42 protein-coding genes and 1 pseudogene (1 of these 43 cut by a window edge) are annotated in these 49774 nt (G+C 63.2%); 25 read left to right on the top strand and 18 right to left on the bottom strand.

Annotated features, from left to right (window positions below; translation table 11 throughout):
* The 5 genes and pseudogenes from T5B8_RS14595 to zwf form a co-directional block, all read right to left on the bottom strand.
* Positions 1–200, bottom strand: a pseudogene (locus tag T5B8_RS14595) (IS110 family transposase); the annotation flags it as partial.
* 414 nt (positions 201–614) lie between these two features.
* Positions 615–1250, bottom strand: a complete 636-nt coding sequence (locus tag T5B8_RS14590; protein WP_353179911.1) for a bifunctional 4-hydroxy-2-oxoglutarate aldolase/2-dehydro-3-deoxy-phosphogluconate aldolase — start codon at positions 1248–1250, stop codon at positions 615–617.
* The gene (edd, locus tag T5B8_RS14585) at positions 1247–3124 is read right to left on the bottom strand and encodes a phosphogluconate dehydratase (RefSeq protein ID WP_353179909.1); all 1878 of its coding nucleotides are present in this window, start codon (positions 3122–3124) and stop codon (positions 1247–1249) included. Before edd ends, T5B8_RS14590 begins: the two co-directional genes overlap by 4 nt.
* 33 nt (positions 3125–3157) lie before the next feature.
* The gene (pgl, locus tag T5B8_RS14580; RefSeq protein WP_353179907.1) at positions 3158–3844 is read right to left on the bottom strand and encodes a 6-phosphogluconolactonase; all 687 of its coding nucleotides are present in this window, start codon (positions 3842–3844) and stop codon (positions 3158–3160) included.
* Between the two features lie 2 nt (positions 3845–3846).
* Positions 3847–5328: a glucose-6-phosphate dehydrogenase gene (zwf, locus tag T5B8_RS14575; RefSeq protein ID WP_353179905.1), complete on the bottom strand. Its 1482-nt coding sequence runs from the start codon at positions 5326–5328 to the stop codon at positions 3847–3849.
* 187 nt (positions 5329–5515) lie between these two features.
* Between zwf and T5B8_RS14570 the strand changes: the two genes are divergently transcribed.
* Genes T5B8_RS14570 through T5B8_RS14560 form a run of 3 tightly spaced genes read left to right on the top strand, consistent with a single transcriptional unit; the run spans position 5516 to position 8284 of the window.
* Entirely contained in the window at positions 5516–6898 is a 1383-nt protein-coding gene (locus T5B8_RS14570; RefSeq protein ID WP_353179903.1) for a GntP family permease, read from the top strand.
* Positions 6899–6948: 50 nt separating this feature from the next.
* Positions 6949–7719 carry an SDR family oxidoreductase gene (locus T5B8_RS14565; protein ID WP_353179902.1) on the top strand — a complete coding sequence of 257 codons (771 nt, stop codon included), beginning with the start codon at positions 6949–6951 and terminating at the stop codon, positions 7717–7719.
* Positions 7720–7729: 10 nt separating this feature from the next.
* Positions 7730–8284 (top strand): gluconokinase, encoded by a 555-nt coding sequence (locus tag T5B8_RS14560; protein ID WP_353179901.1) that lies wholly within the window; start codon positions 7730–7732, stop codon positions 8282–8284.
* 28 nt (positions 8285–8312) lie between these two features.
* Here T5B8_RS14560 and T5B8_RS14555 read toward each other — a convergent pair whose 3' ends face one another.
* On the bottom strand, positions 8313–9314 hold the full coding sequence (locus T5B8_RS14555; RefSeq protein ID WP_353179899.1) for an NAD(P)H-quinone oxidoreductase: 1002 nt from the start codon (positions 9312–9314) through the stop codon (positions 8313–8315).
* 165 nt (positions 9315–9479) lie between these two features.
* Between T5B8_RS14555 and T5B8_RS14550 the strand changes: the two genes are divergently transcribed.
* The 6 genes from T5B8_RS14550 (at position 9480) to T5B8_RS14525 (ending at position 14929) form a co-directional block, all read left to right on the top strand.
* A complete protein-coding gene (locus T5B8_RS14550; protein ID WP_353179898.1) occupies positions 9480–9935 on the top strand; it encodes an RT0821/Lpp0805 family surface protein in 456 nt (151 codons plus the stop codon).
* Between the two features lie 80 nt (positions 9936–10015).
* Positions 10016–10468, top strand: a complete 453-nt coding sequence (locus T5B8_RS14545; RefSeq protein ID WP_353179897.1) for an acyl-CoA thioesterase — start codon at positions 10016–10018, stop codon at positions 10466–10468.
* Between the two features lie 6 nt (positions 10469–10474).
* On the top strand, positions 10475–12205 hold the full coding sequence (locus T5B8_RS14540) for a CocE/NonD family hydrolase (RefSeq protein WP_353179895.1): 1731 nt from the start codon (positions 10475–10477) through the stop codon (positions 12203–12205).
* A gap of 63 nt (positions 12206–12268) precedes the next feature.
* Positions 12269–13048 (top strand): DUF1295 domain-containing protein, encoded by a 780-nt coding sequence (locus T5B8_RS14535; RefSeq protein WP_353179894.1) that lies wholly within the window; start codon positions 12269–12271, stop codon positions 13046–13048.
* A 24-nt stretch (positions 13049–13072) separates the two neighbouring features.
* Positions 13073–14125, top strand: coding sequence for an SAM-dependent methyltransferase (locus tag T5B8_RS14530; RefSeq protein WP_353179892.1), 1053 nt, complete (start codon positions 13073–13075; stop codon positions 14123–14125).
* A gap of 12 nt (positions 14126–14137) precedes the next feature.
* Positions 14138–14929 carry a hypothetical protein gene (locus tag T5B8_RS14525; protein WP_353179890.1) on the top strand — a complete coding sequence of 264 codons (792 nt, stop codon included), beginning with the start codon at positions 14138–14140 and terminating at the stop codon, positions 14927–14929.
* 66 nt (positions 14930–14995) lie between these two features.
* On the opposite strand, the gene T5B8_RS14520 is transcribed toward T5B8_RS14525, so the two are convergent.
* Entirely contained in the window at positions 14996–16240 is a 1245-nt protein-coding gene (locus T5B8_RS14520) for a pyridoxal phosphate-dependent aminotransferase (protein ID WP_353179888.1), read from the bottom strand.
* Between the two features lie 195 nt (positions 16241–16435).
* Between T5B8_RS14520 and T5B8_RS14515 the strand changes: the two genes are divergently transcribed.
* The 4 genes from T5B8_RS14515 to galE all read left to right on the top strand — a co-directional run bounded on the left by T5B8_RS14515 (position 16436) and on the right by galE (position 21395).
* Complete coding sequence (locus T5B8_RS14515) at positions 16436–17464, top strand: D-2-hydroxyacid dehydrogenase (RefSeq protein WP_353179886.1); 1029 nt, start codon at positions 16436–16438, stop codon at positions 17462–17464.
* Between the two features lie 145 nt (positions 17465–17609).
* Positions 17610–19058: an NAD-dependent succinate-semialdehyde dehydrogenase gene (locus T5B8_RS14510; RefSeq protein ID WP_353179884.1), complete on the top strand. Its 1449-nt coding sequence runs from the start codon at positions 17610–17612 to the stop codon at positions 19056–19058.
* A 180-nt stretch (positions 19059–19238) separates the two neighbouring features.
* Complete coding sequence (locus T5B8_RS14505; protein ID WP_353179882.1) at positions 19239–20258, top strand: histone deacetylase family protein; 1020 nt, start codon at positions 19239–19241, stop codon at positions 20256–20258.
* Positions 20259–20369: 111 nt separating this feature from the next.
* Positions 20370–21395 (top strand): UDP-glucose 4-epimerase GalE, encoded by a 1026-nt coding sequence (galE, locus tag T5B8_RS14500; protein WP_353179881.1) that lies wholly within the window; start codon positions 20370–20372, stop codon positions 21393–21395.
* 101 nt (positions 21396–21496) lie between these two features.
* On the opposite strand, the gene T5B8_RS14495 is transcribed toward galE, so the two are convergent.
* Positions 21497–22921, bottom strand: a complete 1425-nt coding sequence (locus T5B8_RS14495) for a sigma-54-dependent transcriptional regulator (RefSeq protein WP_353179879.1) — start codon at positions 22919–22921, stop codon at positions 21497–21499.
* On the bottom strand, positions 22918–23466 hold the full coding sequence (locus T5B8_RS14490; RefSeq protein ID WP_353179877.1) for a heme NO-binding domain-containing protein: 549 nt from the start codon (positions 23464–23466) through the stop codon (positions 22918–22920). Before T5B8_RS14490 ends, T5B8_RS14495 begins: the two co-directional genes overlap by 4 nt.
* 249 nt (positions 23467–23715) lie before the next feature.
* Here T5B8_RS14490 and T5B8_RS14485 point away from each other — a divergent pair, with 249 nt between their 5' ends.
* Genes T5B8_RS14485 through T5B8_RS14475 form a run of 3 tightly spaced genes read left to right on the top strand, consistent with a single transcriptional unit; the run spans position 23716 to position 27727 of the window.
* Positions 23716–24918: a polysaccharide biosynthesis/export family protein gene (locus T5B8_RS14485; protein ID WP_353179875.1), complete on the top strand. Its 1203-nt coding sequence runs from the start codon at positions 23716–23718 to the stop codon at positions 24916–24918.
* Positions 24915–26378: a GumC family protein gene (locus tag T5B8_RS14480; protein ID WP_353179873.1), complete on the top strand. Its 1464-nt coding sequence runs from the start codon at positions 24915–24917 to the stop codon at positions 26376–26378. Before T5B8_RS14485 ends, T5B8_RS14480 begins: the two co-directional genes overlap by 4 nt.
* Positions 26333–27727: an O-antigen ligase family protein gene (locus tag T5B8_RS14475; RefSeq protein ID WP_353179871.1), complete on the top strand. Its 1395-nt coding sequence runs from the start codon at positions 26333–26335 to the stop codon at positions 27725–27727. The genes T5B8_RS14480 and T5B8_RS14475 overlap by 46 nt, the downstream gene beginning before the upstream one ends.
* Before the next feature lie 81 nt (positions 27728–27808).
* Here the strand turns inward: T5B8_RS14475 and T5B8_RS14470 are convergent, their stop codons facing one another.
* The 4 genes from T5B8_RS14470 to T5B8_RS14455 all read right to left on the bottom strand — a co-directional run bounded on the left by T5B8_RS14470 (position 27809) and on the right by T5B8_RS14455 (position 32241).
* Positions 27809–28816 carry a glycosyltransferase family 4 protein gene (locus T5B8_RS14470; protein WP_353179869.1) on the bottom strand — a complete coding sequence of 336 codons (1008 nt, stop codon included), beginning with the start codon at positions 28814–28816 and terminating at the stop codon, positions 27809–27811.
* Positions 28813–29805, bottom strand: coding sequence for a glycosyltransferase (locus T5B8_RS14465; RefSeq protein WP_353179868.1), 993 nt, complete (start codon positions 29803–29805; stop codon positions 28813–28815). Before T5B8_RS14465 ends, T5B8_RS14470 begins: the two co-directional genes overlap by 4 nt.
* 223 nt (positions 29806–30028) lie before the next feature.
* Positions 30029–30958, bottom strand: a complete 930-nt coding sequence (locus T5B8_RS14460; RefSeq protein ID WP_353179866.1) for a glycosyltransferase family 2 protein — start codon at positions 30956–30958, stop codon at positions 30029–30031.
* Entirely contained in the window at positions 30955–32241 is a 1287-nt protein-coding gene (locus T5B8_RS14455) for an oligosaccharide flippase family protein (protein WP_353179864.1), read from the bottom strand. The genes T5B8_RS14460 and T5B8_RS14455 overlap by 4 nt, the downstream gene beginning before the upstream one ends.
* Before the next feature lie 289 nt (positions 32242–32530).
* Between T5B8_RS14455 and T5B8_RS14450 the strand changes: the two genes are divergently transcribed.
* On the top strand, positions 32531–33427 hold the full coding sequence (locus T5B8_RS14450; RefSeq protein ID WP_353179862.1) for a WecB/TagA/CpsF family glycosyltransferase: 897 nt from the start codon (positions 32531–32533) through the stop codon (positions 33425–33427).
* Here the strand turns inward: T5B8_RS14450 and T5B8_RS14445 are convergent.
* Positions 33367–34869: a PAS domain-containing sensor histidine kinase gene (locus tag T5B8_RS14445; RefSeq protein ID WP_353179860.1), complete on the bottom strand. Its 1503-nt coding sequence runs from the start codon at positions 34867–34869 to the stop codon at positions 33367–33369. The genes T5B8_RS14450 and T5B8_RS14445 overlap by 61 nt on opposite strands.
* 314 nt (positions 34870–35183) lie before the next feature.
* Here T5B8_RS14445 and T5B8_RS14440 point away from each other — a divergent pair, with 314 nt between their 5' ends.
* Positions 35184–37517, top strand: a complete 2334-nt coding sequence (locus tag T5B8_RS14440) for an acyl-CoA dehydrogenase family protein (protein ID WP_353179858.1) — start codon at positions 35184–35186, stop codon at positions 37515–37517.
* A gap of 27 nt (positions 37518–37544) precedes the next feature.
* On the opposite strand, the gene purU is transcribed toward T5B8_RS14440, so the two are convergent.
* Positions 37545–38402: a formyltetrahydrofolate deformylase gene (gene purU / locus T5B8_RS14435; protein ID WP_353179856.1), complete on the bottom strand. Its 858-nt coding sequence runs from the start codon at positions 38400–38402 to the stop codon at positions 37545–37547.
* Positions 38403–38518: 116 nt separating this feature from the next.
* On the opposite strand from purU, the gene dinB reads away from it, so the two are divergent.
* The 3 genes from dinB (at position 38519) to tmpT (ending at position 42052) form a co-directional block, all read left to right on the top strand.
* Positions 38519–39592, top strand: coding sequence for a DNA polymerase IV (dinB, locus tag T5B8_RS14430; protein ID WP_353179854.1), 1074 nt, complete (start codon positions 38519–38521; stop codon positions 39590–39592).
* Positions 39593–40614: 1022 nt separating this feature from the next.
* Positions 40615–41340, top strand: a complete 726-nt coding sequence (locus T5B8_RS14425; protein WP_353179852.1) for a glutathione S-transferase — start codon at positions 40615–40617, stop codon at positions 41338–41340.
* 25 nt (positions 41341–41365) lie between these two features.
* Entirely contained in the window at positions 41366–42052 is a 687-nt protein-coding gene (gene tmpT / locus T5B8_RS14420; RefSeq protein ID WP_353179850.1) for a thiopurine S-methyltransferase, read from the top strand.
* Positions 42053–42054: 2 nt separating this feature from the next.
* Here tmpT and T5B8_RS14415 read toward each other — a convergent pair whose 3' ends face one another.
* Entirely contained in the window at positions 42055–42384 is a 330-nt protein-coding gene (locus T5B8_RS14415) for a hypothetical protein (protein ID WP_353179849.1), read from the bottom strand.
* A gap of 45 nt (positions 42385–42429) precedes the next feature.
* Between T5B8_RS14415 and T5B8_RS14410 the strand changes: the two genes are divergently transcribed.
* Together T5B8_RS14410 and T5B8_RS14405 are read left to right on the top strand one after the other, a co-directional pair.
* Positions 42430–42570: a hypothetical protein gene (locus T5B8_RS14410; protein WP_353179847.1), complete on the top strand. Its 141-nt coding sequence runs from the start codon at positions 42430–42432 to the stop codon at positions 42568–42570.
* Positions 42571–42905: 335 nt separating this feature from the next.
* Positions 42906–43901, top strand: a complete 996-nt coding sequence (locus T5B8_RS14405; protein ID WP_353179846.1) for a DnaJ C-terminal domain-containing protein — start codon at positions 42906–42908, stop codon at positions 43899–43901.
* A gap of 75 nt (positions 43902–43976) precedes the next feature.
* Here the strand turns inward: T5B8_RS14405 and T5B8_RS14400 are convergent, their stop codons facing one another.
* Together T5B8_RS14400 and T5B8_RS14395 are read right to left on the bottom strand one after the other, a co-directional pair.
* The gene (locus T5B8_RS14400) at positions 43977–45656 is read right to left on the bottom strand and encodes an AMP-binding protein (RefSeq protein WP_353179844.1); all 1680 of its coding nucleotides are present in this window, start codon (positions 45654–45656) and stop codon (positions 43977–43979) included.
* Positions 45657–45882: 226 nt separating this feature from the next.
* Positions 45883–47577: an NAD-dependent malic enzyme gene (locus T5B8_RS14395; RefSeq protein WP_353179842.1), complete on the bottom strand. Its 1695-nt coding sequence runs from the start codon at positions 47575–47577 to the stop codon at positions 45883–45885.
* A gap of 262 nt (positions 47578–47839) precedes the next feature.
* Between T5B8_RS14395 and T5B8_RS14390 the strand changes: the two genes are divergently transcribed.
* Together T5B8_RS14390 and T5B8_RS14385 are read left to right on the top strand one after the other, a co-directional pair.
* Positions 47840–48229, top strand: coding sequence for a rhodanese-like domain-containing protein (locus T5B8_RS14390; RefSeq protein WP_353179840.1), 390 nt, complete (start codon positions 47840–47842; stop codon positions 48227–48229).
* 104 nt (positions 48230–48333) lie between these two features.
* Positions 48334–49774, top strand: the 5' portion of a protein-coding gene (locus T5B8_RS14385; RefSeq protein ID WP_353179838.1) for an SLC13 family permease. It continues 335 nt past the right edge of the window; only the first 1441 of its 1776 coding nucleotides appear in the window; it begins with the start codon at positions 48334–48336; its stop codon lies off the right edge, out of view.

Here is a 49774-nt window from a genome sequence, read left to right as displayed (position 1 = left end):
CGCTGCAGCTGGCGCGCCCAGTGGTGGCTGCTGCCACAGGCTTCGATATAGATGCGCCTGGCGTCGAGATTAAGCACCGTGGCCAGAAACTGACGGCGGCGCACCCGTTTGCGGTAGACGACCTCATGGGCGGCGTTGAGACCGCACAGCTCGAAGACGTTCTTTGCGATGTCGATACCCAGTTCCGTAATCTGTTGCATGGATCCGCTCCTTTTCGACTGTTGTCCGAATCATCAGTCTGGCGCATTGACGCCGATTAGGAGGAGCGGATCCATCTCATCCACCTACAAAAGCCGTGACCTTGAGCGAGCGCCAGCTACGCTTGCCTGTATTCGGGCCCCTTGGGCGTAGCGCCGAGCAGCGGAGGCCGAACGCGGATAAAGACGGCCGGATGTTTGAGCGAAGCGAGTTTCCGGCCGGCCCGCGTTCGGCCGGAGCCGCGCAGGGCATCGGCGCGTAGCGCCGACGCAAGACAGGGTGTCTTTTCTCTTGGGTACTTCTCTTTGGACAAGCAAAGAGAAGTACCTCGCACAGCAGTGCGAAACCCCAAGCGCAAATTCACCCGCACAGTTCATTCAGAAGACGAACGGTTTGAACCGCGTAGCTTTCAGCAATCAAGCACCAGACAAGGCGGAGCCCCGCTCGGCCGCAGCCTGAACGCTCGCCCAATCACTGGCCGCGATGGCGGCGGCCGGCACGAGCCAGCTGCCGCCCACGCAAGGCACACAATCCAACGCCAGATAGTCCGCCGCGGTGTCTTCCTTGATGCCGCCGGTCGGGCAGAAGACCAGATCGGGAAACACGCTGGCAAAGGCCTTGATCGCGGCCGGCCCGCCGACGACAGACGCCGGGAAGAGTTTCGTTGCCGTCACGCCCCGCCGTTTGAGATGGGCGATTTCGCTCACCGTCTGCGCGCCCGGCAGATAGGCAATATCGCGCGTCTGCGCTACCGCATTCACTTCGTCCGCAATACCGGGCGAGACCATGAATTCGGCCCCGGCATCAATCGCCCGCTCGGCCTGTTCGGCGCTCCAGACCGTGCCGGCGCCTACGCAGATATCGTCCACTTCATTCGCAATCGCGTCGATCGCAGCCAGCCCGGCTTCGGTGCGCAGGGTCACTTCAATCACGCCAATACCGCCGGCCACCAGCGCACGGGCGATTTCGACACCTGAGCGGGCATCGGGCACGACCACCACCGGGATCACCGGCGCGATCGCCATGACCTGACGGGTCTGAGCGTATTTCATTCCGCCGGCTCCTGTTCGGTGACCGTGGTACGCGTTTCGGTGTCGGCCGGCTGGGCATCGAGCAGCGCACAGGCGCCCTCTTCGGCCGAGCCCACGTTGCGCCGAAATACCGCGAACAGTTCGCGGCCGAAGCCGAATTCGCTTTCGGGCTGGTCGTCGAACGTCTTGGGTTCGCGGGCCTCGAGTTCGGCGTCGTCGACTTCGACACGCAGCGTGCCGGCTTCGGCATCCAGCGCGATCACGTCGCCATCGCGAATACGGCCGATCAAACCGCCCAGCCGCGCTTCGGGCGTGATCTGGATGGCGGCGGGAATCTTGCCGGAGGCGCCGGACATGCGCCCGTCGGTAATCAGCGCGACCTGAAAGCCCTTGTCCTGCAATACGCCAAGCGACGGCGTGAGCTTGTGCAGCTCGGGCATGCCATTGCCACGCGGGCCCTGATTGATAACGACGATGGCGGTGTCGCGTTCGAGCTCGCCGGCCTGATAGGCCGCAAGCACGTGCTCCTGACTGGGAAAGACTTTAGCCGGCGCATGAATCGTACGGTGCTGTTTCTCGACCGCCGATATCTTGATGATGCCGCGTCCGAGATTGCCTGTGAGTACACGCAACCCGCCGGTGGCCGCGAACGGCTCGGCCACGCCGCGTAGCACGTCGGTATCGTGGCTTTCGTCGGCGCCCTCGCGCCAGACCAGTTCGTCGCTGTCGAGAAACGGCTCCTGCGTATAGCGATGCAGCCCGTCGCCGACCACGGTGGAGACGTCTTCGTGCAGCAAACCGGCGGCGAGCAACTCTCGGATCATGAATTGAATACCGCCAGCCGCAGCGAAGTGGTTCACATCGGCCACGCCGTTGGGATAGACCCGCGCCATGAGCGGCACGACCGCCGAAATCTCGGCGAAATCGGTCCAGTCGATCTTCACACCGGCTGCCCGTGCCATGGCCACGATATGCATTGTGTGATTGGTGGAACCGCCCGAGGCCAGCAGGCCGACGATGCCGTTGATCACGGCCTTTTCATCTACGATGCGCCCGATCGGGCGGTAGTCGTCGGATAGTTCGGTAATCGCGACCACGCGCTTCGCGGCGGCACGTGTGAGCGCATCGCGCAGCGGCGTGTTCGGATTTACGAACGACGACCCGGGCAAATGCAGCCCCATGAATTCCATGAGCAGCTGATTGGAATTGGCGGTGCCGTAGAACGTACAGGTGCCCGGCGAGTGATAGGACATCGACTCGGCCTTGAGCAGTTCATCGCGGCCGATCTCGCCGGCGGCAAAACGCTGGCGCACTTCGGATTTGATCTTGTTCGACAAGCCGGAGGTCATCGGCCCGCCGGGTACGAAGATCACCGGCAGATGGCCGAACGACAACGCGCCGATCATCAGCCCCGGCACGATCTTGTCGCATACGCCCAGACACAGGGCGCCGTCGAACATGTTATGCGTCAGTGCCACGGCCGTGGCCATGGCGATGGTGTCGCGCGAGAACAGCGACAGTTCCATGCCGGGCTGGCCCTGGGTCACGCCGTCGCACATCGCCGGCACGCCGCCGGCGAACTGGGCCACGCCGCCGGCATCCCACGCCGCCTGTTTAATGATCGGCGGAAAATCGCCCAGCGGCTGGTGCGCCGAAAGCATTTCATTGTAGGCCGAGACGATGCCCACATTCGGGCGCTTCTGACCGGCCAGTGCGTCCTTGCCCGGCTTGTCCTCGACCGCGAAGCCGTGGGCGAGATTGCCGCAGGAGAGCTTGCCGCGGTGCGGGCCCACGCTCTGGGCGTGGTCGATCTTGGCCAGATAGGCCGCGCGGGTATCGCGGCTGCGCGCGATCACGCGCTGGGTTACGTCTTCGATAACCGGGTGCAGACTCATGGCTCGTCGCTCCAGCGGACCGTATGCCCGCGTTTAGGACCAGTACACCTCGACGGGTACATGATCCTGATGAATTACGCCCCGTACAGGGTATTCGACCGCCGGACCCGCCTGACAGGCCATGTCGTACACCCGGCGCTTGGCATCGCCGAAGAACAGCAGATACAACGAACGCGTGGCAAGCAGCCGATTCAGGCTCAGGCTGATCCGCGCGGGGCCGTCGTCCTCGCGTGCCGGCACGACGCATTCGGCATTGCTGGTCATACAGGCTTCGATATTCGACGCATCGGGAAACAGCGACGCGGTATGGCCATCCTCGCCCATGCCGAGCACGACGGCGTCGAAGGGGCGTGGCAGCCGGGCCAGCTCGGCGTTGAGCGCGGACTGGGCCGCATCCGGTGTCGGTTTGTCGCGATACAGGCCAAACAGCCGGGCGGCGTTGCCGGGGCCATAAAGCAGATGTTCGCGCAGCGCGGCCTCGTTGCTTTCCGACTGATCGGGCGCGACCCAGCGTTCGTCGCTGGGCAGCACGGTCACCCGCGACCAGTCCAGTTCGATGAGCGCGAGCCGTTCGAACAGATCGATCGGCGACGAGCCGCCGCTGAGCACCAGCGTGGCCCGGCCGTTATTGGCAATACCCTCGCGCAGCTGGGCCGCCAGCGCATCGGCAAGCGCCTGGGCACAGGCGCCGCGGTCGGCAAATTCATGGAAACTCGGCATGACTATTCCGGTTGCGCCCAGCGGCGGTCGTCGCGATCGAGCAGCACGAAGGAATCCGTCGGCCCCCAGCTACCGGCCATGTATTCATGGGTACGCACGCCGCGCGTGTGCCAGCTGTCGATAATGCGATCGATCCAGCGCCAGGCGGTTTCGATTTCGTCGCGGCGCATGAACAGCGCGGGATTGCCGCGCAGTACTTCCATGAGCAACCGTTCGTAGGCGTCCGGATAGGTCACCGCGAACGCATCCGGAAAATTCAGGTTGAGCGGCAACGAGCGCATGCGAAAACCGCCCGGCCCCGGTTCCTTGGTCATCAGCGTGAGCTGGACGCCCTCTTCCGGCTGCAGGCTGAGCACGAGCCGATTGGGCGTAAGCGGCTGTTCGCCGAAGATCGAATGCGGCACCGGCTTGAACTGGAACACGATCTCGGAAAGCTTGCGCGCCATGCGCTTGCCGGTACGCAGATAGAACGGCGTGCCGTTCCAGCGCCAGTTGTCGATTTCGGCCTTGATGGCGACGAAGGTTTCGGTGTCCTGTGCTGCGTTTTTGATCTCGGGGTTTTCGCCTTCTTCACGATAGCCGGGCACCGGCTCGCCGCCGACGATGCCGGCGGTATAACGCCCGCGTACGGTCACGCGATTGACCACCTCACGGGTGATCGGCTTGAGCGCGCGCAGCACCTTGATCTTTTCGTTACGGATATCGTCGTGGTGCATGCTCGCCGGCGGCTCCATGGCGACCATGCACAACAGCTGCAGCATATGGTTCTGCACCATGTCGCGAAGCGCACCGGTGCGATTATAGAAATCGAAGCGCTGCCCCACCCCCAGATGCTCGGCCACGGTGATCTGCACATGATCGACCGCGCCGCGTGCCCATAGCGGCTCGAACAGCGAGTTGCCAAAACGCAGGGCCAGCACGTTCTGTACGGTTTCCTTGCCCAGGTAATGATCGATGCGATAGATCTGGGATTCGGCGAAGACCGCGCCTACGGCATCGTTGATCTCGCGCGCGGAATCGAAATCGTGGCCCACCGGTTTTTCCAGCACGATACGCGAGCGCTCATTGGTCAGACCGGCATCGTGAAGCCGTTGCGCGACGGTGCCGAACAGCGACGGCGCCGTGGCCAGATAGAACACGCGACTGCGTTTGGCGTCGGCGTCGAGCGCGTCACCCAGATCGTCCCAGCCCGTTTCGGCCTGCATATCCAGCGCGACATGGTGCAAACGCGCCGCAAAACGCTGCCAGACATTTTCCTTGAGTTCCTTCGCGGATAGCTGCGCTTCCAGCGTTTCGCGTACCCATTGCCGATAGGCCTCGCTATCGATCTCGCCACGCGAGACCGCCACGATGCGGCTGTCGTCGCTGAACTGACCATCGCCATCGCGATGAAACAACGCCGGCAGCAGCTTGCGCTGTGCGAGATCCCCCGTGCCACCGAAAATGATGAGGTCGAACGGGTCTACGGGTACGAATTCAGCCATATGCGATCACTGTACTCTTCAGAGCCTATCGGGGCATGCGTATACAATGCATTTAGCGTGCCGGGCCCCTGTGACAACCGGCCACCGACCTTGGTCGCATATTAGCCAGACAGTCGATCTGTGAAGCTGGCCAGTGCAGGCAACGCCCCCAGCCGCGTTCGCGCTGCATGGCCCGAAGACGCTGCTTATGGACGACTGGTCACAAACGCTTTCTGCAGGCCCGCTGCTCGCGATCGCGGTCGCCGCCGTGGCGCTATTGCTGGTGCTGGTCATCCGTTTCAATGTCCATGCGTTTCTCGCACTGACCATCGTCAGTCTGGTTACCGCATTCGCTACCGGTATTCCGCCGGGGGCCATCGTGGACGTGCTGGTGGGCAGCTTTGGCGAAACGCTGGGCTCGGTCGCACTACTGGTGGGCTTCGGCGCCATGCTGGGCAAGCTGGTGGAACACTCGGGCGGGGCGACGGTACTGGCCGAACGCATGGTGGCGTTCTTTGGCGAACGACGCGCGCCGTTCGCCCTGGGCCTGGCGTCGCTGTTCATGGGCTTTCCCATCTTCTTCGACGCGGGGCTGGTGGTCATGCTGCCCATCATCTTTGCCGTGGCGCGTCGGCTGAACGGGCCGGTGTTGCTCTATGGCCTGCCGGCAGCGGCCGCGTTTTCGGTGATGCACGTATTCGTACCGCCCCACCCGGGGCCGGTCACCGCGATCGAGGCCTATGGTGCCAATCCGGGTCTGGTGTTGTTCGTCGGTGTCGTGATGGCGTTTCCGCTTTGGTATCTATCCGGCTATCTGTGGGGGCGCTTCGCCGCCGCGCGCCATCCCTTCGGCGTGACCGGCGCGGGCCTGTTCGGCGCCGAGGACGACGACAACGTCACCACGCCGCCCGCCGTGCACACCGTCATTGCCCTGTTGCTGCTGCCATTGGTACTGATCTTTGCCAATACCAGCCTCATGTTCGCGGCTTCGCTCGGCTGGGTGAACGACGACGCGCAGTGGTTCAACGTGATCGTGCTGTTCGGCGAGACCCCGGTTGCGCTGCTGATTGCCGTGCTGGTTGCCGCTTATGTGCTTGGCTGGCGCCGCGGCGAGCACGGCAGCGCGCTGGAAAAGATCCTCGATCGTTCGCTCGGGCCGATCTGCTCGGTAGTGCTCATCACCGGCGCGGGCGGCATGTTTGGCGGCGTGCTCGAAACCTCGGGCATCGGCGACGCGCTGGCCGATTCACTCGGCGAGCTCGGGCTGCCGGTGATCGTCGCCGCCTATCTGGTCGCAGCAATCGTGCGTCTGGCGCAAGGCTCGGCCACGGTCGCGCTGGTCACCGCTGCCGGGCTGATGGCACCCGCGGTTGCCGCCGGTGACTATTCGGCCATGCAGGTGGTCGCGATTACGCTGGCCACAGCCGCCGGTTCGGTGTTCGCCGGCCACGTCAACGACTCGGGCTTCTGGCTGGTTGGCCGGCTCATGGGCATGGACGTCAAGACCACGCTCAAGACCTGGACCGTGCAGCAGGCGCTGGAGTCGATTCTGGCATTCATTTTCACGTACCTGTTGTACGCGCTGTTTTAGACGCTGCTGATGTTTCATTCGCGAGCGCGCTCGATCCACCGGAGCTTTGCATGACCGATTCGCTATTCGATCTGAGCGATCGCCTCGCGCTGATCACCGGCTCCTCGCGCGGGCTCGGCGCGCGTATGGCGTTGGGCCTGGCCGAGCGCGGCGCGCGTGTGATCCTGCACGGGCGCGATGAAGCGCGCCTGGCCGAACAAACCGAGGCCATGCGCGCCGCAGGCGCCGCCCCCGCAGGCAGCATCACATTCGATGTGACCGATGCGAATGCCGTCGCCGATGGCATTCGGCGCCTGACCGACACGCACGGCGTGCCGGATATTCTCGTCAACAACGCCGGTTTGCAGCGGCGTGCGCCCTTCGCGGAATTCGATCCGTCGGACTGGGACGCCGTCATCGCCAGCAATCTGTCCAGTGCGTTCTATGTATCGCACGCGCTGGCCGCTGCGATGATCGAGCGCGGCTCGGGCAAGATCGTGAATATCGGGTCGGTGCAGTCGAAGCTGGCACGCCAGACCATCGCGCCCTACGGCGCCAGCAAGGGCGGCGTTGCCTTGCTCACCCAGGGCATGGCCGCGGATCTGGCCAGCCACGGTATTCAGGTCAATTGCCTGTCGCCAGGTTATTTCCAGACCGATATGAACACCGCCCTCTGGCAGGACGACGACTTCAATGCCTGGATCGAAAAACGCACCCCTGCGGCGCGCTGGGGCCAGCTCGACGAACTCATCGGCACGCTGGTGTATCTGTGTTCGAACGCCTCGAACTTCGTGTGCGGGCAGAACATCCTCGTGGATGGCGGCATGACCTCGGTGGTCTAGGTGTATTCCGGTGGATAACCCCCAATCGACGACCACGCCGCTGGCTCTGCCGTGTACACGGCGTATCGTGCTCATGGGCGTGTCCGGTAGCGGCAAGTCGACGCTGGGTGCGGCACTGACCGAGCGTCTGGGCATCACCTATATCGACGGCGATACCTACCACCCGCCGGCCAACGTCGAGAAAATGCGCCAGGGCATACCGCTGACTGACGAAGACCGTGCCGGCTGGCTGGATACGCTGGCCGAGATCATCGCCGACTACCGCCGGCGCGACACCTCGCTACTGTTGGGATGCTCCGCGCTCAAGCGCGTCTACCGCGAGCACCTGCGCCGCGGCGATCCGGCGCTGATGTTCGCGTTTCTGGAGGGCAGTTACGACGTCATCCTCGCGCGTATGCAACAGCGCGCGCATTTCTTCTCGCCCGACATGCTGCGCAGCCAGTTCGATACGCTCGAAGCACCGACCGATGCCGAGGCCGTCCGTGTGAATATCGATGGTGAATTCGACCTGGTGGTCGCCGATTGCGCACAGGCGCTGTGCGAGCGCGTCGGCCGCGACGAATGAATACGGGCCGACGCACTGGCGATAGCGTCTAACTGCGCACGAGCACCAGCTTGCCGGCATGCTCGCCGGACTCCATCAGCTGATGGGCTTCGACCGCCTCTTCGAAGGCGAAGGCGCGATCGACCATCGGCTTGAGCTTGCCGGCTTCGAATAGCGGCAGCAGACGATCATTGAAGATCTGCGCAACCATGATCTTGCGCTCCAGTGGCAGGCTGCGCATGGTCATCGCCACCAGACTGAGCCGACGCATGAGCAGCTTGCCCATATCGATTTCGCTCTTGCGCCCACCGATGAGCCCGATCTGTACCTGGCGGCCTTCCGGGCGCAGCGCGTCGAGGTTGTCGGCCAGTGCCGAACCGCCCACGAAATCCAGCACTAGATGGGCCCCGCCGGTTTGTTCCTGTACGGCTTTGGCGACGCCGTCGTCGCCGTCTTCCAGACCCAGGTCATAGGCCTTGTCGAAGCCGAGCGCCTTGAAGCGCTGCTCCATTTCGTCCAGGCGCGCCTGCTTGCGGCTGGTGGCAATACTGCGTGCGCCCAGCGCCTGAATGAGTTGCAGGCCGGCCTGGCCCACGCTCGAGGTGGCACCGCGTACCAGCGCCCACTGTCCCGGTGCGAGTTCGCCGACCAGGAACAGCCCGCGATAGGCGGTCAGAAACGCTTCCGGCATGGCCGCGGCCTGCTCGAAATCGTAGTGGGCCGGGATCGTGAGCGCTTCGCGTTCGTGCACGACCAGCTGCTCGGCATAGGAGCCGCCGCCGATGAGGCCCATTACCCGATCACCGACCTGGCGCGTGGTCACGCGATCGCCCACGGCAGCGACCTCGCCGGCATATTCCAGCCCGGGCCGGCGTACATCGAAGCCATTCGGCGGCGGGTAGCCGCCCTTGCGCTGTAATACATCGGCCTGATTGATACCGACGGCGCGCACGTCAACAAGGATTTCGTCCGGCCCCGGCTCGGGCGCATCGATGGTCTTGAGTTCGAGCGCTTCCGGCGCACCGGGTTCTTCTACCAACCATGCCCGCATGGCGTTCTCCTGAAATGGGGTTTTAATTAACGCGGGACAGCATATAGAAAATTCCGGCCGGCAATGAACCCGGCCTGCCCATACCTCCGGTTTTGGTTACACTGATCGACACGCATTTTTAGCGAAAACGGCCTGCACGCAGCGGGCCACAGTGGAGAACACCGCATGACCAAGATCGTTACCTTGCTGAGCGCGCTGGCGCTCACCGTCGCCATGAGCGGCTGTGCCAACTGGAGCTCCGGCGACACCGGCACCGTAATCGGCGGCATCGCCGGTGGCGCGGCCGGTTCGCAGATCGGCAGCGGCAGTGGCACCACCATCGCCACGGTCGTGGGTACGCTGGCGGGCGCCGCGCTCGGGCGTCGTATCGGCGACAACTTCGGACAACGCGACCGCCAGCAGTTCGGCAGTGCGCTGGAAAGCAACCAGACCGGCAACACCTCGAGCTGGACCAATCCGGACACCAACGCCAACTATTCCGTCACGCCCACGCGGACCTACAACAACGGCAACCAGCCCTGTCGCGAGTTCACCATGAACGCCAATGTCGACGGCCAGCCGGAAAAAGTACGCGGTACGGCCTGTCGCCAGAGCGACGGCACCTGGAAAGTGCAGTCGTAAGACCGCAGCACCGCCGATCGAAGCCGGGCTAAGCCCGGCTTCTTTTTGTCAGCCCGAGCGCATCGAGAGTCCGAACACCCATGCCGCAAGCCCCACGCCCCACCCGCAGCGACTATCGATGGTTCTGCGCCATGCCCACCCGCTGGATGGATAACGATGTCTATGGCCACGTCAATAACGTGACCTACTACTCGTATTTCGATACCGCGGCCAATCGCTACCTCATCGAAGCCGGCGGGCTGGATATCCACAACGCCCCGGTGGTGGGTTTCGTGGTGGAATCCCGCTGCCAGTACCACGCACCGGTCGCCTTCCCGGAACAGCTCGAAGCCGGGCTGATGGTCAAGCATCTGGGCAACCGCTCGACGACCTATGGCATCGGTATCTTTCAGGCCGGCGCGGATACCCCCAGCGCGCACGGCGATTTCGTACATGTATTCGTCAATCGCGAAACCAATCGCGCCGAGGCGATCCCGTCGGCGCTACGCGAGGCGCTGGCCGCGATCCATGTGCCCGGCGACGCACCGGAATAAATAGCCATGCGTTCGGCCACGCTCCAAGCCCGCGACTATAACGCGATCGTCACCAATCCCGATGATGGCGTAGAGATCGCGATCACGGTCATGCAGCCAGACCTTGCCGCCGGTGAAACCGCACCGCTGGTGCTGCACGGCCACGGCTTTGGCGGCGCGCGCCTGAACAATCGTTACGAACGATCGGTTTACGAAGTGTTGTCCGGCGGGATTCTGCCCTCCACCGAAGCCGCGCGCCGTGCCGCCGCCAGCGGCTATTTCGTCATCAGTTTCGACCAGCGCGGGTTCGGCGAGTCCGGCGGCAAGGTCGAGATCATGAACCCTGAAGTCGAAGGCGCGGATATCAGCGCCATTCTCGACTGGGCAGACAACGAGATGCCCGAACGCGAGCGCCTGGCCCGGCGCGACGGCGACCCCGTCATCGGCGGCCTGGGACTCTCCTATGGCGGCGGTTTTCAGCTCATCGGCGCCTGTATCGACGACCGCTTCGACGCGCTGGTGCCCACCGCCACCTGGTACGACCTCGGCTACAGCCTGGCGCCGGATAATGTCGTCAAGACGGCCTGGGGCGCGGCGCTGGTCGCACTCGGTGTGCCCACATCGGGTGTGCGTCTGGACCCGCTGCTCTATCGGGCGCTGGCGGAAGGACTGGCCTCGACGCTGACCGGGCGTGGCCTGTCCCAGACCGTGCGCGACCGGTTGTACAACAGCAGCCCCGCATCGTTCTACGACGGGCATATCGCGCGCGATGGCCAACGCGAACCCTGCGAAACACGCCGCACGCCGAAGGTGGACGTGCTGCTTGTACAGGGCGTGGGCGATACGCTATTCAACCTCAACGAAGCCGCGGCCAACGCCAAGGCGCTGCGCGCGGCCGGCAATGATGTGCATCTGATCGCCATGCAGTACGGTCACAGCCTGCCGTTTCTGCAGGATATCGACCGTATCGCCTACCGGACCGATGCCAGCCTGCGTATCGACGACGAATACGTGGAGACGGCGGTCCTGGAACTGGCCTATCTCGACTGGAAGCTCAAGGGCGTGACACCCACGCAGTCGGTGCCACGCAACATGATCGTGCTCGACGACGAAACCAGCCTGTTCTTCGACGAACTGCCCGTGGGCACCGGCGAGCATGGCCCCACGGTGGAATTCGCCGGCGATGCCACCACCGGCGGGCTGGATCTGCTGCTGGGGATCGTGCGACGGCAGAGCGTGTCGCGGCTGTGGTCGCTGGCCACCGGCACGGCCGGCAATGCCTGGACCGCGCTCAAGCGCGTATTCGATCACGACAAACCCGCCAGCGGCGACGAAACCGCCCTGGTCGCCCGGCTGATCAATGCCCTGCCCTCCGATCATCTCGACGAACTGGCCAGCGGCGGCACGTTTATAGAACTCATGACCATCGAGGCCGAAAATCAGGCGATCGCCGGTATCCCGCAGATCGAAATCGATATCAGTGGCGACGACCGCGACCCGATCGCTTTCGTAGGCATCGGCGTACAACGCGCGGGCCTGGGCGCGACGGTCTTGCTCAACAAGCAAGTACGGCCGATCCGTGGCGCCGGGCCGCGCTCGCTCGATCTCAACGGCGTCAGCCATCGGCTGCACGCAGGCGATCGGCTGGGGCTGCTGGTATACGGCTATCATCCACAGTATCTGGCCAGTTTCTCGGCGATCCCGGGTCGTATTCGCGTCACGGGGCGCATCGCTCTGCCGATCGTCGACGTAACCTGACAGGCAGGCCCTACCCGCACACGCGGGTTCGGCCCTGTTCATGATCACGACAAAGGAGACCGCATGAGTGCACTGGCGGCGTTCGGCGTGGGCTTGGCCACCGCCGCGATATTGCTCACCCTGGTGTGGATCATCCAGTTGTTTACCCGCAATGCCGGGCTCGTGGATGTGGTCTGGTCGGCCGCGGTTGGCCTGATTGCGGCCGAGTATGCCCTGCTCGGCGATGCGCCGGCCGCGGCGCGTATTCTCATGGCCGCGCTCGCGCTGACCTGGGCGCTACGCCTGGCCGGCTATCTGGCCAAACGCATGCGCGGCGCGCCCGAGGATTCACGCTATGCCGCCGCGCGTGAAGCCTGGGGCGCCAAGGCTGATCTGTACATGCTGGGCTTTTTCCTGTTTCAGGCCGTGGCAGCCTCGATACTCTCGATTCCGTTTCTGGTCATTGCCTATATGCCCGAAGCACCGTCGCTGGGGATCGCCCTGGCCGCGATTGCGGTGTGGTTCGTCGCCGTGGTCGGCGAAGGCACGGCCGATGCCCAACTGCATCGCTTCAAGCAACAGCCCGAAAATCGCGGCAAGGTATGCGCGCAGGGGCTTTGGCGCTACTCTCGACATCCGAACTATTTTTTCGAATCGCTGCACTGGGTAACGTACGTAGTACTTGCAATCGGTGCGCCATATTGGTGGGCGACACTGGCCAGTCCAGTGATCATGGCGTGGCTTTTGCTCAGGGTTTCGGGGATTCCCACCATCGAAAACAAGAAGGCATCGGAAAAACGCGAAGGCCACGACGAATACGTCCGGCGCACGAGCGCGTTTATTCCGTGGCCACCAAAACGATAAATACACAAAACGAGGGAGGCAGGTTTGAGTAGTCTGGCCATAGATTGGTGTGAGCGCGGCCTCGTGCCCGATCCGATTGCCCGCGCGGGCATGCGCCGGCTCATCGGCAGTCGATTGAGCAGCCGCGAGGCCCGCGACCCGGAATGGCGCAGCAATCACATGCGGCGCTTCATCGACCGGGCCTGCACCGGCCCGATCGCCCAGCACACTAAGGACGCCAACGCCCAGCACTACGAACTGCCGCCGGCATTCTTCGAACATGTGCTGGGCGCGCATCGCAAATACAGCGGCTGCCTGTTCGAAGCGGGGATCAAGACACTCGATCAGGCCGAGCACGCCATGCTCGCGCTCTATGCCGAACGCGCGCGCCTGCATGACGGCCAGCAGATTCTGGACCTGGGGTGCGGCTGGGGTTCGTTCGCGCTGTGGGCGGCCAAGCGCTTTCCCAGCGCAGAGATTCTCGCGGTTTCCAATTCCAACGCGCAGCGCGAGGCGATCGAGGCTATGGCGCAACAGCGCGGGCTGGACAACCTGCGCGTGCAAACCTGCGACATCAACGATTTCGACCCGGGCACGCAACGTTTCGACCGCGTCGTGTCGGTGGAAATGTTCGAACATATGCGCAACTACCGCGAACTGTTCGCGCGCATCAGCCGCTGGCTGGTCGACGACGGTCGCCTGTTCGTGCACGTATTCGCGCACAAGCTGCTGGCCTACGCCTTCGAGAACGACGGCGACTACGACTGGATGGCGCGCCATTTCTTTACCGGCGGCATCATGCCCAGCGAGCATCTGTTCGCCCATTTCCAGGAAGACATGCGCCTGCGCAAGCACTGGTGGCTATCGGGCAACCACTATCGCGATACGGCCAACAGCTGGCTGGCACGCATGGACGCGGCCGAAAAACCGATCATGGCGATATTTCGCGAGACCTATGGCGATGCCGACGCCGAGCGCTGGTTCCAACGCTGGCGCATGTTCTTCATGGCAGTCGCGGAACTGTTCGGCTACAACGACGGCAACGAATGGGGCATCGCCCATTATCTGTTCGTACCGCAACGCCAGCCGGCCGCCTGAGGAGACAATCACGTGCACGATAAACCGCTTTTGCCCGCGCTCGCGTTCGTCATTGGCACGGCCACACTCACCGTGACCAGCACGGCCATCGCCGCCGACGAAACCCGCTGTTTCAACGGCTACGGCTACACGCTCGACAGCAACGAATACCGTTATACTGAACATCACGAGCAACACTTTACCGGCGATACGTTGCGCAGCTGGGACGTGACCTATGTCGGGCGCACCGGCGACACGATCGCCACCAAGCATCTGGCATTCAAGGCCAGCGACACCGTGCCCACCTACCGGCTCGAGATCCCGGCCGATGGCTATGTGGAAGGCATTCGCCACAGCGGCAATCGCTGGACCATGTTCCGGCGCGAATCCGCCGATGCAAAAGAACAGACCAAGGATTTCACCATCGAGCCGCCGATGGCCGCCGATTCCGGCTTCGATCGATTGGTGCGCCAGCAATTCGACAAGCTGACCGCGGGTAAGACCGTGCCCTTCAAGTTCGCGGCGGCCGGACGGCAAGCCGTCATCGATCTGCGTGCGCGCCAGACCGGCACCACCACTTTCGAAGGCAAGCCGGCCGTGGTCTTCACCGCCGAGCTGGACATGTTCCTGGTCAACTTCTTCGTGGATTCGCTCAAGCTGACCTACGACGCCGACAGCAAACGCCTGCTCGAATACCGCGGCATCGGCAACATGCACGATGAAAACGGCAAGGTTTATCCGGTACGGGTGAGCTACACCCGCGATATGCCCGACGAGGCCCGCCAGGCCGGCGCGCCCGCGGCCACCTGCGCGGCCGCGAGCTAAAGCGCGGCTAAAGCGAACAGCCATTGCGCGCCCTGTCGCGACTGCAACAGGGCGCGCACCACGGCGCTAGTTATGCCCGCGCATCTCGGGCTGGCGCGCCATCCAGGGCTGGAGGCGTTCGAAGGCTTCCTCGATCTTCTCCATGGAGGTGGAATAGCTGATGCGCATCAGGCTGTTCGACTCTTCGCCGAAGGCATCGCCCGGGATGACGCACACGCCGGTTTCCTCGAGCATGCGCATGCACAGGTTGCCGCCATCCACCCCGTGCGGCAAAGACGGCGCGATATAGAACGCGCCCTGTGGCCAGTAGCCGGTCAGCCCCGGCGTATCGGCAACCAGATCCACCACCCGGTCACGCCGCCGCGAGTATTCGCGCACCATCTCGTCGACACAGCTCTGATCGCCTACGAGTGCGGCGACGCCGGCCCACTGTGCCGGCGTACTGGCGACCGTGGTCGTGAACATGTGGTAGCGGCGCAGGGTACGAATGGTGTTCTGGTCAGCCACGATCCAACCCACGCGCAGGCCGGGCATGGCATAGGTCTTGGAGAAACTCGACACCACGGCCACGCCATCGAGATCGGTGGCACAGGAGAGCACGCTCGGATAGTCGATATCGTCGAGGATGAGGTTGTCGTAGACCTCGTCGGAGAGAATCTCCACGCCGCGATAGGCGGCTTCCTGACACAGCCATTCCACGGTTTCGCGCGGATACACCGTACCCGTGGGGTTACTCGGCGAATTGAGGATGATGGCGTGCGTGTTCGGCCCGATCATGTTGATGATGCGCTCGGGGTCGATCTGGTGGCCTTCGCTGGCCTTGGTCGGCACCGTGCGCACCTGCCCGCCGTTCATGCGAATCAACGGCGCATACAGCAAAAACGTCGGGTCGGCGATGATGAACTCACGCCCGGGCGCCGCCATGGCCGTGATCAGCAGATAGATGCCTTCGGTCGCGCCCGTGGTGATCAGGAAATTGTCTTCGGTGAGCGTGCTGCGATAGCGCGCGTTGTAGTACTCCTTGAGCGCGGTAAGCAGTTCCGGCAGGCCGGCATCCATGGTGTAGCCGGTCTGGCCGGCTTCCAGCGCGTGGATATGCGCATCGATGATATGCCGCGGCGTAGCGAAGTCGGGCTGACCAATGGACAGATGCACCACATCGTCGAGCTCGGCGGCGCGATTGACCATGCGCCGGATGCCCGAAATCGGGATGGCATGCATGGCCGGGTTCCAGACCAGACGGTCACGTACATAACGCTGATCGGGGTCTGCGGATAGGATTTCGCTGCTTTTCTTCAGATTCGCGACCATGGGTGCCTCTTGACGCGGGATGGCGGCGGCCGACGTGGCCGTTAGCGCGAGCGTAGTCAGGTCTTGCAAGCCCGGTCAAGACAAGCGTGCGCCGGGATTTGCGCCGGCTATTGACGCTTGGCGCGAGCTCTGGGTACCGTGCGGCATGATCATTGAAATCGCGCGGTTCGTGAACACGGTAGCGCCTTCTCCTGCATGAGCCACGACAACCCCGCCAATACCCGCACCGAGCACGCCGTCGAAGCCGACGAACCGCGACCTCGGATCACCGTCTTAAGCGATACACCCGAGGGGCCGGCGTCGATCGAACGGCTGCACGCGCGCGCCGATATTCGTGTCGCCCACGATGAACCCAGCCTGCGCGACGCCCTGCCCGACAGCGATATCCTGCTGGTCACCGATTTTCGTACCGAAGCGCTCGAAGCCGCCTGGCCGGCCGCGCGCAATCTGCGCTGGGTGCATGCCGCAAGCGCGGGCGTGGACCAGTTGATGTTCGATGCGCTGATCGAATCCGATATCCCGGTCACCAATGCCCAGGGCATATTCGACCGCAATATCGCCGAATACGTACTCGGCGCGATTCTGATGTTCGCCAAGGACACGCGCGCCAATATCGCCTACCAGCAACAGCGCCGCTGGGTGCACCGCGATACCGAAAGCGTGCACGGCAAACGCGTACTGGTGGCCGGCGCAGGCTCGATCGGGCGCGAGATCGGGCGCCTGTGCAAGGCCGTGGGCATGGAAGTCACCGGCATCGCCCGGCGCGCCCGCGATGCCGACGACGTATTTTCGGCCGTCCATGCTGCCGACGATATCGACACCCATCTGCCGGATGCCGATTACGTGGTCGTGGCCGCGCCCTTAACCGAGGCCACGGAACACTGGTTCGATGCACGGCGCTTCGCGGCCATGGCCAGACACGCGCGTTTCATCAACATCGGCCGCGGGCCGATCGTGGTCACCGACGATCTGGTGGATGCCCTGGTCAACCAACAGATCGCCGGCGCCGCGCTGGATGTTTTCGAACAGGAACCGCTGCCCGCCGATCACCCGCTATGGGGCATGGACAATGTACTCATGTCGGCGCACATGGCGGGCGATTTCATCGGTTGGCGCGATGCGCTGATCGATCAGTTTCTCGACAACCTCACGCGCTGGCAGCGCGGCGAGGCATTGTTCAACCAGGTCAGCAAAAAGCATGGCTATGCGCCGGGTGGCGCGTGAGCCGCGAAAATGGCATTTCGCCTTTAAAAGCCGTGATCACGCCCCGATCACTGCTAGATATTGACAGGCATTGTCAGCAGGCCGCGCTGGCAGCGGCTGCCCAGATTCATAGACTCAAGTCGTTACGACAGGACCGAGGACACTCATGATCGAATCCTATCTGCTCAAGCATATTTCCGGTTATATCGATGGCCAGTGGGTCGAGGCCGACTCCGGCGAAACCGTCGAGGTCCTCAATCCTGCCAATGGCAAGGTGCTGGCCGAGATGCCCAAGATGGGCAGCGCCGAAACCCAGCGCGCCATCGAAGCCGCCAAGGGCGCGCTCAAGCCGAACGATCTGGAAACCCGGCGCGAATGGCTCGAGGATATTCGCGATGCCCTGATCGATGAAAAGGAAGAGATCGGGCGTATTCTGTGTCTCGAACACGGCAAGCCGTGGAAGGAAGCCCAGGGCGAAGTCGAATACGCCGCCGGCTTTTTCGACTATTGCGCCAAGAACATCGACATCCTCAAGCCCGACGAGCTCGAGGAGAAAGCCAAGGATTGCACCTGGACGGTTCATCACCGCCCGGTCGGCGTGGTTGGCCTGATCACGCCCTGGAACTTCCCGATCGGCATGATCGCCAAGAAGATCGCCCCGGCGATCGCGGCCGACTGCCCGAGCGTGATCAAGCCTGCCAGCGAAACCCCGCTGACCATGATCGCCATGTTCCAGCTCTTTCATGAGCGCCTGGAACTGCCCAAGGGCTATGTCAACCTGGTGATGGGCTCCTCCAGCCAGATCGGCGGCGAGCTCATGTCCTCGCCCGACGTGACCATGATCTCGTTCACCGGCTCCACCGAAGTCGGCAAGCTGCTCATCGAACAGAGCAAGGATCAGGTCAAGAAGCTCGGCCTGGAACTGGGCGGCAACGCCCCGTTCATCGTCTTCGACGATGCCGATATCGACCATGCCACCACCCAGCTGGTGAGCAACAAGTTCCGCGGCGGCGGCCAGACCTGTGTCTGCGCCAATCGGATCTATGTGCAGTCGGGCGTGTACGAAGAGTTCACCGACAAGCTGGTCGAGAAGGTCAAGGCACTCAAGGTCGGCGACGGCATGGACGAAGACATCGATGTCGGCCCGCTGATCAACAAGGCCGGCTTCGAGAAGGTCCAGAATCATGTCGCCGACGCGCTCTCGAAAGGCGCCAAGCTGGTCGCCGGCAAGCACCCGGACGAACTGGATGCCGACAAGAACCTGTTCTATACGCCGACCGTGGTCACCGGCGTGACCCACGACATGGCCTGCTGCAAGGAAGAAACCTTCGGCCCGCTGGTGCCCATGATCGAATTCGACGACGAAGACGAAGTCGTGGAGCTGGGCAACACCACGGAATTCGGCCTGGCCGCGTACGTGTTCACCTCGGACGAAAAACGCGCCGAGAAGACCATCCGCGGCCTGCACTTTGGCCACTGCGGCTGGAACACCGGCACCGGCCCGGCACCGCATGCGCCCTTCGGCGGCATGAAGCAGTCGGGCATCGGCCGTGAAGGTGGCGACGAAGGCATCATGGAATTCGTCGAAGTCCAGACCGTGCCGCGCGGCAAGTAGTCGCACAGGTTAGCCACGCAACAAGCCGGCGGGCACGCTCGCCGGCTTTTTTGTGTCTGCCTGCCGGGCAAAAACAGCGATTACGCATTGCAGTCGCAGGCGTAGCCGGCGTATGTTGCAATCCCGTGTAGTGCAACGATCACTGCGCCCTTTCATTTCGACCAGACGGAAACCGTTGCCGTGAAAGCCTATTTCGACCCGACCCAGAACGAGCATATTCCCCGCAGCTATCTGACCCGCGGTCAGATGCGCGAGCCCCAGGAAGTTCCGGCGCGCACGCCACCGCTGGTTGCCGCCCTCGAAGGCCTGAACATCGATGTGGGCACACCGGTCGACCACGGCATGGCGCCCATCTCGCAGGTGCACGATCTGGGCTATCTGCGCTTTCTCGAATCCGCCCACCGGCGCTGGATGGAGATCCCCGACGACTGGGGCAACGAGGTGATGTCGAACATCTTCGTGCGTTCGCCCAACCCGCTCAAAGGCATTCTGGCCGAATCGGCCCGCTACCAGGCCGACGGCAGTTGCCCGATCGGCGAAGGCACCTGGAAAGCGGCCTATGCCTCGGCCCAGACCGCCTTGACCGCCGCCGACGATATCCTCAATGGCGAGCGCTTTGCCTACGGCCTGTGTCGGCCGCCGGGCCATCATGCACGGCGCGACGGCGCGGGCGGCTTTTGCTATCTCAACAACGCCGCCATTGCGGCCGAGGCCCTGCGCGATAAATTCCAGCGCGTAGCGGTTCTCGATCCCGACATGCACCACGGCCAGGGTATTCAGGAGATCTTCTGGGAGCGCAACGACGTGCTCTATATCTCCATCCACGGCGATCCGACCAATTTCTACCCGGTGGTCACCGGCCATGCCGACGAACGCGGCGCGGGCGCGGGCTACGGCTACAACATCAACCTGCCCATGCCGCACGGCTCACCGGAAGAAACCTTCTTCGAAAAGCTCGACGAGGCGGTCGCCGCGATCAAGCTATTCGATGCCGATGTGCTGGTTCTGCCGCTGGGCTTCGATATCTACGAAAACGACCCGCAGGCCAAGGTCGCGGTCACCAGCGAAGGCTTTGCCCGTATCGGCCGCGCCATGGCCGAACTGGACATGCCCGTGTGCGTGATTCAGGAAGGCGGCTACGATGTCGATCACCTGCAGGAAAATGCCCACCAGTTCTTTTCCGGGCTGCTCGGCCGATAAAGACGGATAAGGCGGTCGGGATCGGTCCCGGCCGCCTGTCGCCGCGAGTGCTGGGCGACCGAAAACCCGGCGCTGGCGCCGAACCTATCCGAACCTGACAGGAATTCGACCATGGTGATGCTTCTGACCGGCGGCGCCGGCTATATCGGCTCCCATACCGCGCTCGTGCTGCTGGAGGCCGGATACGACGTCGTGGTCTACGACAATCTGTCGAATTCGTCGCCGGAATCGCTCAGGCGCGTGGAGCGGTTGAGCGGGCGGTCGCTGACCTTCATCGAAGCCGACATCCGCGATACCGCACGCCTCGAACAGGCACTCACCGAACATGCGGTCGATGCAGTGATTCATTTCGCCGGGCTCAAGGCGGTCGGCGAGAGTACCGAAAAACCGCTGGCGTATTACGAAAACAACGTCGGCGGCACGTTGTCGCTGTGCCAGGCCATGCGTGCCGCGGATGTGCGTACGCTGGTGTTCAGCTCGTCGGCGACGGTATATGCCGAATCCGACGAGATGCCGTTGACCGAAGCCGCGCCCACCGGGCGGCCGACCAACCCCTACGGCAGCTCCAAGCTGATGATCGAATGGATCCTGCAGGATCTGTATGCCGCCAACCCGGACTGGTCGATCGCCATCCTGCGCTATTTCAACCCGGCCGGCGCCCATGAAAGCGGCGAGATCGGCGAAGATCCGAATGGCATTCCCAACAATCTGTTGCCCTATGTCTCGCAGGTGGCCGTGGGCCGACTCGAACAGCTGTCGATCTATGGCAACGACTACGCGACCCCGGACGGTACCGGCGTACGCGACTATATCCACGTCATGGATCTGGCCGAGGGCCATCTGAAAGCGGCAAACGCCATCGCCCGCGCGTCGGGCCTGCATCTCTGGAATCTGGGCACCGGCAAGGGCTATTCGGTACTGGAAGCCGTACAGGCATTCGAACGCGTCAGCCAGCGCCCCGTGCCCTACCGGGTCGTGGGCCGGCGCCCGGGTGATATCGCCCAATGCTGGGCCGACCCGCGCAAGGCCGAAGCCGAACTCGATTGGCAATGCAGCCGCGGCATCGACGACATCATGGCCGATGCCTGGCGCTGGCAATCCCACAACCCGCAGGGCTACCGCGACAGCGAGCGCTGACTTCGCCAAACAAGCCGCCAACCACAACGGCGGCTATCGCCTGGCCCCTGTCGAGGCGTGCGCGGCCCACTCCCAGGCCGCTTGTTGCGACACAGTTCGCCCTAGCCGGAAACCGGCGTATCGGCCCGATCCGCCCAGCGCTCGCGCTTGCGATACAGCGTTGACGGGCTGGTATCCAGCACTCTTGCAGCGGCCGGAATACTGCCGCCACAGCGCTCGATCGCGCGTTCGATCGCCCAGCGTTCGATTTCTTCGAGGGTCATGCCGTCAAAGCCGGACGGCGGTAGCGGCGTGTCCGTATCGGCTGCCTCGGCGGGCTGCGTGGTCTGTGTCGTCATCGCCGCGCGGGCAGGCTCACCGCCCACATTGGCGGGCAGGGACAGCTGCGGACCGGCACTCATGACCACGGCACGACGTATCGCGTTCTGCAATTCGCGCACGTTGCCGGGCCAGCTGTGACGCTTTAACTGGGCAACGAGTTCATTCGTGAGGGTATCGAACTGCTTGTTCTCCTCGGCAGCGAAGCGATCGAGAAAGCTCTGCGCCAAAAGTGCGATATCGTCGCCGCGCTGACGCAGCGGTGGCAGCTCGATGGGCAGCACCGACAGACGATAGAACAGATCCTCGCGAAAACGCCCGGCCGCCACTTCCGCAGCAGGGTCACGATTGGTGGCACAGATCACGCGGACATTGACCGCTTCCGGCCGGCTGCTGCCGACCCGCTGGATCATCCCGGTCTGGAGAAAACGCAATAGCTTGACCTGGAGCTTGAGCTCCATTTCGCATATTTCGTCGAGAAAGAGCGTGCCGCCATCGGCCTCCTTGGCCGCGCCGATGCGGTTTTCCAAGGCGCCAGTGAACGCCCCCTTCACATGCCCGAACAATTCCGACTCGAGCAGGTTCTCGGGGATCGCGCCGCAGTTAATAGCCACGAAATTGCCGCTGCTGCGATCGCTGATCTGATGAATCGCCTCGGCCGTGACTTCCTTGCCCGTGCCACTTTCGCCGGTCACGAACACCGTGGCCTTGGAGTTGGCGACGTTCTCGATCGCGCGGTAGACCGCCTGCATGGCATCGGAGGCCCCGACGAAACCGTGAAACCGCTCGCGCCTATTCAGGCGCCGCGCCACGCTGACCTCGCGTTCGAGCATGCGCCGTTCGCCGGCCCGGTTGACCGTGGTGGTCAGACGTTCGGGGGCGACCGGCTTGACCAGGAAGTCGTAGGCGCCCAGGCGCATGGCCTGGATCGCGCGGTTGATCGAACCATCGGCGGTAATCACCACCACGCTCGACTGTTCGACGAATTCCGGCGCCATTTCCAGCAGCTGCAGGCCATCGCAGTCGGGCAGCTTCAGATCGAGCAGGATGACGTCATAGGGCTGGCGTGCATGTTCGACCAGGCGCCGCGCTTCGCTGCCATCGCCGACCACATCGACCTCACAGCCGACAGCTTCCAGCTGGCCGGCAAAGGTCATTGCCAGCGAGGCGGTGTCCTCGACGATCAGCACGCGTAGAGACGAGTTCATGCTGCAGTCCTTTCAATAGAGCGAATGACGAATCGGGCATGCGAATCGGAATTGTCTTCGCACCACTCGACCGTGCTGTGTTCACCATAGGAGACAATGCACTGATCCACCAGCCCGAACGCGATCTGCGCGAACGGCCGATCGGATTGATAGATCACATGCATCGCGCCGTCGACCTCGAGGGTGGTCACCGATGGCGGCTTCGCATCCGGATACAAGGCGCGCACCTCTTCATGGATATGCGCCTCGACATGGCAGAGTAGCGAACGCGCGCTCGGGTAGCACTGGATCATGTGCGGAAAGCGTATTTCAAAACGGGTGAACAGATAGCGCCCGAACGCCCGGCACAACTCGGTCGCCGATACGTTCGTACAGTCGGCGGCCGCAGTAATCAGCCGGGTGGCGTATTCACTCGGATATCGGCCGATGGTGGTAAAGGCCGCATCGTCGGGGATGGCGGCAGCATCGACGACCTCGTCGGTCAGCTGGTATCCGAACTGTTCTTCCATGAAGTTCATCAACTCGACAAATATTAGTCCTTTCACGGCGATGGCCCTCTGTTGCATCACGTACAGATGCCCCAGAGCAAGCGGCGTGCCAGCGCGAAAACCCCGTTTTCAGGCGGTTATCGGCGATAAATTCGCACAATGCAATGCGCGCGCGTTGCGGATTGCAAAAATGCAATGTGCAAAAAGCGACGAAATGCCGGTTTGCAACGGAAAATAAAGGCTCTGCGGGTTGGCCCGCTTTTTGACATGTAGCGCTCGAACGCCACTTCGCAAAACGAGACGAACATGACAACTGCCGCCATCCGCTTCGCTTTGACCCTGGCCCTGCCGATTGTGCTGAGCGCCTGTGCCAGCGGTCGCACGCCGCATAACGTGGACGATGCGCGCTGGATGCCCGAGCACACCCCGGCCGAGGCGCAGCAGACCGTGTGCGTTGAACACACCCGCCCGGGCGACTACCCGATCGGCCAGGAAATCGCGCTCACCGAACTCATGGCTATGCCCAGCGTGCTCGCCCCCGGCGATCGGCTGCGTATCGAGGTCATCGGTGATCAGGACCGGCTCTCGGGCGTATTCGTCATCGACGAGGACGGACGTATCAATCTGCCCGGACTGGCGCCGGTGCGCGCGGTCGGGCGTAGCGTGGCCGACGTGGAGGCGCTGGTCTCGCGCGAGCTTATCCAGGCCGGTTTCGTGCGTGCGCTCGAGCGGGTGGCCAGCGTGCTGCTCATCGAAAGCGGCGGTGTGTTTGTATCGGTCAACGGCGCGGTGTTTCACCCGGGCTCCGTGCGCGTGGGCGAGCGCGCCAGCAAGGACCGCGTCGGCCAGCGCGAAGGCGAGGCCAGCGGCGACGCGAACAATGTCCGTACCCTGTCGACGGCCATCCGCGCGGCCGGCGGCCTGCGCCCCGACGCCGATCTGGCCCATGTCTACCTCACCCGCAACGGCCGCTGGGCGCGTATCGATCTGTCGGGGGTACTCGCGGGCACCGACAGCCGCAGTGTGGACCTGGCCGCCAACGATCATGTATTCATCCCAAGCCGCGCCTGCTTTCAGCCCGAGCTGATGCGCCCGACCGTGCTCACCACGCCGGGCATTCGGGTGTACATGTCGAACCTGTCGCGCCCGGCGGCCAGCAACGCTTCCTCGGCGATCAGCAAGGACGCCACCAGCCTGCCCTACGGCACCCGTTTTCTGCAGGCACTGGTATCGGCCAACTGTGTGGGTGGCTCGGCCATGAATGCCGGCCGCAGCGCGGTGCTGATTTCTCGCAACCCGATCAACGGGCGCAGCGTGGTCATCCAGCGCAGCGTCGAAGAACTGGTGCGCAGCGCGCATCGCGACGATATCGACCCGTATCTGATGCCCGGCGACGCCCTGGCCTGCTACGACAGCCGCTGGATGAACGCCCGTGACGCGCTGGCCTTTGTCGGCGAAGCGTTCGGCTCCGCCGCCGCCGGCCTCGTGATTCACGACCTCATGAAATGAACAACAAACCCGACGCGACAACCAACGACAACGCCACCACCAACACCAACGACAACGGCATCTCCAAAATGGAAAACCGGATTCTGCTGCGCATCTGGCACTTCATTCGCTACGGCCTGCCGTCGCCGGGGCGCTACAAGCGTTACCTGCTGACCATCCTGCCGATCCTGGCGATCGTGTGGGCACTGGTGTTCGCCTATCTGGCCGTCGCCCCGCTCAACTACAAGAGCAGCATGACGCTCATTCTTCCCGGCTCGGGCATCGGCGGCTCGCTCAACCTCGAGTCCATCGGCCAGGCCTCGGCCCAGACCAGCTCGGCATTTTCCAGCACATCGCTGAGCCCCACGGAGAATTACAAGCGCCTGCTCAGCGCCGACAGCACGCTGCAGCGCGCCGCCGAGATCCTCGGTGAGCCCGGCCAGCTGGCCCCGCCCACGATCAAGCTTGTCGATCAGACGAACCTGATCCTGGTCTCGATGAACGGGCCGACGCCGGAACATGCCCAGGCCCGGCTCGACGCACTACGCCAGTCGTTTCTGGAATGCCTGGATATATTGCGCGACGACGAACAATCCAAGCGCGAAGCCGCCGATCGCGAGCAGCTGGCAAGCCTCGAGACCAAGGCCCGCGAGGCCCAGCTCGACCTGCTGGAGTTCCAGGGCGATAGCGGTCTGGCCACGATGGCTCAGTTCAACAGCCGTATCCAGATCGTGGACGAACTGCGTGCCCGCGAGCGTGAACTGCTGGTCGAAATCGAACACGGCGTGGCCGCCAAGGCACGCCTGGCCAAGGTTCTGAAAACTTCGGTGGAAAACGCAAGCCTTGCGCTCGTACTCAAAACCGATCCCATGTTCCAGTCGCTGATCGACCAGTACGCCAGCGTGCATACCCAATGGACCGAAGCCAGCGCAACCCTGGGCGATCGGCACATGAACGTGGCCGAACTGCGCGCCGAACGCAGCGCGTTGCGCAAGGCCATGCTCGTTCGCGGGCGCGATCTCACGGGCCTGGAAGAAAAAATACTGCTACGGTTCGTGGATATATCGACCAGCGATGGTCGCGAGCGGATTTTCGAGCAGCTGATCGTCGCCGATGGCGAGTCGGCTGCAGCCCAGGCCCGTTTGCTCGAGACCCGTCGCCAGATGGACGAGTACAGCAAGAATGCCCACGAACTCGTTACCCAGGCCGCCAAGCTCTCCGAGCTGCTACGCGCGCAGCGCGTGGCCGAAGCGGTCATGTCGTCCGCGCTGGCACGCCTGGATACCAACAAGGCCGATCCGTTTTCTTCCTACCCGCTGGTTCAGACCTTTGAAAGCCCGTCATTGCCCCAGGCGCCCTCTTCGCCCTCGACCATGCTGGCGCTGGCCGGCGGCGTGGCTGCCAGCCTGTTCGTGCTGGTCGGGTTCCTGATGCTATGGCTGCGCCAGCCGCTACTCCAGCTAGCCCTGCCGAAAAGCTGATCTCGGGGACGATCCAGAGCACCGGGCTGCTCTGGATCGTCGGCGGCCTGTATATCGCCGGCCCCGTACTGGGTTGGGGGCTGGCGATGCTGGCCTTCATCGCCATTTACACGGCACCCAATCAGGCGCCAGCAGAGCGCCCACCCCCGCTACACCCGGCGATTCATCTGTGGCTGTGGGGCATGGCCGCAATGCTGATCATCCTCATCGTCGGCCATCTGCAAAACGAACTGGGCCTGCCCAAGACGATCAAATCCTCGATCGGCTGGGCCAAGGGCTGGGCGCTGATGGCGCTGTTTCCCTTCGCCGGCGCGGTACTGGCGGTACGTCCCGAGGTGATCTACCGCGCGATCTGCCGGTTGGGGCTGCAAACGCTGATCGTGATTCCATTCTTTCTGGTCGCGCCGTTCATCGGTCTGCCCGGGCTGCTGTATGTCTCGCCGCTCAAGATCGTGGGCGGCTCCGGGCCCGAATATTTCGCCGTGATTCTGTATACCATCGAGCCCGGCGCCGGTACGCCGCGCTGGCAGTTCTTCGCGCCCTGGTCACCGGCGGCCGGCATGATCGCGGTCGTGCATATCCTGTGCGCGATCGAGGAAAAGAATCTCAAATGGAAAGCCATCGGCATTGTCGCCGGGCTGATGCTGGCGCTGTTGTCGCAGTCGCGCCTGGCGCTGGTCGCGCTTGCCATCGTCTGGCCCACCGCCTATGGCGTGAGCCGGCTACGCGAAGCCTGGGTGTGGTTTGCCGCCGCACCCGCCGTGCTGGGGCTGGGCATGCTCGCCCCGCAGTTGCAGGCGCTGGCCGATCACGCCATCTACAAGTTCACCAGTGCACGCGCGGATTCCAGCCGCGTACGCGCCGCGTTAGGCCGGATTGCGACCGATCGCTGGCGTAACGAAGCGCCCTGGTTCGGCCACGGCATCGTCGAACGCGGGCCACATCTGGTGGAATACATGCCCATCGGCAGCCACCACACCTGGTTCGGCCTGCTGTTCGTCAAGGGGCTGACCGGCGCGGTGGCGCTGATCATACCGATGGTTGCCAGCTTCTGGATGGCGGGGCGTCTGTCGTTGCGCGATCCGGTCGGGCGCGTGGCGCTGTCCATGCTGTTGTTATTGACGCTCTACAGCTTCGGCGAGAATCTGGAGATTCTTGCCTACCTTTACTGGCCGGCGCTGTTTCTGGTGGGTATCGCCGCCCGCCGGGCCTCGCAGGCCTACGGCGCGCCGCCGGGGGCGTCACGACAGGCGAATGCGCCGTCGATTATTCGCGTCTACGGGCCGTGTCTAGCGGCCAAGCCCCCTTGGAAACAGGATGTAAGCATCGAAACTGTTCCAAGACCTTGAAAGCCACCGAACCCGGACAGCTGTTTTGGTGGCCGATTAATCATGATCACGACCCGCGCGGCGCGGCTGCCGCGCGGGCATCTAGCCAGCCGCGGCGGGCGCCGCGGCTTCGAAGATCTCGCGCCAGGCCTTGAACCGGCTCACGCTCAGGCTGCGTACCGATTGGCGCGCCAGCGCGCCCATCAACATGATCTCGCTGCGATTGACCGCCGCGATGGCGTCAGCAACGGCCTTGGTATCGTCGAAATCGAAGACATAGCCGCGCCCGCGCGCCTGTTCGGGCAGCCCGTCCACATTCGATACCAGAATCGGACAGCCGGCCGCGCGTGCTTCGGCGGCCACCAGACCGAACGATTCCCAGCGCGACGGTACCGCAAGCATGTCGCAGGCCGACAGGAAGGCCGCACGGTCGATGACCGGGCCGACGAACTCGACATGGGCCATGCCTTGGGCACGCGCCTTGAGCGCATCCTCGAGCGGGCCGAAGCCGCCGATACGCAAAACGAACCGTGCCGGATCGAGCCGCGCGAAGACATCGATAAGGCGTTCGAAGCCTTTCACCTCGGCAAAGCGTCCGAACGCGCCGATCACAATCGGGGCGTTGGGCGCGCGCGGCGTACGCGGGCATTCGAGCAACGGATCGATATCGCTGTACGGGGCGATCACGCGCAGGCGTTGCCCGGGTACGACGCCAATCGATTCAAGCCAGTCGGCCTGCCCGTGGGACACCGCCACGACCTGATCGAAGTGACGCAGCGACCAGCGCAACATCAGCCGAAACCGCCACTGATGCGGCACGTTCGCCCGCTCCCAGGCACGCGTATAGCTGTGTTCGACATGCACCAGCCGCGCGTTCGGGTTACGCCGACGCAGGCTGTACAGGAAAGCCAGACTGCGCCAGCGCGGCGGGAAGTGGGGCACGATCATGTCGGTATTGAGATACGGCGCCTGCCAGCTATTGGGATCGACCTGCTCGACACGCGAGCAGGCGATATCGGCCAGTTCCGGCCGGCCGTAGATCGATAGCGCCTGGGCAACCCCGCCCGCGGCGAAATCGTCTACAAGATGAACAACGCGAAGCTTTTTCATGCCGGGATACTCGTGTGCAGACGGCGGTTGACCAGGGTCATGAACACGGGCGCGGGCAGCCAGCGCGCTGCCAGCGATGCGGCGATGGTGACCATCGTCTTGGCCGGCTCCTGGATCGCGATCATCGGGCTGGTCGCCAGCGCCTGACGCACCAGCGCTACGGCAAAGGCGCCGTCGCCCAGCTGGATCGCGCGGCGGGCCAGATAGCGCAGCTGATAGGCCGCGGCACGTCGGCCGTGGCGGGCCAGCAGACGCGGCGCATAGCGGTGTGCCTTCTTGATGGCGCGCTGCCAGCTTTCGTATTGCCGAATCACGTTCGCGGACAGGCCGCCGTCGATGATGCGGTAGTCGGTGAGCAGGCCTTCGATGCCTTCAAAGCGACAGCTGTAGCCGCCGGCCATACGAACCCACAGTTCGATGTCCTCGGACTGGCGAAAGCTCTCGTCGAACCAGCACACCCGCGTACGCTCCTGCGGATGCACGAACGCCACCCGATCCAGCGCCGAGCGGCGAATGACCGCCGCGGAGCCATTGCCGACCGGGTTGCGGGTGAGGATGTGGTGCGCCTTGACGTTTTTCAGGCGCGGACGCTGTTCGACCCGCAGCGCCTTGCCTGCGGCGTCAATCAGGCGCGAACCGGCATAACTGACGTCGATTTCAGGGCTGGCGCTCAGATGGATGAAGTGCAGCGCCAGCTTGGAGGGGTCCCAGCGGTCGTCGGAGTCCAGCAGCGCAATGTACTGGCCACGAGCGGCGGCGATGCCGGTATTGCGCGCGCCGGCCAGGCCGCGGTTTTCCTGGCTGATGATACGAATGCGTTCGTCGGTGAACTCGCGGCAGATCGCCATGCTGGCATCGTTGCCGCCGTCGTCGACGATGATGAGTTCGAAGTCTTCGAATGTCTGTTTCAGAACCGAGGTAATGGCTTCGCCGACATAGGCTTCGGTGTTGTAGACCGGCATGACGACGGAAATGATCGGATGTTTCATGGCCCTTCTCGCTTTGCTGGTTGGTGGTGTCGAATGACAATTCGTACCGGTATCAACTCAAAAAGCGGGCCAATTTCCCTATTCTTTATTTTTCAATTAGTTAGCTAAATTTCAAACTCATAAATCCGAAACTGCGATGGCGATTTTTTCATTTTGCATCGCAGTTTCGGATTCCTTCCCACAATGCCAAGACTGTCGTCGAACGCGTGCGTTTTGCGCGCGCTCACGCGAACAGCCGGGTGCGCAGACGCGGCGGCAGAAACGGGCTGGCCAGCGCGCCGATCAACGTCAGCACGCCACGTCGCAGGTCGTCGCAAAATGCACGCGGGCTCGCGCACAGCCCGGCCAGCGCAAAACGCAACGACTGACGCGAAGAGGCGCCCGCACGCAGGGCACGCCGGGCCAGGTATCGACAATACAGCGCCTGCGCCGAGGCGCCATCGAACTGGGCGCTGTATCGCGATACCAGGCGCTTCCAGCCGGCATACATGGCATCCAGCTTCGAGGACAGCCCGCCCGGCGACATGCGATAGCCCACGAGCAGCGAATTGATGCCGACAATGGTCAGCCCGGCGCTGACCGCCCGGGCCAGCCATTCCTGATCTTCGGCATACTGCATCGCGGTATCGAAACCACCGATCCGCTCGAAGCACTGCCGATCGATCACGATATTCGAACTCGTGCAGACCGGATTTTCGCCCAGCACCCGGGCCAGTGACAGACGTCCGGCCGGCACCGTCGAGTGGGTCCGCGCATCGCGCAGACCGGCTTCGCCTTGCTGCAGAAACGCGATCTGAGCATAGCTGCAACGCACTTGCGGATGGTCCAGATGAAACTGCCAGTGCGTGGCGAGCTTGTCCGGGTGCCAGATATCGTCGGCATCGAGAAACGCCACGAACTGACCACGGGCCAGGCGCACGCCCAGATTGCGGGTGTGCGACACCCCGGCATTGCGCTGGGTACGCACATGAATACGCCGGTCGTGGGCGGCCAGTGCGCGCATGATCGCGAGGCTACCGTCGCTGGAGCCATCGTCGATGAGCCAGAGTTCGAAATTGCGCTCGCTTTGCGCGAGCACGCTTTCGACCGTTGCAATCAGCGAATCCTCGGCGTTGTAAACCGGGACGACGACAGAAAAACGTGGCGTGTTCATGCATAGCTCCCATTCGAGGTGGCGGGGTGTTCACAGACAGGGCTTTGGATCAGGTAATACAGCACGGTCGGAATCATCACCACGGCCAGACCGGCGACATAGGCGCTCGCCGCGGCCATCAGACCGAAAGGCGCGAACAGACTCAGCGCGCCAAGCGCGGCGATGGTCGCCGCCCCCGCCATCGTGGCTTCGATCGCCGGACGGTTCTGGGCGCGTAGCCAGGCGCTGGCCACCGCGGCGAAAATCATCGGTATCGCGCCCAGCCCCAGCACCGACACCAGCGGCGCGGCATCGACCCACTGAGCGCCGAAGATCAGCGGTACATAGACATGCGCCAGACCGACCTGAGCCAGTAGCACGGGCATGAAGATCACCACGCCCACGACAAGGCCCTGGCGACAGCGCCGCTGGCGCTTGGACCACTGCGGCACGGCACAGATATAGGGAAACAGCACATTGCCCAGGGCCATCACGAACGAAGTCGTGATCCCCAGCCCGGCGTTGAACGCGAAGTAATAAATACCCAGCGCTTCCACGCCGAACAGCGCGCCGACGACGAGCTTGTCGATCTGCGCGCGGGCCACCGTGGCCAGATCACTGACGAGCACACCCAGCCCGAAGCCAAGGAACGCACGGGCCGGCGCCCGCCCCGCCTGCGGCTGCGCACGCCCGCTGCGATTACGGCGCACCAGCACCAGCCATAGCGGCGCGGTCAGCAACTTGGGCAGCACGATCGCCCAGGCGCTGGGCCAGGCCAGCACCAGCAAGAGCGTGAATACGTGGTCGCAAATCGCCTGGGTAGCACGGATACGCGCAAGCAGGCCAAAGCGTTGTTCGCGCATGAGCAGAAATACCTGCACCAGCCCGGCCGGCATGAACAGATACACCCCGCTGAGCACAGCCAGCATGGCGGCGATATCGGTCATGTCGAAAACGGCATAGAGCACGGCCGCCACAAGCAGTTGAACGATGGCCACACAACCGCACCAGGCCCAGAACAGCCGATGCGCGGTATTACAGGCCGCCGCCAGCCCGGCGTCGGATTCGGCGATGATGCGCTGACCAATACCCGCGTTCGCCAGCACGCGCACCAGCTCGAACAGGCTTAGTGCGAGTGCGGCTGCACCCATGACCGTGGGCGATACCTGGCGCGCGATGACCACGATCGCTGCAATCCGTACGACACGGGTCAGTATTTCGGCACTGCCGAATGCCGCCAATCCGCGAGCGAGCGTCGAGCGCTGGGCATGACGAAAACGTTGGGCGAGCGATGCGATATTCATGGGGTGATCCGGGCAAGACATGGCCGGGCCTATTCAATAAGCGCGCCAATTTTTTATTTCATTAGCTATCAAACACTTAACAAAAAATCGCGCTTTTGGTCGCGGTCAGGTCGCGAAATTCTGCGCATTTCGCAATTTTTTTCGCAGTCTGCGATGCATATCGCGGATTACAGCGGTGGCGCTTACGGCTGAAATTTACAAACTATTGATTCTTAACGATTTATAAAATTGGCACGGTTTCTGGCATTCAAGGGTCGTCCACACCCAAACACACTGCCGGAGACCCACCATGTACAAGCGCTTTTCCGATGACGGTTTCGATGCCCTCACCAGCCTCACCCAGGCGGCCGCGCTACGTGATACCGCGCTCCAGACGATCGAACTGTTCGGCCTGAATCTGGTCGATGCCGCGTTCACCGCGGCCGCCGATCACATCGTCGCCCGTGCCGCGGCCAAGCACCCCACGGTCGTGAACTTCCTCATCCTCAATGCGCACTGTGTGAATGTCGCCGCACGCAACCGTGCCTACCGCCAGCGTCTGGCCGAAAGCGACCTGCTGCTGCCCGACGGCTCGGGTATGCGCATTGCCGCCCATATGGCCGGCAAGCAGTTCGGCGACAACCTCAACGGCACCGATCTGTTCCCGGCTCTGTGCGAACGCGCGGCCAAACAGGGCCTGGCCATCTACCTGCTTGGCGGCAGCCCGGGCACCGCCGAACGTGCGGCGGCCGAAATGCAGCGTCGCTATCCGGGCCTGATCGTGGCCGGTACCCAGCACGGCTATTTTTCCGAAGCCGAACAGGATCAGGTCATCGCCCGCATCAACCGCGCACGCCCGGCGCTGCTGTTCGTCGGCTTTGGAGTACCGCTACAGGAAGAATGGATCGCCAGCCATCGCGACGCCCTGGATGTGCCGGTCAAACTCGGCGTGGGCGGACTGTTCGACTACTATGCCGGCAACGTCGTGCGTGCGCCGCAGCTGGTGCGCAAGGTCGGCTGCGAATGGGCTTGGCGCCTGGCCCAGGAGCCGCGCCGTCTGGCCAAGCGTTATCTGTGGGGCAACTTCGCGTTCCTTGCCTACGCCTTCGCGGTGGCCGTGGCCGAACGCGGCGCCCGCACCAACGTCTATACCGGCATCAAGCGGGTGCTGGATTTCAGTATCGAGCTGGCCGCGGGGCTGCCCTGACCCAGTACGCTGTCGGCACCCACACGCCCGCCCATCGCGGCAGCCAGCCGCTGGCAGATGGAAAGCCCGAGCCCGGAACCGCCAAAATGGCGTGTGGTTGAAGCACTGGCCTGGGTAAAGGGCTTGAATATATGCGCCAGCGAGGCCTGGTCCATGCCAATGCCGCTATCGTTCACTTCGATATTGCATACGCCGGCCGCGTAGTGCAGGTCAAGGCGTACTTCGCCTTCGGCGGTGAACTTGATCGCGTTGCTCAGGAAGTTGGATATGATTTGCTGGATGCGGGTCGGGTCGCCCACGACTTGCAGCGGCCCGTCGACATCGCGAACCAGCTTCAGCTGCTTTTCGGCGGCGCTGGCTTCGAACAGATCGAGCGTACCGTGGGCCACTTCGGCCAGATCGAACACCACGTGTTCAATCTGCAATTCGCCGCTTTCGATCTTGGCGTGATCGAGCACATCGTTGAGTACCGTCATCAGCGTACGCGAGGCGGATTCGACGGTCTTGAGTGTCTGCTCGGGGCTTTGTACGGCACGACCGTTGCGTAGCGACTCGAGCATGCCCACGATACCGCTCAAGGGCGTGCGGATTTCGTGGCTCATGGTGGCCAGCAGCATCATGTTCGCCTGCGCCGCATTGGCAGCTTCATCGCGCGCGGCCACAAGCTCGCGGGTGGCCAGGCTTTCGGCGGTCATGTCGCGTATCACGCCAAACAGCGCGACCGCTTGGCCGTCTTCATCGAGCTCGGGATGGCCCTTGACGGTCACCACGCGACGGTCGCCATTCGGGCGTTGCAGCGTGGCCCGAAAGTCGAAACCCTCGCGCGCGGCAATCGCCCGTTCGAGAATGGCGGCGACGCGCTCGCGGTCTTCGGGAATATAGGCGTCGAGCGCCTCTTCCAGGCCCGCGCTGGCGCCTTGCTCGAAGCCGTGGATGAGATAAACGCCCTTTGACCACTGCGTTTGTTGCGTCGCGAGATCCAGACGCCAGTGGCCCATTTCGGCGGTCTCTTCGGCCACATTGAGCATATGCAGACTTTCGCGCAGGTGCGCTTCCACCTGCTCGCGTTCGCTGACGTCGATCACGCTCATGCCGTAGACGATGCCCGCGGGCACCGCGCCGTCGAGCCGTTCGACGGTCACCTCGAGCCAGATCGGCTGCCCTTGCTGCCCCTGTCGGCAGTCCAGGTGGGTGGTCGTCTGACCGGGCTTTTGCAGCGCGCTCAGCAACGACATATTCAGGCTTTCGCGGCCATCGACCACGGGCGGCAACGCCTGCGTGAACAGCGCGCCCTTAAGCTCGCTCTGATTGAGCCCGGCGATTTTACAAACCTTGCGGGTAGCACCGAGCACACGCCCACCTGCGTCTAAACAGGCATAGGCGTGATGCCCAATCCCGTCGAGGAAACGGCCCACATGGGCCAATTCGAGGTCAGCGCTCATAGAAAACCGTCCGGCGGCCACACCAACAACGGTAGACGCCTGCGACACCGCACGCGCCAGCGCTGCCCTTTAATCGTCCCGCAGTTGCCACCTTGAAAAATAACGCCCTTGACGAATATCCGTCGTGTTAGCACCGCTTATCACTGTGTCGGCCGGGCGCGCGCGATGCAAAGCGTAGAAACCCGTACTTTTGCCGGCATTCGTGCCTAAAACAGGCCTTAGCGAAGGCGCCACCTGCTGGCCGCGTTCGTGCGGTGCATCGAAAAAGCCATGAATTTGGTACAAACAGGTACCAGCCCAATCGAAGAACGTGCATGTCCGATCGTACCGAGGCCCTTGTCGAAAACGCCCACCTCCAGCCGCTGCTGCCGGTCATTTATATCGCATGGACGGACGGCACCCTGGCCGAACCCGAGTCCCGGCATATCAAATCGATCGCCGAACAGCTGCCAGCGCGCGATGACGATACGCAAAAGACACTCGAGCTATGGCTCGACCCCGACAACCCGCCCACCGCCCCCGAACTGGCTCGTCTGCGCCGCCGTATTCGCGAACAGGTGGGCCGACGCCAGCCTTCGCTGACGGCGATGAGCGATGCCATGGGCGAGAGCGCCGACGCCGCATTCAACGAAGCCGTGGCCGACTATGCACGCGAATACGGTGTCAGCGGCATGGGCGTATCGGCCGAGATCTTCCAAGATGCCGGCGAGCCGGTGGACCAGAGCCTCAACGAGCCCGAACCCAGCTTCGATGCCGTCAAACTGCAGGCCATGCTGGAAGGCGACTACGCCGAGAAATGGCAACAGGTACGCGATGCGCTGGCCGACGACATCTTTACCTACAGCACCGGCGAATCCGAAGAAAGCCAGCGCGCGACCGTGCTGCGCTGGCTCAAACACATGGCCACCGAAAAACAGGATATCGCCATCGGCGCCATGCCCGAGAGCGTGGGCGGCGAAGGCGATATGGCCGGTTTCATCCATGTATTCCAGGCGCTGGCGATGTTCGATCTGAGCCTGGTGGTGAAATTCGGTGTGCAGTTCGGTCTGTTCGGCGGCAGCATCATCTTTCTGGGCAACGACGATCACCACAAGAAATATCTGCCCGATATCGCCTCCGCCAAGCTGCTTGGCGGTTTTGCGATGACCGAATCCGGGCACGGCTCGAACGTGCAGGAGGTGGAGACCACCGCCACCTTCGACCCGGACACCGACGAATTCGTGATCAATACGCCCACCATGTCGGCGCGCAAGGAGTGGATCGGCAATGCCGCGCGCGACGGTCATGCCGTGACCCTGTTCGCCCAGCTGGCCACCGGCGGCGAAAACTACGGCGTGCATGCGTTCATCGTGCCCATTCGAAACGACGACGGCGAACCCGCGCCGGGCGTACGCATCGAGGATTGCGGCACCAAGATGGGCCTGGACGGCGTCGACAACGGCCGGCTGTATTTCGACAACGTCCGCATCCCGCGCGAAAACCTGCTCGATCGCTATGCCAGCGTGGCCGAGGACGGCACCTACGACAGCCCTATCGCAGGCAGCAACAAGCGTTTTTTCACCATGCTCGGTACGTTGGTGGGCGGGCGAATCAGCGTGGGCGCGGCGTCGGTCACCGCGGCCAAGAAATCACTGGCGATCGCGACCCGCTATGCCACCGTGCGCCGCCAGTTCGGCGGCGAAGACGGCAGCGAGCTGCGCATCATCGACTACAAGGCCCATCAGATGCGGCTTTTCCCGGCGATCGCGCATACCTATGCCATGCATTTCGCGGCCTTCGATCTGATCGCGCGCTTTCGCGATCGCACCGACGAAACCACGCGCGAGGTGGAAACCCTGGCCGCCGGGGTGAAATCCATGGCCTCCTGGCATGCCATCGATGCCACCCAGACCGCGCGTGAATGCTGTGGCGGGCTGGGCTTTCTGGCCGAAAACCAGATTGCCACCATTCGCCGCGATATCGACGTGTTCGCAACCTTCGAAGGCGACAACACGGTTCTGCTGAACCTGGTATCGAAAAACCGACTGGCCAGCTTTGCCAAGGGCTTCGAACAGAATCTGGCGCTCACGCTGATACGCGAGCTCGGCGGCATGGCCAAGACCGAGCTGATCGATATCAACCCGCTGACCGCGCGCAAGACCGACGAAGACCACCTGCGCAGTGCCGATTTCCATCTCGAGCTGTTCAAACTGCGCAAGCACAACCTGCTGGTGGCCGCCGCACGCCGGCTGTACAAGCGTATTCAGCAGGACGACATGGAACCGTTCATGGCGTTCAGCGATATTCAGGATCACATGATGGCGTTCGCCCATGCCGACATGCATCACCACATTGCCGCGACCTTCGCCGAGGCCCTCGCGCCGCTGGCCGACGGCCCGGAAAAGGATGCCCTGGAACGCATGCGTCAACTCGCCGCCATCGATACCCTGCTCCAGCACGCCGAGTGGTATCTGACCTATGGCTATATTTCGTCGGGCAAGTACAAGGCGCTGCGCAATCTGCGCGGCAAGATGCTGGGCGAAATCCGCCCCGACGCACTCGCCTATATCGACGCCTTTGCCATTCCCGACGAGTTGCTCTCAGCCCCCATTGCCTTCGAAAACTATGTCGGCCGCGAACCGCTTAAACAGGCCGACAAGCGCGCCTAGCACAGGCCCCAGCCAGTCGGCGCGCGGTTACAGAACGACCGTGCGCCGGCCGCTGATGAGCACCCGATCTTCCAGGTGGTGGCGCAGCCCGCGGGCGAGCACGGCTTTTTCGATATCCTTGCCGTAGCGCACCAGATCGCGAACCGTATCGCCATGATCGACCCGGGTGACGTCCTGGTCGATGATCGGGCCCTGGTCGAGTTCCGGGGTCACGTAGTGGCAGGTCGCCCCGACCTGCTTCACACCGCGCTGGTAGGCCTGCCGATAGGGCTGGGCGCCCACGAAGCTGGGCAGAAAACTGTGGTGGATATTGAGAATACGCCCGGGAAAGCGATCGCACAGATCAGCCGGCAATATCTGCATGAAACGGGCGAGCACCATGGTTTCACCGCCCGCCTCGACGAACAGGCGCTCGATCTCGGCCCAGGCTTCGGGCTTGTTGTTCTCGTCGATGGGCACGTGGTGATAGCGCAGGCCGTGCCACTCGACCAGTCCGCGCGCATCGTCGTGGTTTGAAATCACACAGGGAATCTCGATATCCAGTTCCCGCGACTGCCAGCGTTCGAGCAGGTCGTAGAGGCAGTGCATCTGTTTGGATACCAGAATCACCACCCGCTTTTTTACTGCGCTGTCGCTGATCTGCCAGTCCATATCGAAGGCACGGCCGATGGGTTCGAACTGTTCGCACAGCCCGGCCTCATCCAGATCCAGCGAATCTGCACGCACTTCCACGCGCATGAAAAACCGCTGGCTGTCTTCGTCGGAGTGCTGGCTCGAACGCAGAATCCAGCCGCCGTGATCGGCAAAGAAACTGGCGACGCGGGCAACGATGCCGACCCGATCCGGACAGGAGAAACGCAGGGTAAAATGACGGGGACGATCCATATTCAAACCGTTGAAACGATGACCAGGCACAGGCGCGCCGCGCGAAAGCCGCCTATGGTAGCGCGCCAGGCGGCCGATTTCGGCCGCGATGCGAACATGAGCACGGCAGGCAACCGATGAGCGACACCCCGCGCAAGATCGTGCATGTCGATATGGACGCCTTTTATGCGTCGGTCGAGCAGCGCGACCACCCGTCCCTGCTCGGCAAACCCGTGGTCGTGGCCAAGCGCGGCTTGCGTTCGGTGGTCACGGCAGCGAGCTATGAAGCGCGCGTATTCGGCGTACGTTCGGCCATGCCGGCAGTGCGCGCCGAACGCCTGTGTCCGCAGGCGATTTTCGTGGATCCGCATTTCGATCGCTATCGCGCGATTTCGCGCCAGATTCGCGAAATCTTTCTGCGCCATACCGATCTGGTAGAACCGCTGTCGCTCGACGAGGCCTATCTCGATGTCACCGTCACCCATACCCACATGCCCTCGGCCACCGAAGCCGCGCGCGTGATTCGGGCCGAAATACTGGAAGCAACCGGGCTGACCGCCTCCGCGGGTATCGCGCCCAACAAGTTCCTGGCCAAGATCGCCTCGGACTGGCGCAAGCCCAACGGCCAGTTCGTGGTCAAACCGCGCCAGGTCGACGCCTTTCTGCTGCCGCTGCCGATCGGCAAGGTTCCCGGCGTCGGCCCCAAAATGAAGGAGAAACTCGCCGCGCTCGATGTACACACGGTGGGCGATCTGCGCGTGTTCGAACAGGCGGAACTGGTCGAACGCTACGGCCGCTGGGGCCAGCGGCTCTACGAACTTGCCCGCGGTATCGACGAACGCCCGGTCCAACCCAAACGCGATGCCGCCCAGGTATCCAGCGAAGATACGCTGCGCGAGGATCTGCGCCTGGACGAACTCGCCGAGCATATTCGGCGTCTGGCCGACAAGACCTGGGCCAACCACCAGCGCAAGCAGCCACGCGTGGCGCGTACCGTGGTACTCAAGCTCAAGACCACCGATTTTCAGATCCTGACCCGCAGCTTCACCCCACCCAGCCGCCCGACCTCGGCCGCCGAGGTGGCCGAGATTGCCTGTGCCCTGCGCGAGCGTGTCGACGGCGCGCCGGACACCCGCTATCGACTGGTGGGCGTGGGCCTGTCCGGCTTCGTCGACGGTCGCGAAGAAGCGATCCAGCCGAGTCTGTTGTAGAGGCATCCGCGGCCGTGCTCAAGCCAGCAGGTTGTCCGCAAATGAACGCGAATACACGCGAATAAAGCAAAAGACGCAGCGCTCGAGACGCGCTCGGCCTGCTGTTCGCGCTGCATGCCAAAGACCATCCCGCAGAAGAACGCCGATGTTGGCGGACTTCGGTAATCAACTGTGTAATGGCTTCGTTCTTTAAGCGGAACCGCAGATTTCACAGATTACGCAGATGAGGAAAGGCGTGCTCATCCACGAGGTGCCAACAAACGGCCACGGCGAGCAAAGCAACCGTGCCAATACAGTCGCTCGCCCACCATAGCTCGATCAATCAATCTGCGTAATCGGCGTAATCTGCGGATCAATGGCTTCTTGATTATAGATGAAGCGCAGCTGATTTCTCTCAGCAAGTTGATTGTCCGCAACTGAACGCGAAGACACGCGAATAAGACAAAAGACGCGGCGCTCGAAACACGCTTGGTCTGCTGTTCGCGCTGCATGCCAAAGACCATCCGTACAAGAATGCCGATGTTGGCGATTTCGGTAATCAACTGTGTAATGGCTTCGTTCTTTAAGCGGAACCGCAGATTTCGCAGATTACGCAGATGAGGAAAGGCGGGGTACAGACCACAGCGAACGACCGCAGTTTATCGTCTTCGATCTGTGTGATCTGCGTCGATCTGCGGATGAATGGCTTCTTGATCAGCGATGAAAGCTAGCCGATTTTCCTCAAGCCAGCAGGTTGTCCGCGAATGAACGCAAAGACACGACACAGAGCACACTAAGGCTGTCGCTGTGCTTTTGCGCCGCCCGCTGACCTGTTCGCATCATCAAGCGCTGCCTTGCATTCGCGTTTATTAGCGTGCATTCGCGGACCGTTTTTCTTGTTCGGAGCCGACAACCGCAGGTCTGCTGCCTCACGGGGCCTGGCGCTGCGCACGCGGCGCGTTTGATATAAGGGGCAAGACACGGTTGACCGCAACGAAGCGCTTTGCTGCGATACGAGCGTACCCACCACAAGGCTTTCGCTCATGCGCTACGAACTCTACTACTGGCCCGGTATTCCCGGTCGCGGCGAATTCGTGCGGCTGGCGCTCGAAGACGCGGGCGCCGACTATATCGATATCGCCTACGATGCCGACGACGGCGTGGAGCATGTCGACCAGGGCCTGGATTTCGAGGAAAACCCACGCGCGCCCTTTGCCCCGCCCTATCTGCGCGCCGGCGATATCGAGGTCTCGCATGTCGCCAATATCCTGCAGTTTCTTGGCCCGCGCCTGGGCCTGGCGCCGACAGACGAAGCCGAGCGTCTGTGGTGCCACGGCCTGCAACTCACGCTCACCGATTTCGTGGCCGAAATTCACGATACGCACCACCCGCTCGGCCCGGGTCTGTATTACGAAGACCAGAAAGCCGAAGCCGCGCGCCGCAGCGGACTGTTTCTCAAGCAGCGCCTGCCGAAGTTCCTGCAATACTTCGAACAGGTGCTGGCAAACAACCCGACCGGCGATCGCTGGCTAGTGGGCGAGGCCTGCACCACAGCCGATCTGAGCCTGTTTCAGGTCGTCACCGGTCTGCACTATGCCTTTCCCAAGGCCATGGCCCGGCACGACAACGCCACGCCGCGTATCGGCGCGCTCACGCATGCGGTCGCACAACGCCCGGCCCTGGCTGCCTATCTCGACTCGTCGCGACGAATGGCTTTTAATGAGAACGGCCTGTTTCGCCACTACCCGGAACTCGATGCCGCGCATTGAGTGATCAAGGGCATTCGAGCACACTATGAAAGCCGATTTCTGGCACGAACGCTGGTCGCAGCACCAGATCAATTTCCATCAGCCGGAGGGCCATCCCGGGCTGGCAAGCTGGTGGCCGAGCCTGGAACTGGCCGAGCGCGCACGCGTGCTCGTGCCGCTGTGCGGCAAGACCCCCGATCTATGCACGCTCGCCGCGCGCGGTCATCGGGTCACCGGCATCGAACTCAGTGCGATTGCCGCGCGCGATTTTCTGGCCGAGCAGAACCTGGCGGCGACACAGGATCGCCTGGGCGCGTTCGAGCGTTATCGCAGCGACTACGGTAGCGGCAGCATCGAATTGCTGGTGGGCGACTTCTTTGCCGCCAGCCCCGACACGATCGGGCTTTTCGACGGGTTTTACGACCGCGCTGCGCTCATCGCCCTGCCCGAGTCGATGCGCGCCGATTACGTCGCGCATCTGCGCGGCCTGCTCGCGGCCAACGCGCCGGGTTTGTTGATCACCCTCGACTACGATCAGAGCCAGATGAAGGGCCCGCCGTTCGCGGTAAGCGCGGATGAGGTCGAAACACTTTTCGGCGGCTGGGCCGATATCGAATGCGTGGCCGAAGGCAGCGGCCTGGGTGGCCAGGGCATGCTCACCCAGCGCCGTGTGCAAACCGCCGAAGAAGCCGTTTTCCGAATTCGCAGCAGCAACGGCCCGCAACGGCTATAAATCTAGGGACTGTTGTCGGCGCGCTCGGCGCGGCGCAGCCGGCGCATGAGCCCGCGCGCGGCCAGCCATAGCCCGCCGCCAATCAGCAACGCGACCATCGCATAGACCCAGATCGGCAGATCACGCCCGACCGCGAGCACGTACAGATACGGCGCGGTATAGCACAGCGCCCAGATAAAGGTGAGCAGTGCCAGCGGGCGTTGCTTGCGGATATGGTGAAACAGCCAGCCACTGACCAGTAGAAACGGCACGGTGCTCACCAGATAGATCAGCACGAACAGCAGCGGATCCACGGCATGGGCTTCGGCGACACCGTTGAGATAATCGATCATGGAAACCGGCAAGGATGGCGGGAAGACACACGACCGAGACCGTGCATGAGCGCTGCGACTGCCAGCCACGATACGGCTTTTTCATCGTCATTGACATACAGCCGGGCCACACGCGCGCGCCAGGCCACCAGCCGTCAGCCCCTGCGCCCCATCGACGCGGCGCCCGGCTGGCCACGCCGCGATTGAATTCGTCGGCGCTCTCGGCCGATGTTTGGGTATCGAGGCGATATCGAAACCGTAGGCCGGCGCGCGTTTTCGCGGGCTTTGCTGCGGCTACGCCATTAAGCCCGGCCGAATCGACGAACTCAATCCGGCAAAAACCCGATGAAGGCCCGGGTACGGGCGCGTATTTTTAAGTTGGGCATCGCCATGCTGTGGCTTTTTCGTACCGGCGTCGAAACTGCATTGGCCAAATGGGTGTGATCAGCCGCCGATCATGATCCGGGTCAATTGAAGGGCGCGCGCGTGCCCATACATTGTTGGCATGGGCCTGACAGACAATGGCCCAGCGGAGAGCACTATTGGAATACAAGGACTATTACAAGATTCTCGGGCTGGAACGCGACGCCTCGGAAGACGATATCAAGAAGGCGTATCGGCGCATGGCGCGCAAGTATCATCCGGACGTGAGCAAGGAAGCGGACGCCGACGACCGCTTCAAGGAGGCCAATGAAGCCTACGAAGTGCTCAAGGATCCGGAAAAACGCGCAGCCTACGATCGTATCGACCCCGAGCGCGCGCGTGCACAAACCGGCTTTCAACCGCCGCCGGGCTGGGATCACGGCTTCGATTTCAGCGGCAGCGCGCATGCCGACCCGGGCGCGGACGGCTCGACGTTCAGCGATTTCTTCGAATCGCTGTTCGGGCGCGGTTTTGCCGGCGCACGGTCCACCGGCGGCACACGTCGCAGCCATGGCTTCGGTCAGGGTTTCGGACAAGGCTTCGGCCCGCGCCGGGGCCAGGATCATATCGCCCGCGTGGAACTCGATCTGGAAGACGCCTTCACCGGCGGGCGCCGGCGGGTCACGCTGCGCTCGCCCGAGGTCAACGAACTCGGGCAGACGGTCGAGCGCTCGCGTTCGCTCAATGTCACCATTCCCAAGGGTGTACGCGAAGGCCAGCAGCTGCGTCTGGCCGGCCAGGCCAAATCGGGCAATACCGCGGATACACCGGGCGATCTGTTGCTGGAAATCGGCTTCAAGCCGCATCCGCTCTATACCCTGGACGGCTCCGACCTGATTCTGGAACTGCCGGTCGCCCCCTGGGAGGCCGCGCTCGGCGCCACGGTCAAGGCACCCACGCCGGCCGGCGCGGTGGATCTACGGATTCCGCCGAACTCGCGTGACGGCAAACGGCTGCGCCTGCGCGGGCGCGGCATGCCGGGCAAGACACCGGGCGATCTCTATGCGGTCCTGCGTATCGCCCTGCCCCCGGCCGACAGCGACAAGGCACGGGCAGTCTACGAACGCATGGCCCACGAGCTGGATTTCAATCCGCGCGCGCGCCTGGGCGTATAAACCGCACCCAGGCGCGCGAGCGAGCCCGAAAGCCGCGCCCACCGCGACGAGACGATTCGCCGGCGGGCCCGGTGGCTAAGCCAGGCCCAGTTCGTCGATCATGTACTCGCGCATACGGTATTTCTGTACCTTGCCGGTCACCGTCAACGGAAAGCTCTCGACGAACCGGATATAGCGCGGGATCTTGTAGTGCGCGATCTCGCCCTCGCAGAACGCGCGCAGCGCGCCTTCGTCGAGTGTCTGCCCGGCGGCCAGTTGAACCCAGGCACACAGTTCCTCGCCGAAGCGTTCGTCGGGCACGCCCACGACCTGCACATCGGCGACCGCCGGATGACGATACAGATATTCCTCGATCTCGCGCGGATAGATATTCTCGCCGCCGCGAATGACCATATCCTTTAGCCGGCCGACGATACGACAATAGCCGGCCTCGTCCATCACCGCCAGATCGCCGGTATGCATCCAGCGGGCCGCGTCGATCGCTTCGGCGGTGCGCGTGGCGTCGTCCCAGTAAGCGAGCATCACGCTATACCCCCGCGTGCAGTATTCGCCCGGCTCGCCGCGGGCCACTACCCGCCCGTCGATATCCACGATCTTGATTTCCAGATGCGGCAACACGCGCCCGACCGTGGATACGCGCGCCTGCATGTCGTCGTCCATGGCGGTCTGGCAACTCACCGGCGAGGTTTCGGTCATGCCGTAGCAGATGATCACGTCCTGCATATGCATTTCGTCGATCACGCGCTGCATGACCGCCTGTGGGCAGGGCGAGCCGGCCATGATGCCGGTACGCAGGCAGGACAGATCGTAGTCGACGAAATCCGCAACACCCATTTCGGCGATGAACATCGTCGGCACGCCGTACAGGGCCGTGCAGCGCTCGGCCGCGACGGCCTCGAGTGTGGCCCCCGGCTCGAAGGACGGCGCCGGATAGACTACCGCCGCGCCGTGGGTGAGCGCGCCGAGATTGCCCATGACCATGCCGAAACAGTGATACAACGGCACCGGCACAGCCACGCGATCGTCGGCGGTCAGACCCATGCCCTCGCCCACGAACAGGCCGTTATTGAGAATATTGTGGTGCGATAGCGTTGCGCCCTTGGGTTGGCCGGTGGTGCCGCTGGTGAACTGGATATTGATCGCGTCGTCGGCTTGCAGCAGGCCGGCCAGTTCGTCGACACGGGCCGTATCCGCCGCACCCACCCGATCGGGCAGATCGTTGAAATTGAGCATGCCGGGCGTGTGTTCGTCGCCCAGCCGGATGACGATTTCCAGGCAGGGCAAGGCCGCGCTTCGCAACGCACCCGGCGCACAGTCGGCCAGTTCCGGTGCAAGGCCGGCGAGCATGCCCAGATAATCGCTGCTGGAATGCTGCGGCATGACCACCAGCGCACGGCAACCGACCTTGTTGAGGGCGTATTCCACCTCGGCGCGCCGATAGGCCGGATTGATATTCACCAGGACCAGCCCCGCCTTGGCAGTGGCATATTGCGTGATCAGCCATTCGGCACAATTGTGCGACCAGATGCCGATCCGATCCCCCGGCGCCAGCCCGAGGGCGACGAAGGCAGCCGCATAGCGATCCACCTGCTGCTTGAGTTGGGCATAGGTCAGGCGAATCGACTGGTGCCGGCTGACCAGTGCCAGTCGATCGGGCCAGGCGGCGGCCGCTGTATCGAATGCCTGGCCGATGGTCTGGCCCGACAGGAGGTTGCCATACGCGCCATGCGCATAGCTGGGCTGGGCGCTGGTCATCTTCGCTCTCCTTGCCGCACCGCAAATACGGCATCGCCGGCACGTCGTGCGTGCCTGTGGTTATCGCTCGATTAAGCGACGAATCACGCAATAGAACAAGACAACGGTAGCCAGACAGCCCAGAAACCAGGCCAGTAAAACGCCAAACGCCCGTGTGCGGCTTTTCGCAGGCGCAGTTCCGGCGGCCCCGACTTTGGTCGAAGCCGTCCGAAACGATGGGTTAGCGCTAGAACGCCGCGCGCCGATAGCGACGATAACGCGGATACCAGAAATGGCGCTCGACACGTTCCTTGATCGTATCGTCGCTGGATTTGAGCGCTACGCCATCGGCCTGGGCCTGCTTGGCCACGGCGAAGGCGATCGACTGGCTCAGCTCGCGCACCTCGGACAGCGGCGGCAACAATGCGCCCTCGCCGGTCGTGCCCAGCGGCGAACTCTCAGCAAGCGCGCGGGAGGCCGCCATGAGCATGCTGTCGGTAACATGCGCCGCGCCGGTGGCGATTACCCCCAGACCGATGCCGGGAAAGATATAGGCATTGTTGCACTGGGCGATCGGGCGCTGCTCGTCGCCGACGGTCACCGGGTCGAAGGGACTGCCGGTGGCGACCAGCGCCTGGCCGTCGGTCCAGTCGAGGATTTCCTGGGGTGTGGCCTCGACCTTCCAGGTGGGGTTCGACAACGGCATGACCAGCGGATTCGAACAATGCCGATGCATGGTTTCGATGACCTGCTGCGAGAACAGTCCGCGCTGGCCAGACACGCCGATGAGCACCGTCGGCCGGGCGTTGTCGATGACCGTGAGCAACGGATCGGTTTCGGTCGTATCGTCCCAGTCGTCGACCTTAGACTGGCGCTGGGCAAGACGGCGCTGAAAATCGTAGAGGCCGCTCATGGCATCGGTAATCAGCCCATCGCGATCGATCATGTAGATGCGCTCACGGGCCTGGCGTTCTTCAAGACCGGCATCGGTCATGGCGACCACGATCTGTTCGGCAATGCCGCAGCCGGCCGAACCCGCGCCGACGAAGGCGATGGTTTGATCGGCGATGGATTCGTTCTTGGCCTTGCAGGCCGCCAGCAACGAGCCCACGACCACGGCGGCCGTGCCCTGGATATCGTCATTGAAACAGCACAGCTGATCGCGATAGCGCTTGAGTAGCGGCATGGCATTGGCCTGGGCGAAATCCTCGAACTGCAGCAGCACCCCCGGCCAGCGGCGCTTGATCGCCTGCACGAACAGATCCACGAACTCGGCGTATTCGGCATCGGAAATACGCTCGTGACGCCAGCCCATGTACATGGGGTCGTCCAACAGATCCTGATTGTTGGTGCCCACATCCAGCACCACGGGCAGCGTATACGCCGGACTGATGCCGCCGCAGGCCGTATACAGCGACAGCTTGCCGATGGGAATGCCCATGCCGCCGATGCCCTGATCGCCCAGCCCCAGGATACGCTCGCCGTCGGTGACCACGATCACCTTGACGTTGTCCTTGGTCGCGCTACGGATGATGTCGTCGATACGGTGGCGATCCGGGTAACTCACGAACAGCCCGCGGTGGTTGCGATAGATCTCGGAAAACTTCTCGCAGGCACGCCCGACCGTGGGCGTATAGATGATCGGCATCATCTCTTCGAGATGTTCTTCGAGCAAACGAAAGAACATGGTCTCGTTGTCGTCCTGGATGCCGCGCAGATAGATATGCTTGTCCAGATCGTTGCTACAGGTCTGATACTGGCGATAGGCACGCTCGACCTGCTCTTCGATCGTCTCCACGTTCTGCGGCAATAAACCGATGAGGTTGAAGGCCACCCGCTCGTCGGCATCGAATGCGTTGCCCTTGTTAAGCAGCGGCATTTCCAGCAGCGTCGGGCCGGCGTAGGGAATATAGAGCGAACGTTTCTCGCTGTGTTTCGACATCAAGCAATCCTGGCGTTTTTTTGTATCAAGCCCGAGCATGGCCGGCGGTCGTCATGCGCACGATACGCGTTTCGTACCCCGCCGTAGCCACGGTGCAATTCGGTTTGCGCCTATGATATCGCCGCTTGCGCATCGACACATGCCAACCCGCGAACCGCAGTCCGTGGCTCGCGGTCGCCACGACTGGCGCACTGGCGTGCATCGCACATGAAACCGGGCTGCATGATATAACCGACGCGCAGTTACTTAACGGATATCGAGCATGCCCATCCAGACCAGCGTGCACACCTTGGTCGCCCGTGCGCAGCAACGCGTGACCAGCCTGTCGCCGGACGACGTGGCCGCCCGACGACACGATGAGGGCGTGCTGCTGGTCGATCTGCGCGACGTGCGCGAACGCAAGCGCGAGGGCTATATTCCGGATTCGCTGCATGTACCGCGCGGCATGCTCGAATTCTGGATCGACCCGGACAGCCCGTACCACAAGCCCGTACTCGCCGAGGCCGAAACCCTCATTCTGTATTGCAACAAGGGCTGGCGGTCGGCCCTGGCGACGGCCACGCTGCTGGATATGGGGCTGACCGAGGTCGCGCATATGGACGGCGGCTTCGATCGCTGGCGCCGTGAAGCACACGACATCGCGACTGACTGATCGCTTGAGCTGACGCGCCTTCGCACCATGCCATCGAGTTTGTACGCGCCCGCTACACGCGCCTATAGCCGCGCCGACCGACAACCCACCGGGCAAAACTGGTCATGTCGTTAGCCGCCCTGTTCACGCTCGCCGTGCTGGTCGCGGCATTCGCCTGCCTTGCGCTGACCGCGGTCGCGGTCGACGCCGTGCTGGTGGCCGCACTCATCGCCCTGCTGCTGTCCGGCGTGATCGATACCGAATCCGCGTTTGCCGGCTTTGCCAATCCGGGGGTGATCACCATCGCTGCCCTGTATGTCGTGGTAGCAGGTTTGCGTGATACCGGCGCCACCCAGATGCTGGCCGCGCGGGTGCTCAAGAAACCGCGCTCGATCGCCCATGCCCAGACCCAGCTGATCGCGCCGACCGCGGTATTGAGCGCGTTTTTGAACAACACGCCGGTGGTGGCCGCGCTCATACCGGCCGTATCGGACTGGTGTCGCAAGCACGGCATGGCCGTATCGCAGCTGATGATGCCATTGAGCTTTGCCGCGATTCTCGGCGGCACCTGTACGCTGATCGGCACCAGCACCAATCTGTTGATCAATAGCCTGCTCGTGCAACAGGGTCTGGACGACGGGCTGGGCATGTTCGAACTGGCCTGGGTCGGCGTGCCGATTACCGTGCTGGGCTCGGCCTTGATGATCGGCGCCGGGCGCTGGTTGCTGCCCGATCGTACGCCCGCGCTCGATCGCATGGACAACCCGCGCGAATACAGCGTGGAGATGATGGTCGCCGCCGGCGGGCCACTGGAAGGCCAGACCATCGAAGAAGCCGGGCTGCGCCAGCTACCGGGCATGTATCTGGCTGAGATCGAGCGCGACGGTCATATCATGCCGGCGGTATCGCCACGCGAACCGTTGCAGGGCGAGGACCGGCTGGTGTTCGTAGGCATCGTGGATTCGGTGGTACACCTGCACAAGACCCGTGGTCTCGTACCGGCGACCGAACAGATATTCAAGCTCGATACGCCACGGCGTGCGCGCGTGCTCATCGAAGCCGTGGTTTCGCACAGCTGCCCGCTGGTCGGCAAGACCATTCGCGAGGGTGGCTTTCGTGGCCAGTACAATGCGGTGGTGCTCGCGGTGGCCCGTGACGGCGCCCGTATCAAGCGCAAGATCGGCGATATCGTGCTCCAGCCGGGCGATACGCTGTTGCTCGAAGCCCGGCCTTCGTTTGCCGCCCAGCAGCGTCACTCGCGGGATTTCTTCCTGGTCAGCACAATCGAGGATTCACACCCACCGCAGCACCAGCGTGCCTACGCCGCGATCGCGATCCTGGCCCTGCTGGTGATCGCGGTGGCGATCGGCATTGTCGATATCCTGCACGGCGCTCTGGCCGGCGCGGTGCTGATGGTGCTCACAGGTTGCTGTTCGCTGAGCTCGGCGCGCAAGATGCTGGACTGGCCGTTGCTGGTCGCGATCGGCGCGGCCGTCGGCATCGGCGCAGCCGTACAGCAAACCGGTCTGGCCGAAGCCATCGCACAGGGCTTTATCGGTCTGGCCG

The organism is Salinisphaera sp. T5B8, assembly GCF_040361255.1.
GTDB lineage: Bacteria > Pseudomonadota > Gammaproteobacteria > Nevskiales > Salinisphaeraceae > Salinisphaera.
This window is presented reverse-complemented; position numbering and strand designations above follow the sequence as displayed.

Coding starts and splice junctions, on each gene's coding strand:
- T5B8_RS14515 (WP_353179886.1), top strand. CDS start 16,436: ATGAGCCACGACAACCCCGCCAATACCCGCACCGAGCACGCCGTCGAA.
- T5B8_RS14545 (WP_353179897.1), top strand. CDS start 10,016: ATGCCGCAAGCCCCACGCCCCACCCGCAGCGACTATCGATGGTTCTGC.
- T5B8_RS14510 (WP_353179884.1), top strand. CDS start 17,610: ATGATCGAATCCTATCTGCTCAAGCATATTTCCGGTTATATCGATGGC.
- pgl (WP_353179907.1), bottom strand. CDS start 3,844: ATGCCGAGTTTCCATGAATTTGCCGACCGCGGCGCCTGTGCCCAGGCG.
- T5B8_RS14540 (WP_353179895.1), top strand. CDS start 10,475: ATGCGTTCGGCCACGCTCCAAGCCCGCGACTATAACGCGATCGTCACC.
- T5B8_RS14480 (WP_353179873.1), top strand. CDS start 24,915: ATGAACAACAAACCCGACGCGACAACCAACGACAACGCCACCACCAAC.
- edd (WP_353179909.1), bottom strand. CDS start 3,124: ATGAGTCTGCACCCGGTTATCGAAGACGTAACCCAGCGCGTGATCGCG.
- T5B8_RS14450 (WP_353179862.1), top strand. CDS start 32,531: ATGTACAAGCGCTTTTCCGATGACGGTTTCGATGCCCTCACCAGCCTC.
- T5B8_RS14455 (WP_353179864.1), bottom strand. CDS start 32,241: ATGAATATCGCATCGCTCGCCCAACGTTTTCGTCATGCCCAGCGCTCG.
- T5B8_RS14570 (WP_353179903.1), top strand. CDS start 5,516: ATGGACGACTGGTCACAAACGCTTTCTGCAGGCCCGCTGCTCGCGATC.
- T5B8_RS14425 (WP_353179852.1), top strand. CDS start 40,615: ATGCGCTACGAACTCTACTACTGGCCCGGTATTCCCGGTCGCGGCGAA.
- T5B8_RS14460 (WP_353179866.1), bottom strand. CDS start 30,958: ATGAACACGCCACGTTTTTCTGTCGTCGTCCCGGTTTACAACGCCGAG.
- T5B8_RS14470 (WP_353179869.1), bottom strand. CDS start 28,816: ATGAAAAAGCTTCGCGTTGTTCATCTTGTAGACGATTTCGCCGCGGGC.
- T5B8_RS14535 (WP_353179894.1), top strand. CDS start 12,269: ATGAGTGCACTGGCGGCGTTCGGCGTGGGCTTGGCCACCGCCGCGATA.
- purU (WP_353179856.1), bottom strand. CDS start 38,402: ATGGATCGTCCCCGTCATTTTACCCTGCGTTTCTCCTGTCCGGATCGG.
- T5B8_RS14550 (WP_353179898.1), top strand. CDS start 9,480: ATGACCAAGATCGTTACCTTGCTGAGCGCGCTGGCGCTCACCGTCGCC.
- T5B8_RS14475 (WP_353179871.1), top strand. CDS start 26,333: ATGGCTGCGCCAGCCGCTACTCCAGCTAGCCCTGCCGAAAAGCTGATC.
- galE (WP_353179881.1), top strand. CDS start 20,370: ATGGTGATGCTTCTGACCGGCGGCGCCGGCTATATCGGCTCCCATACC.
- T5B8_RS14440 (WP_353179858.1), top strand. CDS start 35,184: ATGTCCGATCGTACCGAGGCCCTTGTCGAAAACGCCCACCTCCAGCCG.
- T5B8_RS14520 (WP_353179888.1), bottom strand. CDS start 16,240: ATGGTCGCGAATCTGAAGAAAAGCAGCGAAATCCTATCCGCAGACCCC.
- T5B8_RS14465 (WP_353179868.1), bottom strand. CDS start 29,805: ATGAAACATCCGATCATTTCCGTCGTCATGCCGGTCTACAACACCGAA.
- T5B8_RS14485 (WP_353179875.1), top strand. CDS start 23,716: ATGACAACTGCCGCCATCCGCTTCGCTTTGACCCTGGCCCTGCCGATT.
- T5B8_RS14390 (WP_353179840.1), top strand. CDS start 47,840: ATGCCCATCCAGACCAGCGTGCACACCTTGGTCGCCCGTGCGCAGCAA.
- dinB (WP_353179854.1), top strand. CDS start 38,519: ATGAGCGACACCCCGCGCAAGATCGTGCATGTCGATATGGACGCCTTT.
- T5B8_RS14400 (WP_353179844.1), bottom strand. CDS start 45,656: ATGACCAGCGCCCAGCCCAGCTATGCGCATGGCGCGTATGGCAACCTC.
- tmpT (WP_353179850.1), top strand. CDS start 41,366: ATGAAAGCCGATTTCTGGCACGAACGCTGGTCGCAGCACCAGATCAAT.
- T5B8_RS14415 (WP_353179849.1), bottom strand. CDS start 42,384: ATGATCGATTATCTCAACGGTGTCGCCGAAGCCCATGCCGTGGATCCG.
- T5B8_RS14495 (WP_353179879.1), bottom strand. CDS start 22,921: ATGAACTCGTCTCTACGCGTGCTGATCGTCGAGGACACCGCCTCGCTG.
- T5B8_RS14555 (WP_353179899.1), bottom strand. CDS start 9,314: ATGCGGGCATGGTTGGTAGAAGAACCCGGTGCGCCGGAAGCGCTCGAA.
- T5B8_RS14565 (WP_353179902.1), top strand. CDS start 6,949: ATGACCGATTCGCTATTCGATCTGAGCGATCGCCTCGCGCTGATCACC.
- T5B8_RS14410 (WP_353179847.1), top strand. CDS start 42,430: ATGAGCGCTGCGACTGCCAGCCACGATACGGCTTTTTCATCGTCATTG.
- T5B8_RS14395 (WP_353179842.1), bottom strand. CDS start 47,577: ATGTCGAAACACAGCGAGAAACGTTCGCTCTATATTCCCTACGCCGGC.
- zwf (WP_353179905.1), bottom strand. CDS start 5,328: ATGGCTGAATTCGTACCCGTAGACCCGTTCGACCTCATCATTTTCGGT.
- T5B8_RS14445 (WP_353179860.1), bottom strand. CDS start 34,869: ATGAGCGCTGACCTCGAATTGGCCCATGTGGGCCGTTTCCTCGACGGG.
- T5B8_RS14590 (WP_353179911.1), bottom strand. CDS start 1,250: ATGAAATACGCTCAGACCCGTCAGGTCATGGCGATCGCGCCGGTGATC.